Raw genomic sequence first — 56,925 nt, 5'->3', positions numbered from 1 at the left:
AGTGATTTGACCATTCCTGAGTGATCTAGCGCCAACCGATGCGCTGTACGGGCACCTCGGTCGTGGCCGACCAGATGGAACTGTTCAAATGCCAAATGTTGCATCAACGCGATTTGATCGCTGGCCATAAGCCGAAAGCTCATGTCCTGCATCGCATCAGGTTTGCTGCTGTCGCCATAGCCGCGCAAGTCGGCAGAGACGACTGTGAAACGTTCTGCCAAGGCCGGAGCAACCGCGTGCCACATGGCGCGGGTTTGGGGAAACCCGTGCAGCAAGAGGACAGGCGGGCCATCGCCTATGACGTCATAGGCGATTGTGATGTTTTCAGGTGTGCTGAAATACGGCATGACGACCTACGTCTTTCATATGCACAGGCCCGGGACCCGCGACTTTATCGGGTACCTCAAGTCAGGGCGTTGAGTATGCGGGCCCAGCTGCGGATGCCTTTGTGAAAGCTTTCCAGATCGTACTTTTCATTTGGTGAGTGGATCTGGTCGTCGTCCTTGCCAAAGCCGACCAGCATGGGTGTCGTGCCAAGAATATCCTGAAAATAGCCCGCGATGGGGATAGATCCGCCACAACCGACGTAAGCCGCCGGTACGTTCCATTCATCACTGAGTGCTGCACGTGCCTGTTCAAAGGCAGGATCGCTCGTTTCGGTGACCGAAGCAGGTCCAGCACCATGTGCGCCGAATTCAACTTCGCAGTCGGCTGGCATCGCGTCCCGGACCATCTGGCGGAAATTTTCGCGGATCTCGAGCGGATCCTGATCGCCCACTAGGCGAAAGCTAACCTTGGCCTGGGCCTTGCTGGGTAACACTGTCTTGAACCCCGCACCGGTGTAGCCGCCCCAAATTCCGTTGATCTCACAGGTTGGCCGTGACCAGATCATCTCGATCGGAGTGCGATCCACTTCGCCTGCAGGGACAGACAGGTCTACATCCCCCAGAAACTTGGCGTGATCAAATGCAAGGCCCTGCCATTGCTGGCGAATGTTATCGGGCAATTCCGGAACGCCGTCATAAAACCCCGGAACCGTTATCCGCCCAGTATCGTCATGGAGCGAGGCGAGAACCCGCGTCAGCACACGGATCGGGTTCATCGCGATGCCGCCGTACATACCCGAATGCAGATCATTGTCTGGAGCGGTCACGGTGATCTCTTCCCCAATCAGGCCGCGCAGCATGGTGACAATCGCGGGCACCCGCGATTCAAACAGTCCGGTGTCGCAGATCAGGGCGAGGTCTGATTTAAGTTCTTCTGAGTTCTCCTTCATGAAAGGGACAAGGGAGGGTGACCCGCTTTCCTCTTCGCCTTCGAAGAAAAAGGTGATGCGACAGGGCAGGGTGCCATGTTCGGCCTTCCATGCGCGACAGGCCTCTACGAAGGTCATCAACTGACCTTTGTCATCGGATGATCCGCGCCCTCTGATCACTTTGCCAGCATCGGTATCCTGAATTTCCGGATCAAATGGATCGCGGTCCCACAGTTCAAGCGGGTCGACGGGTTGAACGTCATAGTGACCGTAAAACAGCAGGTGTGGGCCGTCGCCCTCGACATGGCCCACGACCATCGGATGCCCCGGCGTGGGGCGCTTTTCTGCCTTTACACCAAGGGTTTGCAGGTCAGCCACCAGCCAGTCGGCGGCGGTGTCGCAATCTCCTTCAAAGGCCGGGTCGGTCGAGATCGAGGGGATGCGCAGCAGTTCAAGCAAACGGTCAGTGGCTTGCGGCAAGTCTGCGTCGATGCGGGCGAGAACGGCGTCGAGGGTCATGGAGGCTCCTATTGGATGATGGGACAAGAGTATCCTTGCCGTGCCCAGTGTCCAGAGGTGCTGCTTGAATTGGGTCAATGCTTTTAAGGTTCAGAACATGATTGATGCAGGTCAGGAATAACAGACCTGCGACATGACGCGCATTTGATTAGCATTGAAGGACATTGGCGCAATCTATATTTATTCTAAGACGGTTGCAGCGCTCATAGGTTGCAACCAAATCTGACCAAGACGGAGCCGCTCTGTGAACTACACAGCCCAATTGGATAACGCCCTGCAACGCCTTCACGACGAAGGCCGCTATCGCACCTTTATCGATATTGAGCGGCAAAAGGGTCAGTTTCCTCATGCGCTCTGGACGCGCCCTGACGGCACCCAGGCGCCGATCACTGTATGGTGCGGAAATGACTATCTGGGCATGGGCCAAAATCCCATCGTTCTCAAAGCGATGCACGAAGCAATTGATGCAACTGGAGCCGGCTCCGGAGGCACCCGCAACATTTCGGGCACGACAGTTTACCACAAGCGGCTTGAGGCTGAGCTTGCTGATCTGCACTCCAAAGAGGCCGCGCTGCTGTTTACAAGCGCCTATATCGCGAATGACGCAACTTTAAGTACTTTACCCAAGTTGTTTCCTGGTCTCATAATTTACTCAGATTCTCTCAATCACGCCTCGATGATAGAAGGGGTGCGCCGCAATGGCGGGGCCAAGCGTGTTTTCCGCCACAATGATCTTGATCACTTGCGTGAGTTACTGGCTGCGGATGATCCGGAGGCGCCGAAGGTTATTGCCTTTGAATCGATCTACTCGATGGACGGCGATTTTGGTCCGATAGCAGCAATTTGCGATCTGGCGGATGAGTTCAGTGCGTTGACTTATATCGACGAAGTGCACGCCGTCGGCATGTACGGTCCGCGCGGCGGCGGTGTGGCCGAACGGGATGGGCTAATGGGTCGAATCGACATCATCAACGGCACCCTTGCCAAAGCGTACGGCGTAATGGGTGGATATATAGCCGCATCCGCGAAAATGTGTGATGCCATAAGGTCTTACGCGCCAGGGTTCATTTTCACGACTTCCTTGCCGCCTGCCGTAGCCGCAGGGGCAGCGGCTTCGGTGGCGTTCCTGAAAACTGCCGAAAACTTGCGTGCAGATCATCAGGCGCAGGCAAAGGCACTCAAGCTGCGCCTTAAGGGGATGGGATTGCCGATCATCGATCACGGCAGTCACATCGTCCCGGTGATGGTTGGCAATCCAGTGCACACCAAGATCCTGAGCGATATGCTGCTGGAAAACCATGGCATCTATGTCCAACCGATCAACTTCCCCACTGTACCGCGCGGGACCGAGCGGTTGCGCTTTACGCCATCGCCGGTGCACGGCCCGAAAGAGATGGATGCTCTGGTGCAGGCCATGGATGAACTTTGGTCGCATTGTGCGCTTAATCGCGCTGAAAGCGCCGGATAGTTTCAAGTTTAGTCGCAATTAACGTTGTCTTGTGCTACGCAGTGTTTAACAACACGCGTGGAGCGAATCGAGTGGGACAGGTTCGTTAACACAGGAAACAATTGGGGCAGCGGCATGATCGGGCGGAAATCCGTCATATCTGAGAACACTAATGACGCAGAGCCAAAGGGCTTTGACGCCTTTGAGTTGCGTCTCGGTGACATCATGCGCGGCGAGCGTGCCACTCTTGGTAAATCCCTTTTGGATGTTCAGCGCGAGTTGCGGATCAAAGCAAGTTACATTGCTGCTATCGAATCCTGCGACCCGGATGCCTTTGACACTCCTGGGTTTATTGCGGGGTACGTGCGCTCCTATGCACGTTATCTCAATATGGACCCGGACCGCACTTTTGGCACATTCTGTGAGGAAAGCGGATTTTCGGTGGCCCATGGCATGTCGGCTGATGCATCTGTGGTCAAGAAATCCAACCGCGAAGAGCGGATGAGCCGCAAACCAGCTGGCGATATATTTTCCGCGCCGAATACTCCCTTTGTCCCAGCGGGCGAGGCTGTTTGGTCTGGTATTGAGCCCCGGGCAATCGGTTCGACGCTTGTGTTGTTGGCATTGATCGGCGGCCTTGGATTTGGCGGTTATTCCATCTTGCAAGAAGTTCAGCGTGTGCAAGTCGCACCGGTGGATCAGACGCCCGTCGTTTTGTCAGACCTTGATCCATTGGCCGGTGCCGCTCCTCTGGAAACTGTTTTGGGCCCGAACATCGAAACCCCGCGTGCCGATGTGTTGGACCGCCTTTACCGTCCACAAGCACTGGACGTGCCTGTATTGGTTGCCCGCGACGCGCCGATCGCAACACTCAATCCACGTGAACTAGGTGCTTTTGCTGAGCCTGACCCCGATACTTCGCAATTTGCGGGCATTGAGGATATTTCACCCTTTGGCCCGCCGTCGGTACCGCAAGTTGTTGAGGAGCAGGCCCCTGCGTTGACTATGGTTGCTGTGCGACCTTCATGGGTGCGTGTGCGCGCCGCAGATGGGACTGTGATTTTCGAAGCGACGATGCAAGCTGGCGATACGTGGGAAGCGCCGCTGACCGAAGAAGCGCCGACCCTTCGCACGGGCGAAAGCGGTGCGATCTATTTTGCGATGAACGACAAATTCTATGGACCGGTTGGTGAAACGGGGTCTGTCACGTCCAACCTGCCTTTGGAAATCGCGGGCCTGCAAGAGACCTATCTGCCCGTTGAGGTCAGCACCGATGAAGGCCTTGTGCGCTATGCCGAGGCGCGCGCTGCCACGGTAACGGACCCTTCCGAATAACGCCGGCACCGGACGCTGCGGCCATTGCCGGGCGGGTCAAGACTGTCTATCTTGGTTGACAACTGTTTCAAGTCCCAAGGCTTCTGATATGTCGATCAATCACATCCGCCCATGGCGCAATATCTATCGGCGTAACAGCCGGCAGATCATGGTGGGCAATGTGCCTGTCGGCGGGGATGCCCCGATCACCGTGCAGACGATGACCAATACGCTTACGACTGACGCGCGTGCCACAATTGAACAAGTGCAGGCGGCGGCAGAGGCGGGCGCGGACATCGTGCGTGTCTCTGTCCCGGATCAAGAGAGTGCAAAGGCCATGAAGGAGATCGTGCGCGAAAGCCCGGTCCCGTTGGTTGCAGACATCCACTTCCATTACAAGCGTGGGATCGAAGCGGCAGAGGCGGGGGCCGCTTGTTTGCGGATCAACCCGGGCAACATCGGCGATGAAAAGCGGGTCAAGGAAGTCATCAAAGCCGCGCGCGATCACAACTGTTCGATCCGCATTGGCGTTAATGCCGGGTCTTTGGAGAAACACCTGCTGGACAAGTATGGTGAACCGACTCCGGATGCGATGGTGGAAAGTGGCCTCGATCACATCAAGATCCTGCAGGACAACGATTTTCATGAGTTCAAGATCAGCTGCAAGGCGTCGGACGTGTTCATGGCCGCCGCCGCTTATCAACAGCTTGCAGAGGCCACAGACGCTCCGATTCACCTTGGGATCACCGAGGCGGGTGGGCTGACCTCTGGTACGATCAAATCGGCTATCGGCCTCGGACAGCTCTTGTGGATGGGGATTGGTGACACGATTCGTGTGTCGCTCTCCGCCGATCCGGTTGAAGAGGTCAAAGTGGGCTACGAGATTCTCAAGTCCCTCGGCCTGCGCCACCGCGGTGTGAATATCATCTCTTGCCCCTCTTGCGCGCGGCAGGGCTTTGACGTGATCAAGACGGTGGAAAAGCTCGAAGAACGGCTGGCTCACATCAAGACGCCCATGAGCCTCAGCATCATCGGATGTGTGGTGAATGGCCCCGGAGAAGCGCTGATGACCGATGTTGGCTTTACGGGCGGTGGGGCCGGGCATGGCATGGTCTATCTGGCCGGCAAGCAGAGCCACAAACAGGACAACGCCAGCATGGTCGATCATATCGTCGAACAGGTGGAAAAGAAGGCCGCTGAGCTTGACGCCGCCTCTGCTGCCGAAGCAGTTCAGGCTGCAGAGTAAGCGCAGGCAAAGACGGTTATTTCCGCAACAGTGCCTCGATCTCGTCGAAAGTGGCTGTGGTTGCAGGGTACGTGATCTGCCCGTCGTCCAGCACATCGCGCATCATGCTGATGACGGCACCATATGCCGCACGCGCGAGTGCAGCGCCGGTGCTGATCCGCGCAACACCCAAATCGGCAAGCGATCGGACACTGAAGTCGCCCTTATTGCTGCCCACGAGCATGTTGACTGGCACGTCTCCCGCGGCAGATAGCACAGCGCGCACCATCTCTGCATTGCCAAGGCCGGGGGCGTAAACAACATCCGCGCCGACTTGTGCGAACCCTGCAATACGCTTGCAGACGTTTTCAAGATCGCCTTCGGGCCACTGCATCGCTTCGGCGCGCGCTGTGATCACCAGCCCGGTCCCCTTTGCAGCCTCGACGGCTGCAGCCACTCGGTCCACGGCCTCTGTCAGATCAAACATGCGGCCATCCGCGCTGATGTCTTCAATCGATGCGCCCGAGATAGTACGGGCCGCGGCCTTTTTGATGGCGCGCGCGACATCTTTTGGTGCGTCGCCGCCGCAGCTTTCCAGATCGGCAGACACTGGAAGACCGGTTGCATCACCAAGCGCACAAGCCGCATCCAGCATCTCATTAAAGCTCAGTGTGCCCTCGCGGCGACCCAAAACGAATGCAGCCCCGGCACTTGTCGACCCCAGCGCTTTTGCACCCATGCTTGCCAACATCCGCGCACTTCCAACGTCCCATGGATTGGGCATCACAAGCGGCTTGCCCGCCACATGCAGATCGCTAAATTCGGCGCGAGAAGACCCGTTCACCCGCGTTTTTCGTCCACTAGCGCCTGCATCTGATCATAGGGCAGGAACCCACGCACCAATTCGTCCTGAAGTACGAATGTCGGAGTCCCTGTGATCGAAAGCCGTTGCGCCAGCGCGCGGGTGCGGCGGATTTCGTCCGTGACCTGTTCGCTGTCCATGTGCGCCTCGATCGCATCTGCATCCAGACCAAAGGTGCTCGCCATACGCTTGAGCGCGCGCATATTCACATCCCCGTTCATCTCCATCAGCGCATCATGCAAACCGCCATAAGCGTCATTGCCCGCAATGTGTTTGGTCGCCACGGCAAAGCGTGAGGCGAGTAATGACTGTTCTCCGAGGATCGGGAACTCTTTTACAACCAGCCGGATATTGCCGTCGGTTTCCAGCAGCTTGGCCACTTCTCCATGGGCGCGTTTGCAAAAACCACAGCGGTAGTCGAGAAATTCAACCAACGTGATGTCACCTTCGGGATTTCCGGCGACAAAGCTGTAACCGTCATTGAAAATCTCTTCGGCGTTGTCGCTGACAAGGCTCACGTCGGCCTGTGCTTGTGCAGTCTGCTCGCGTTCCTCGAGCACAGCCACCGCGTCCATAATCACCTGCGGGTTCTCCATCAGGTAGGCGCGCACTTCCTCGCGGAAAATCGCGCGCTCTTCGTCGGTCATGGTACTGAGATCAACCGCCTGTACTGGCAGGGAGAGGCTGAGCGCCATTAGGCAGGAGGCGGCGAGGGTGCGAAACATGGTTTATCTCTTTCTCTTTGCAGCGCGTTCTGACGCAAGGAGCACATCATGCGCCCGTTGCCAAGGTCCAGAGCCTTCAGGTAACAAACCCGTGGCTCGTTTAGCATGTATTCCGGCGTCTTCCAGGCTGCCCCGTAAGGCGTAACGCTCGGCAGTGACCAGCGAAGCCATACCGCGGTTGCCGGTCTAAGCATAGGTCACGGCCAGGTCGCGCAGCATGGATCCATCGCGAAAATCGATAGACCTAGCGCGTTCCAAGGCGGGCAGGGCAGCGCTCACGTTTCCGCTTGCCAGAAGTGCACGTCCATAGCCTGCCTGAAGCAATCCATCTCTTGGCCGTAATTGCACCGCGCGTGCATGGGCATTGCTGCAGCGGCAAACTGGCGCGTCTCCATTAGGATCTGCCCCTTGAGGTCGTAATAGAACGGATCTTTTGGGCGCGACGCTATCGCCCTGTCGATGGCCGAAATGGCGCGTTTTGTCTTGGAATTGCGATGTTGCGCTACAGCTTCGCGCATCAACGCCACGTCTCCATATCCACTTTCACCAATGCGGTTCATCGTCCAGTTGGGGCGCCGCTTAAACGCCGTCAACTTTCCCTTGGCGCGTGCAAACCAGTAATTCCATTTGGAGGCATCCGAACTTGTGAGGTCTCCGTAGGCCGCTGCGAACCCTTCAATCGTGCGTAATCGGTCGCGGCTCAGTGGATGTGAGCGTACGTAAGGGTCTTGTCTTGCGGCGGACAAAACCTCTTGCCCCCGAAAAAGGCGGAAAACATCCAGCATCCCCGACAGTGGAATGCCCGCGCTGCGTAAATACCGTGCACCGGACTGGTCTGCCGCGGTTTCTTCCGCACGGGTATGGGCGAGAAAGTTACGCATCGCGGCGCTTTGACTGCCGATAGCAATGGCTGCCGCGGCTTCTCCTCCACCTGCAGCCGCGGCTTCTCCTCCACCTGCAGCCGCAGCAATGATCGCCAAAGCTGTGCCAAGGCCGGCAGCGGTACGCGCATTGCCCAAATTGGTCATGCGCCGCGTAATGTGTCCGTTGGCGATATGGGCTGCTTCGTGCGCGATCACCGCCTGCAACATGGCTGCCGTCTCCATCCGGCCAATCAGGCCGGAATGGATGTAGATTGCATCGTTGCTCACGACAAAGGCGTTGAGTGACCCATCGTCCACCACAAGGATCTTGGTGCTCGCACTCAGACCGGCTGCACGCAGCACAGGCGAGGCCACTTGCGCCAGTGCATATTCAATGTCCGCATCCCGAAGCAGCGACACCGCCCGCGCAGGCAATGCCAGAGCAAAGGTCAGGATCAGTATTGACGCAAGACGCCCGCAGGTATGAAAGGTCATGAGCAGCATCATAGGAGTGCGCATGCGAACCTCAAGACGCAGTGAAGTCGATCCCTTTATCGTGATGGACGTGATGGAGGCGGCGCGGGCCGCCGAAAGCGTGGGGCGCCAAATTATCCATATGGAAGTGGGTCAGCCGGGCACAGGCGCGCCACAAGCGGCCGTCCGCGCACTGAACGCGGCGATGGAGGAGGGGCCATTGGGATATACAGTCGCTTTGGGCTTGCCTGCACTGCGTACGCGTATCGCTCAGCTTTATGGCGAATGGTACAACGTCGATCTGGACCCCGAACGGGTGATTGTGACCTCAGGGGCGTCGGGTGGCTTTATCCTCGCATTCAATGCCCTTTTTGACAGTGGCGACCGTGTTGGCATCGGCGCGCCGGGCTATCCCAGCTATCGCCAGATCCTTGCCGGACTTGGGTTCCAGCCTGTTGATCTGCCAACGACAGATGCCAACCGGTTGCAGCCCGTGCCAGCCGATTTCGCGGATATCGATCTGGCCGGGCTTTTGGTGGCTTCGCCCGGCAATCCAACGGGCACGATGCTGGATCGCAGCGCGATGTCTGATCTGATCGAGGCGGCCCACGCCCGTGACGTCAGCTTTATCAGTGACGAAATTTACCACGGTATCGAATATGAGCGACGCGCAGTCAGTGCCCTTGAGGTCAGCGACGATGTCTATGTGATCAATTCGTTCTCCAAGTATTTCTCGATGACAGGCTGGCGCGTCGGATGGATGGTGGTGCCTCCTGATCATGTGCGCGTGGTTGAACGCATCGCGCAGAACATGTTCATTTGCGCGCCGCACGCGTCTCAGGTTGCAGCACTCGCCGCGATGGATGCGCATGACGAATTGCAGGGAAACATGGACGTCTACCGCGCAAACCGTGCTCTCATGCTTGAAGAGCTGCCAAAGGCAGGGTTCACACACATAGCGCCACCAGATGGGGCGTTTTATGTTTATGCTGATGTCTCTGATATCACGCACGATTCCCGTGCCCTCGCAGCAGAGATACTCGATAAAGCGGATGTGGCGGTCACTCCGGGCTTGGATTTCGATCCGGTGCGCGGGCACACAACACTGCGCTTTTCCTACGCCCGCAAGACCGAGGACATTGCCGAAGGGTTGCGGCGATTGTCCGATTTCATGGCCAAACGCAGATAGGGGGATTCCCGTGCCGGTGTGATTGGCTTATGCTGCCCGAAAAAAGCGGGCAAAGCGATGCGGGCACTTTTCACGGCACTCATGATCTGGGTTTGCGCTTTGAGCGCGAGCGCGCAGGACCTATCGGGACTGGCCCGTGTGGATATGGCGCAAAGCTCGGTCGAGGATGGCTGGTTGGGGGGCACCACATTGACCCTCGCACTGAGCCAGGGGGTGCCGTTTCGGGTTTTTGTGCTGGATGAACCTGCGCGCCTTGTTGCCGACTTCCGAGAAGTTGACTTTGCCGGTGTCACTGCCGAGGCCTTGCTTGGAGAGACGGAAAGCATTTCCAGTGCTCGTTTCGGGACGTTCAAACCGGGCTGGTCACGTCTTGTGGCCGATTTGAATGGTCCGATGTTGCCTGTCGAGATTGGGATGCCGGTGGACACCAGCACCGGAGCTGCGGTGCTCAACATCACGCTTGAAGACGTCGATGGCGAAACGTTCGCGGCCCGCGCCGGAGCACCTGTCAATCCCGATTGGGGTGTGCAGGCCGCCGCACCGCCGCCCAAAATCGCCGAAGACAGCTTTGTCCTTGTGATCGACCCGGGTCACGGCGGCGTTGATCCGGGCGCGGTTCGCGACAGCACCACCGAAAAAGAACTGATGCTTGGCGTTGCATTGTCCTTGCGTGATGTCTTGCGCCGTGCCGGTGGAGTTGAGGTTGTGCTGACGCGGGATACGGACAGGTTTGTCTCACTGACTGGCCGGGTGGCACTGGCCCATCAGGTTAGCGCAGATGCATTTGTGTCGCTACACGCGGATTCACTTAGCGAAGGGCAGGCGCGCGGGGCGACGGTCTATACCCTGTCCGATGAGGCATCTGATGCGGCATCCGCCCAGCTTGCCGCACAACACGATCGTTCGGACATCATTGCGGGCGTTGATCTGAGCGGGACAGATGACCAGGTGGCCTCGGTTTTGATGGACCTCGCGCGCGTCGAAACCATGCCGCGCACTGGTGCGCTGGCGAGTGCGTTGATTGATGCGATGGCTGAGGCGGGTGGGCCAATGAACAAACGTCCTCGCCGCGAGGCATCCTTTTCAGTGCTGAAAAGTGCGGATATTCCATCCGTTCTGGTCGAGGTCGGGTTCCTGTCGGACAAACGCGATCTTGCAAACCTGCGCGATCCGATCTGGCGGGCGGTGATGGTAGAGGCGTTGGCAACCGGTATCCTCGCATGGCGCGACGCAGATCTGGCGCGCCAGCCATTGGTGCGGCAGTAGGGTCAGTTCACATCGGCGAGACGTTGCGGAAGCGGCTTTTGACGCCTCTGGAACGCTCGCGTATAAGGGCGTAAAGCAACCTTTGTCTAAAACAGGTGCGAGCGGTCATGCTTCGGTTCATTTTGTCCTTCTTCGGTGGGATCTTCACCACCATCACTATGGGTGCAGCGATGATAGCGCTGTCCGTGGGGGCAGTGTTCTGGATGTATGGGCGCGATCTGCCCAGCCATGAAAGCCTCGCGCAGTACCAGCCTGCCACGATCAGCCGTATCTATTCGGGCGAAGGGCGGATCATTGATGAATTCGCGCAGGAGCGACGACTGTTTGCTCCCGCGGAGTCGATTCCGCCGATGATCAAGCAAGCGTTCATCAGTGCCGAAGACAAGAATTTCTACACCCACGAAGGCTATGATCTGCGCGGCATCGGGGCAGCGGCCTATGATGCGGTGCGTACGCGGGGTGCGGATGTGCGCGGGGCCTCGACCATCACGCAACAGGTGATGAAAAACTTCTTGCTGTCTGGCGACCGTCAGGCCGAACGCAAGATCAAAGAAATCATCCTCGCCGCTCGTGTCGAGGGCGCGTTGAGCAAGGAGAAGATCCTTGAACTGTATCTGAACGAGATTTTCCTTGGTCAGAACTCCTATGGCGTGGCTGCAGCCAGCCAGACCTATTTTAACAAGAACCTTGACGAGTTGGCCCCGCACGAGGCCGCGTTTCTCGCCTCGCTGCCCAAGGCCCCGTCTGACTATCATCCCGTCCGGCGCAAAGAGCGCCTTCTTGCGCGGCGCAATTTTGTGCTCAAGGAGATGATGGAAAACGGTTTCATCAGTGATGCGACCTACGACGAAGAGCGCGCAAAACCGTTGCGCTCGGTCCAGAATGGTGACTTTGACAGCTTCAAAGGCGAATTGCCGCCGCGCGATTACTTTACCGACGAAATCCGCCGCCAGTTGAGCGAGGATTTCGGCGAAGGTGAGTTTTTCACCGGCGGTTACACAGTGCGTGCCACCATTGATGCCGAGATGCAGCCTGTTGCTGCGCGGGCGCTGCGCACACAGCTTGAAACCTATGACCGCGGGCGCGGCAGATGGCGCGGAACGGGCGAAAAGATCGAAGCGGAGCAGCTGGAAAACTGGGCCGAAGCTTTGGCGGACTTGCGCGTCGCTCGCGACATTGATCTGAATGGTGTTTGGCGTCCTGCTGTTGTGCTGGAGGTCGGCGAACAGCAGTTACGCCTTGGCATTGAAGGGTGGAGTGAAGGTCAACCGGAACCGGTCGTCCCTCGCGATGACATCAAATGGATCTCGGGTAATTTCGTCGACAATTTCGAAGTTGGTGACGTTGTGCACGTACGTGCCATGACCGAAGATGATGGCGGCGCGTTTATCCGTTGGTCCCTGCGGCAGGTGCCCGAGGCGCAAGGCGGCTTTGTAGCGATGGACGTGGACACCGGTCGCGTGATTGCGATGCAGGGTGGGTTCAGCTACCAGCATTCGGTGTTCAACCGGGCCACACAAGCCAAACGGCAACCCGGTTCGTCGTTCAAACCCTTTGTCTATGCCGCCGCGCTCGATAGCGGTTATACTCCTGCGACCATCGTCGTGGACGCCCCGATTGAGATCAACACACCGCAGGGTCTGTGGCGGCCACGAAATTCCTCCAACAAGTTTTACGGACCGACTCCATTGCGCACCGGGATTGAACGGTCGCGTAACCTGATGACCATTCGTCTGGCCGAAGAGGTGGGGATGGACACAGTTGCCTCCTATGCAGAGCGGTTCGGGGTCTATGACTACATGTCGCCCTTTCTGGCCAACTCTCTGGGTTCCGAGGAAACGACGCTGTATCAGATGGTGTCGGCCTACGCGATGTTTGCAAACGGCGGTGAGAGGGTACAGCCGACGCTGGTTGACCGGGTGCAGGACAGGTTTGGCCGCACGGTTTACCGGCATGACGAACGGGTCTGCAATGACTGCACGCAATTGGCGAGCCTTGATGCGGGCTTTGGTCCACGGATCGCGTCAAACCGTGCACAGATCATGGATCCGGTTACCGCCTATCAGCTGACTTCGATGATGGAAGGCGTTGTTCAGCGAGGCACGGCGTCACGGACTGTGAACTTGCCGGTTCCGATTGCAGGCAAGACGGGTACAACGAACGATGCCAAGGACGTTTGGTTTGTTGGCTTTTCCAGCAACATCGCTGCCGGGTGCTATATCGGTTACGACCAGCCCCGCGGCCTTGGGCGTGGTGCATCTGGTGGCGGCATGTGTGGCCCTGTGTTTCAGGAGTTCATGACCGAAGCGATCAAGAAATATGGCGGTGGCGAGTTTGAGGTTCCTCCAGGAGGTTACTTTATCAAGATCGACCGCTTTACTGGCGCACGTCTCAGCGATGATGCCAGCGGGCCAAACGTAGTGGCTGAATACTTCCGTTCTGGCGAAGACCCGATCTTTGGTCTGGCTTTCGACGGCGGCTTTGCCATGGGTGAAGACCTTCCTTTGTTCGAAGAAGTCCAAACCAGTGGACGGGAAGTTACCACATCCACAGGGCGCAAGGCGGTTGTTGGACCCAAGGCCAGCTTTGGATCATTGAGTTCTGGTGGCCTGTACTGACACGGCGTTTTCGGAGTCGGGCAGGCGGCTCGCCATTCTTGTGATTGTCAGCGCTCTGAAGTTTATCTGACGGGGTGAAGGGCGCTTGTGGCGCGCAGGGGCTTGAGCTATTTCACAGGCTCGCCAGTTAAGGGATACGTGATGCGCGCCGAAATTCAGAACATCGTGACCGAAATCGAAAAGTCGGTGGATTTGTTGGCGCAACGTCTGGATATCGACACCGCCCAGCATCGGCTGGAAGAATTCAACGCCCGTGTAGAAGACCCGAACCTGTGGGACAATCCAGAGGCCGCGCAGAAACTGATGCGCGACCGGCAAATGTTGGTTGACGCGCTTGAGGTGCATGGCCGCATTTCTCAGGACATGACAGACAACATTGAGTTGATCGAGCTTGGAGAAATGGAAGAGGACGCCGAGGTTGTGGCCGATGCAGAGGCTGCATTGAAGGCACTGGCCGATCTTGCTGCGCAAAAAGAGCTGGAGGCGCTGCTGGATGGTGAGGCTGACGGCAACGACACCTTTCTTGAGATCAACTCTGGCGCGGGCGGCACAGAAAGTTGTGACTGGGCTTCGATGCTGGCCCGCATGTATGTCCGTTGGGCGGAAAAGAAGGGCTACAAGGTCGAATTGCAGTCCGAGTCCGCCGGGGAAGAGGCGGGCATAAAATCTGCCACCTACAAGATCAGCGGCACCAACGCCTATGGTTGGTTGAAATCTGAATCCGGTGTGCACCGTCTGGTGCGCATCAGCCCATTCGACAGTGCGGCCAAGCGGCACACGTCCTTTACCTCTGTCGGCGTTTACCCGGTGGTCGACGACAATATCGAGATCGAGGTGAACCCGGCGGACATCCGTATCGACACCTATCGCTCCTCTGGGGCAGGCGGGCAGCACGTGAACACCACTGACTCGGCCGTGCGGATCACGCACGCCCCAACGGGGATCGTGGTGACCAGTTCTGAAAAGTCTCAGCACCAGAACCGTGATATCGCTATGAAGGCCTTGAAATCACGCCTTTATCAGATGGAATTGGATCGCCGGAATGCCGCCGTGAACGAGATGCATGAAAACAAGGGCGATGCGGGCTGGGGCAATCAGATCCGATCCTACGTGCTGCAACCCTACCAGATGGTCAAAGACCTGCGCACCAACCACGAGACATCCGACACCAAGGGTGTGCTGGATGGTGACCTTGATGGCTTTATGGCTGCAACGCTGGCGCTGGACGTGTCGGGCAAAAGCCGGGCCGAAGCGCAGGGCGACTGATCTGGCCGCCTTTCAAAGCTGACCTTGATCTTGTGTGCCAAAGGGAAGACGCTGATGCCAGCAGATGACCAATGTCTGCGTTAAAGAACGAGGCACACATGATCGATGATGGCGCACTCGCCCTTCGCGCGCGGATGGACGCGGGCGAAATCAACGCGCAAGACCTGATGGCCCAAACGCTGGCCCGGATCGATGCGGTGAACGGCACGGTTAACGCGGTTGTTTCTTTGTGCGACCGCGATGCGCTGATGGCCGAAGCGGCGTCTGCGGATGCCAGCCCCAAAAAGGGGTGGCTGCACGGCATTCCGATGGCGGTCAAGGATTTGGCCAATGCTGGCGGATTGCCGACCTCGATGGGATCACCGCTGTTTGCCGGAATGATTGCTGAAACCGATGATGTCGCCATCGCCCGTATGCGTGCAGCAGGAGCCCTCATAATCGGTAAAACCAACACGCCGGAATTTGGGCTCGGCTCGCACAGCATCAACCCGGTGTTTGGCGCCACACGCAACCCATATGACACCTCGCGCAGTGCGGGCGGATCATCTGGAGGGGCAGGGGTTGCTCTTGCTACCGGAATACTGAGCGTCGCGGATGGGTCGGACATGATGGGGTCCCTGCGCAATCCCGCTGGCTGGAACAACGTCTACGGGATGCGACCAAGCTGGGGGGTAGTACCCTCTGAGCCGGTGGGCGATACGTTTTTGCACCAACTTGCTACCAATGGTCCGATGGCGCGTAATCCACGCGATCTGGCGGCATTGCTTGACACTATGGCCGGGCCGGACCCGCGTCAGCCACATGGGGTCACTCAAGCTCCGACATTGCCTCAGATCGAGGGGGGCGCGCACGGATTACGTGTTGCTTGGCTGGCAGATTGGGGCGGGGCGTTGGCGATGGATCCGGGTATTTTGGATCTGTGCCAAAGCGCGCTTGGTCAGATGGCGGATATGGGAGTGAGCGTAGATGCGTTGGAGGCTCCTTTTGACCGGGATGCACTGTGGGAGTCGTGGATCACCCTGCGCAGTTGGTCGGTCGCGGGCGGTCTTGCCCCGCTTTACGCTGATCCGGAAAGCCGCAAATACCTGAAGGAAACGGCCATTTGGGAATATGAAAGGGGAGAGGCCCTGTCCGCTATGGATGTGCACCGCGCAAGTATCATCCGCTCGGATTGGTTCAAAACCTCAGCTCGGCTTTTCGACCGCTATGATGTGCTGGCCCTACCATCCGCGCAGATGTGGCCCTTTGATGTGACATTGGACTATCCACGCGAGATTGCGGGAACGGCGATGGACACGTATCATAGGTGGATGGAGGTGGTCATCGCCGCCAGTCTGATCGGATTGCCTGCAGTCTGCGTGCCTGCAGGGTTTGGAGGGCCAGATGATCTGCCAATGGGTTTGCAGCTGATTGGACGGCGCGGCAGCGACGCAAAGCTATTAAGGCTTGCGGAGGCATGGCACAGCGCAACCGACTGGCCGGGGCGCAGACCACCAAAGATGTAGGGGAGCACACGATGACCCAAACCAATCCCTATCCGGATCTGCCTGCAGGTGTGCCCCCGTTTCATGCGCCACCCGAGGGGTTCATGTCCCGTGCACTTCGCCTTGGATGGGCGGACTTTCGGGCGCGCCCTGGCTTTGGTCTGCTGGCAGGAGCGTCTGCCGTGCTGACGGGTTGGTTGTTGATGGGGCTGACGATGTGGGCCGGGCACACATTCTGGCTGATATTGGCGGTCTTTGGCTTTCCACTGATCGCGCCGCTCTGCGCGCTTGGCACATATGAAGTGTCTCGGCGTATTGGTGCGGGCGAACCTGCATCGCTGAGTGCCGTACTCCACCGATTGCGGGTCGAACGCGGGCGGCAAATTCCGTGGCTGTCGATGTTGATGGTGGTTGCGCTTTTGTTTTGGTTCTTCCTCGGTCACATGATCTTTGCTCTGTTTCTGGGGCTGAAACCAATGGTCAATGTGACGACGTCGCTTGATGTGTTTCTCAGCACGGACGGTTTGATGATGATGGCGTTGGGGACGGTGATTGGGGGCCTGTTCGCCTTCCTGTTCTTTGCCATGTGCGTTCTGGGTCTGCCGCTGCTCCTTGCACGAGAGGTCGATTACATGACGGCGATCCTCAGCAGCGTGGCCTATGTGCGTGAGTACAGCCGCGCGATGATCGGCTGGGCCATGGTGATCGTGGTGATGCTAGGACTGGCAATGCTGCCGGGACTGTTGGGACTGCTGGTGATCCTGCCGTGGCTGGGGCACGCGTCTTGGCACATATACGCGCAAATCGCGGCCGGCGCGCGCTAAAGCTCGGTTTCCCGCCCCATCTCGATCAGTGCATCGCGCAAGCTGGTAGCATCCGGATGATTTATTTCCAGAGCAAACACATGTGCATGGGTCAGATAGAACCCTCGCGCATCGTCGCTGTCCGCGGCAGCCGCGGCCTGTCGATAAAGCGCGACCAAAGCTGGAACATCATGGGCCTCATGCGCGGCAAGAAGCTGCGCGTCCAGATCGCTCACTCCGCAGCCTTGTCTTGCGCGCGGTGCACGGCCATGCGTTCAGCCACCCACGAATGGAACATGTGAGTTGGCCCGTCCATGGCCGGAGAAAAGCGGCCTCCGTCAAAACCGGGTGAATGCCGCCCACGCTGCATACCTTCAACGACAAAGATGTCTTCCTCAAACACGATTTTCCACTGTTCCGCGTTCTTGGCGCGCAGGGCGGGATCTGTGTTGGGCTGGGCGTAAAACAGATGCACATGTTCGACCGTGCGGCCGGGGCCTTGTGGGACCAGAATGATGGCAAAGGCATGATCGCGGTGCACACCTAAAAGCACGTTGGGGTAGGCAGTGATATATTCGGACGCTGTGTCCCACTTGTCGCTCAACCCCTCAAAATCGGGAAAAGTCTTGCCGTCGTCGCCTGTCAATTGGCGGTAAACGAGCGTGCCTTGCCCCGAAAACCTGCCTACCGCTTCAATGTGGTAGTGATCTTCAAGACGGGAATAGCTGTTAAGCCCGGGATGGACCCACGGCAAGTGATAGCTCTCGCAATAATTTTCGACCGCCAGCTTCCAGTTGCAGTTCACTTCCAGCTGAAATGTGCTGTCGGCGCCGCCGTGGTAAAGTGGCTTGTCAAACTCCGCCCAACGGGCAAGCAGTTCTGCATTTGCTTCCTCAAATTCAGGGGCCTCGCCAGACAAGTTGATCCACACGACCCCCAGCCAGATGCGGCTGCGCACGGGCACAAGACCCAGTTGATCGCGCTTGATACCATCGGCCGTGTTTTGCCCGGGCCCGCCCACATGCGGCGTGGACACAAGACGTCCCTTCGTTGAATAGCACCAGCTGTGATAGGGGCAGCGGATCGCCCCTTCGATCTTGCGCGGCCCATCCACAAGGATCATGCCACGATGGCGGCAAATGTTGTGAAAGACGCGTACGTCGCCATCACGGTCGCGCACCAGTAGCAGCGGAATATCAAGGAAGGTAAGGGGGATCGCATCACCCGGTTCTGGCACGTCGGCTACCACGGCCAAACCGGACCACCCCGACATCAACAGGGCACTGCGTTCCTCGTCGAAAATCTCCGGGTCTGTGTAGTGCTCATTGGGCAACCCATGGGCGTTGGTGATGGGCTGGCGCACGGTGCTAAGGTCGGTGCGGTGCATAAGAAGCCTCCGGATGCTGTTTCAGGCATCATACTGGAACCTCATGCACTCACATGCGCAATTTCGACCAGACTTTTCCGTCTCCGACACTGTGAGTGGTGGCGTACAGGTTAGCCGAGACGTTTTCGCACATTTTCTTTGCTGCGCTGAGCGCGTGGGCTGGGCTCAGCACGGAATGGAATGATTTTGGCCGAAGCGCTGACCACATGTCCTGCATCATCGGGATCGCACGTAGCCCATCTGCCAGCGTGGTACCCGCATTCTGCTTGGCCCAACTTGGGTTCAGGGCCAGACGCATGTTTCGGACTGTTTTGGATTCGAATTCGACAACATCGCCGACGTCAAAAAATGTATCACGCGAAAAAATCAGGTCGGGGTCAGAAAAATAGGCCAGATCACCTTGATCTTCACACCAAATGACGGCCTTACGTTCGGTCGCGTCGCTCCATAAAATGATGCCGATCATATTTCTACCTACAGTTGGACTGACTTCAATAAATCCAGTTTTACGTGCATTAGATATGGTAAGATGCGCATCGTACGCTTGCATTTTGTGTCTGTGATAGTATCGTTTGATTGCTTTTAGCGTCAGGGTCGACGCCATATGGCGTCAGTTCGTGTTGTCCCGTGCCGCACAAGCGTCAACATTAGGGTCATCTACTATTCGGGATGGCAGCGAAAAGAGGCAGCTATGGCGGAAACGCCCAGATCACCTTCAGAATTGCGCAGCATGTTTGGCGCCAATTTACGTCTGCTGGCCAAGCCATATTCATCCATATCTGAACTTTCACGTCAGTTGGGCATCAACCGTACTCAATTTAATCGCTATCTGTCAGGTGAGAGTTTTCCCAGACCGGACGTACTGGCTCGCATCTGCTCCTTCTTCAGTGTAGACGCCCGCGTATTGCTTGAACCGGTGGATAATATTGGTCGCGGCAGCGATCCGATGACAGGGCCGTTTTTGCGCGACTATGTCGGTAAGGGTGTCGGCGATGTGCCTGAAACTGTTTTTCCGTCCGGGTTTTACCGCTTCTCGCGGCGTAGTTTTCTGTCTCGTGACCAATTTGTCAGCGGACTTGTGCATGTATTCAGGGAAGGGCAGGCGACATATGTTCGCGGGTACGAGGCCCGCGCAGCTATGGCGTCTCAGGGCCTGGACATGGATCGTAATGCGCGCGAGTTTCGCGGAATGGTGCTGCGGCAGGAAGACGGCATTGCCGCGCTGATCTCGCGCAAGGACGCAATGACCGCGTCATTCAACTTTCTTAGCCGTGTCACGTCGTTTGAGAACAACTATTGGGTCGGTTATGTCACGCGCACAGTACGCGAGTCGCCCGAGTCCGATCGCGTTGTGCGGATGGTTTACGAACATCTCGGATCGGGGATCGGAAAGGCAAAAGCGGCGTGCAAAACGTCAGGTTATTGCCAGCTTGAAGACCTACTGCCGTTTCACCAACGCCTGTTGCAGCCGGAAATCCCGTTCCGTTAATCGCCGCGGGGCAGGGCAGCGACACCCGTACGCGCGACTTGGGTGAGGCCCAACGGACGCATGAGATCTGCGAACGCATCAATCTTTTCCGGTGCGCCCGTGATTTCAAACACAAAAGTCTCCAGCGTGCTGTCGACAACATTGGCACGGAAAATGTCTGCCAATCGCAGGGCCTCGACACGCTTGTCGCCCTTCCCGGACACTTTGAACATAGCCAGTTCGCGCTCGACGCTTGGCCCCTCGACGGTGAGGTCATGCACCTCATGGACCGACACGATGCGCCCAAGTTGCGCTTTGATCTGTTCAATAACCTGCGGAGTGCCAGTTGTGACAATGGTGATGCGGGACAGATGCCCCTGATGATCCACTTCGGCGACAGTCAAGCTCTCGATGTTGTAACCACGGCCCGAAAACAGACCGATCACACGGGCCAGAACACCGGGCTCGTTCTCGACCAGAACGGCGAGGGTGTGCTTTTCCACAACGTCTGAGAAAGTTGGGCGTAGGTTGTAGGCGGAGTGGCTGGTGGAGCCTTTTTTGAGTTTTAGGGCTGACATTTTTGCATCCTTTTTCTTTTGGTCTGAGGGGGGCGGAAAACGTTACGGTTCCCAACCATTTTCCGTTTCGGAAAATGCCCCTAAACCAAGACACTTCCTTTGGCATCAATCACGCCTTGCGTTTCCGCCTCGCCCAGCAGCATTTCATTATGCGCCTTGCCCGATGGGATCATGGGGAAACAGTTCTCGTGCTTTTCCACCAGACAATCGAACAGTACGGGGCCATCGTGATTGATCATCTCCATGATCGCGTCATCCAGATCGTCGGGGTCGGAACAAATGATGCCCTTGGCTCCAAACGCCTCAGCCAGTTTCACAAAGTCCGGCAGGCTTTCAGACCAGGAATGGGAATACCGCTCGCCATGTAGCAATTCCTGCCACTGGCGGACCATACCCAAACGTTCATTGTTCAGGATGAACTGTTTGACGGGCAGGTTGAACTGCATTGCCGTACCGAGTTCCTGCATGTTCATCAGCCATGATGCCTCGCCGGCCACGTTGATGACCAAGGCGTCTGGGTGGCCCATTTGCACCCCGATGGAGGCAGGGAAGCCATAACCCATCGTGCCCAGTCCTCCGGAGGTCATCCAGCGGTTGGGATCCTCAAAGTTCAGGTATTGAGCAGCCCACATCTGGTGTTGGCCAACTTCGGTACAGATGTAGCGATCGTGATCCTTGGTCAGAGCCTCAAGCCGCGACAAGGCGTATTGTGGTTTGATCGTCTTGCCCTTTTGTTCGAATTTGAGGCAATCGACGGTCTGCCACTCGTTGATCTGACCCCACCATTTGCTTACCGCATCGCCATTTGTCTTGCGACCGCGTGACTTCCAAACCTTCAACACGTCTTCGAGCACATGGGCAACGTCGCCAACGATCGGGATGTCGGCTTTGATCACCTTGTTGATTGAAGATGGATCAATATCCACGTGTGCCTTGATCGAGTTGGGCGAAAACGCATCAATCCTGCCAGTGATCCGGTCATCAAAGCGCGCGCCAATGTTGATCATCAGATCGCAGTCGTGCATCACCATGTTCGCTTCATAGAGCCCGTGCATGCCCAGCATGCCGATCCACTTGTCTCCGCTCGCTGGATAGCTGCCCAGACCCATCAGGGTCGAGGTGATGGGAAAGCCGGTGGCCTCAACCAACTCGCGCAGCAGCTGGCTGGCCGCAGGGCCCGAGTTGATGACGCCGCCACCAGTATAAAAGACCGGACGCTTGGCAGTCTCGATGGCCGCGACCAGTTCGGTAATCGCCTCCATGTCGCCCTTGATCTGTGGTTTGTAATGCGATGTTGACGGTTTCTTTGTCTGATAGCTGCCAGTTGCGAATTGTACGTCCTTGGGGATGTCGACCAATACAGGGCCGGGGCGACCGGCAGTGGCGACGTGAAAGGCCTCGTGCAGAACACCGGACAGCGCATCCGTCTCTTTCACCAACCAGTTGTGCTTAGTGCAGGGGCGGGTGATGCCAACGGTGTCAGCCTCCTGAAACGCGTCCGAGCCAATCATGAACGTTGGCACTTGGCCCGTCAGAACGATGATCGGGATCGAATCCATCAGCGCATCGGTCAACCCGGTTACCGCATTGGTGGCACCTGGGCCGGACGTCACAAGGCAAACACCGGGTTTGCCCGTCGCGCGCGCGTATCCTTCGGCGGCGTGCACAGCGCCTTGTTCGTGGCGCACCAAGATGTGCTTGATCGAGTTCTGTTGAAAGACCTCGTCATAAATCGGTAGCACAGCTCCTCCGGGATATCCGAATACTGTGTCAACACCCTGATCAATCAGGGCTTGGACAACCATTTTCGCTCCGGTCATTTGACGTGTCATATCCGCGTGCTCCGAGTTGCGGTTTCGTTTAAGCAAAAAAAAGCCCCCCGGGTGTGGGAGGCGCATGGGGTCAGGTCTGGCGATCCGTTACCGGCCCATGCGCATGTGTCCTAGAATGACGACAACAGGTGTCATTGACCGAATGGCCCTTTCATTGCGTGGGCGGACATTATGCGCAGCCCAAATGGGCGTCAACAGGCAAAATATCGAAAAAAGTGTCTCTGGCGTATAAAGTTTTGATATTTTATTGCGTTCTACACGGCGTAACCGCAAGAACTTGAAAAATTGGAGCTGATTTTGGCCATCTGAACGGCTCGAAACATGCTGGCATACTCGGCTTCTCAACCACTCCGCCTAAATCGAGTGTCCAGTGCCCTGCAGCACACCATGCTCCAATGCATAGCGGGTCAATCCAGCGGTTGAGGATATTCCCAGCTTGCGTTTGATGTTTTTGCGGTGTGTCTCAACCGTGCGCACAGAGATGTCCAAAACGGTGGCAACTTCCTTGTTAGATAGACCCTGAGCAAGTTTCAGCAGGATCGTCTGCTCCCGCCCGGTCAAAGCGCCGGGGACATCTGCATTACGCGGTGCAATTGCTCCTTTCGCCCCGGTGCACAGATACTGCTCTCCGCGCATCACCGTCTCAATCGCGTCTGCGATTTCATCGGTGGGAACGTCTTTGAGCACGTATCCCATTGCCCCATGGCTGAGAGCCGAAGAGATGTATTCCGGGCTGTCATGCATAGACAGGATCAATACGCGGGTACCCGGGCGCTTCTCAAGAACCAATTCTGTGGCCGTCAATCCGCTCATCCCTGGCATGTTGAGGTCCATCAGGATTACGTCAGGGTTCAGTTCATCAAGTTGTTCAAGCACCGCGCGGCCAGTGCCGAGGGTGCCGACAACATGAATGCCATCATGGTCTTCCAGAACAGATTGCACGCCTTGGGCCACCATCGGGTGGTCATCCACAATCACGACACGGGCGGGAGAGTTGGGGGCAGTCATGCGCGGGCGCGCTCCTTGTCAGTCTGGGTTGGTTCGACGTCAGGCTGTACGGGTTCGGGCGACAACAGGTGGGACAGCGGTACGCTGACTTCGATTACGGTACCACCACCGATGCCGGCTGCGCTCGACAAAATGCGGAACTGACCATCCAGCTGTTCGATCCGTTCAGCCATATTGCGCAAGCCGATGCCGTTGGCGCGCTGGCGCTGTGTGCGATCAAGGCCAATGCCATTGTCTGAAATCCGCATCGTCGCGCCACGCTTATGTCCACGCAGATCGACCGAGACCTTTGTAGCATCCGCGTGCCGCTCGATGTTTGTCAGCGCCTCTTGTGCGATGCGGTAGAGCGCGATTTTGGATTCTGAATCAAGGCGATTTCGGAAGACCACTGTGTTGAACTCGACTTCGGTGCCAGTGCGCACGCTGAAATCCTCAACCAGTGCCTTGAGGGCAGGGCCAAGGCCCAAATCATCCAAAGCGCCGGGGCGCAGGTCCCGACTGATGCGGCGGACTTCGGAGATTGCGGTGCCGAGGTTTTCAATGCCCTGCTTCAAAGGGGTCTCGGCATCACCGCTGCCCTTCTCAAACCGGCGCCGCGCGGAATCAAGGGCATAGCGCACGCCCACAAGGATCTGGCTGATCCCATCATGCAACTCGCGGGCCACGCGACCGCGCTCTTCTTCCTGAGCGTCCAGGACGCGTTGTGTCAGCGTTTTCAACTTGGCATCTGCAAGACGCCGTTCGCGGAAGTTGAGCGCCATGCCAGAGCCAAAGACCAAGAGCAGAGCCGCCAAAGTGATGCCGGAAATATAGTAGAACGTGCGTTGGACCCGCGCCTCTACCTCTGCACGCGCTGCCGCCACAGATGTCAGTACGTCGTCAATGAAAACGCCCGTTCCCACTGCCCACCGCCACGAGGGAAAGGACGTGACATATGTGATCATTTCGGCCTCTTGGCCAGTGCTCGGCTTGGGCCATAAATGGGTGAGGTATCCATCGCCTTGTCGGGCAATCTCGATCAGTTCGGCTACGACCGGAGTGCCCTGACTGTCCTTCAGGTCCATGTGGTTGAGGTTGATCATCTCGGTCTGGCGCGGGCTGACAAGGTTTGTGCCATCATAGTCGTAGACAAAGAAAAACCCTTCATCCCCGTAGATCATTGCCGAAAGGATCTGGGCTACCTGATCTTTTGCTGTTTGATCATTTGGCGCAGCAGAGCCGTAAATGAAGTAGAACCCATTGCGGGCTTGCGTCACGTAGTTGCGCAACTCGCGCTTCTTGGCCTCGATCAATTGGGTCTTAAGAGCTTGTATTTCCCGCTCTGCCAGATCACGAGTCTGCAGCCCTACAAGTGCGGCAATAGCGGCTACCGCTAGAACAAGCGGGATCGCGGCCACGAGGGCCAGCTTTTGCGCATAAGTAAGGCGCAGGGCAGGTAACAAGGCTCGCACCCATCCGCGATACGACGAAAGTAGGACGAATCAAAGGGGTGGGCGCCGAAATGGTCGCGCTAACAGATGAGGGCGATCGGAAGTTTTGTTGGAAATTGGCGCAGAAAACTTACCAGAACGCGTGTTTTGCCCGTTTTGTACGCAGTACTAGGTATTCCCTATCTGAGCGCCGGCGCTAGTCTTTGCGGCACTCGAAACGCCGTTCGTGCATCTGCCGGAGGCGTTCATAAAATTTGGGAGGAGTATCTCTATGGATCGTCGTTCTTTTCTGAAGACGTCTGCACTTGGTGGTGGCGCAGCCGCCGCAACAACACTCGCAGCCCCGGCATATGCCCAAGGCAAGCGCACACTGACAATGGTTACGTCCTGGCCTCGCGGATTCGCTGTTCTGGATGACGCGGCCAGCTATCTTGAGCAATTCGTCAGCGCAATGTCCGACGGCAACCTGACAATCGAGAAAAAAGCTCCCGGCGAGCTTGTTGGCGCGTTCGAAGTGTTTGACGCTGTGTCCTCGGGCCAAGCTGACATGTATCACTCTGCTGACTACTACTTCATCGGTCAGCACCCTGCATTTGCTTACTACACAGCTGTACCTTTCGGCGGGACAGCCCAAGAGGTCACAAACTGGTACGAGCACGGCGGCGGTCAGGAACTGCACGACGAACTCGGCTCGATCTTCAACCTCAAAGGCCTGATGGCGGGTAACTCCGGTTCGCAGTCCGGTGGCTGGTTCCGCAACGAAATCAACTCGGCCGACGATTTTAACGGCCTGAAGTTCCGTATGCCCGGTCTGGGCGGTAAAGTTCTTGGTGTGCTTGGTGCGTCCGTGCAGAACATCCCTGGTGGTGAACTGTACCAAGCGCTGTCTTCCGGTGCTCTTGACGGTCTGGAGTGGGTTGGCCCAATGGCTGACGAACGCGCCGGCTTCCAGGAAGTTGCGAAGGTGTACTACACAGCTGGTTTCCACGAGCCAGGTTCGGCTCTGGCCGCAAACGTCAATCTCGACGTCTGGAACGACCTGACACCACAGCATCAGGCAATCCTGCAAAACGCATCGCGCGCCACCACGTTCTACCAGCTGTCCGAGACTCTGGCCAACAACGGTGCAGCGCTTGCGCGTCTGCAACAGCAAGGCGTCAAAACCCTGCAGTTTGGCGACGACGTATGGGATGCGTTCGGTGCAGCCTCGAAAACGGTCATGGACGAGAACATGGGCGACGAACTGTTCGCACGTACGCGCGCGTCCTTTGAGGAAAGCCTGGCCACTTCCGCAAGCTGGATCAACAAGTCCGACGGCTACTATGTTGAACAGCGCGTTCGCGTTCTGGGCGGCTAAACCAAACCAAAACAGAATGTCGGGGGCCCTATATGCAGGGCCCCCGATACTTGACAGATGAAGAGGACCGGTTTGCACACCATCGAGTGAGACAAACCGGGGAGGGGCACGCACATGGAAAACGAAAACGGCGCTGAGGCGGGCGGCTTTTTTGCGGCTGTCTTTGACGGGCTGATCTGGTTTGTGCAAAGCCTCGCACTTGGATTTTACAACATTTTCTACGCCATCACACATCCGAGCTCATGGCTGGACTGGGTGACCTGGGCTAACACCACCGAAGATAAAGAATCCCTTATGCGGTTCGTCTATTATGGCGGGTCGACAGAATTCTTTTTCGCCGTGCTGGCGATTGTCCTGACAGTCATCGGCGTCGGCATGTGGCGCAATGAATTTATGTGGGGCTGCGTGCGCGCGCTTGAAGGGCTCGCTAACGGCGTGGGCCGCCTGTTTGCATGGGCAGGCCTTTTGATGGTGCTGCAACAAATCGTCATCGTGTTTATGCAGCGGATTTTTACCCGCCCCGATATTTCTTTCGGGTTCGGTATCCCTCTGCAATTCGACATTTCGTGGTTTGCCGAGGAACTGAAACTCTATAACGCGCTGGTTGTCTGCCTGTGTGTGACCTACACCTTTGTGCAAGGCGGCCATGTGCGTGTTGACCTTATCTATGCCGCCGTAAGCCATCGGGCAAAGCGGGTTATCGATATGGTCGGGTCGGTTATCTTCATGATACCCACGGCGGTTCTGATCTGGCTTTACGGCTGGTACTTCCTTTGGCGCCACCTGATCACGCCAAACCCGGCGGCCAGCTACGACCTTGAGCGGTTGATGCGAACTTCGCGAGCGGTCCGGTGGAGTGTCGAAACCATCGGTTTCAGCCCGAACGGGTTCAACGGATACTTCCTGTTCAAAATCCTTCTGGTGTCCTTTGCCGGGCTCGTGTTCCTGCACGGGGTGGCCTTCTTCATGCGCTCTTATCTGGAATGGAAAGAGGGCGAGGCGTCCGAAGGTAAATACATGGACCGTGACACCTTGGGTGACGGCGAAGAAGCCTATGAGGGCACGCATTGATCTGCTTGGTGGCAACACACAGCACAGGCGCACAGCGCGCAACTAAAGTAAGACGGGGACGGTAAGAGATGTTGTTTGGACTTGATGGCGTAGAGATCGGCCTGATCATCGTCTTTGTCTGCCTGTTTGGCGGCATTCTTTCCGGATTTCCGGTGGCTTTTGCCATTGGCGGCGCAGGGGTCATCTCCTTTGGGATCATCGCAGCGCTCGACAGCGCCGGACTGTTGATCCACCAGGCGATTGACCAAAGCAGCCAAGCCTACCGTGATCTCGTAAACAGCGGTGTCAAACCGGACTCCATCTCAGTCTTCCGTTACCCTGACTTGGCGCGCATCGCGGAACCTGTGTTCCCAAGTGGCTGGGAAGTTGCGTTGGACCGCAACGTGTCTTTCGTTGTGAACCGGATGAATGAACGCGTGCTGGCGGGTCAGTCTATTGAAACCTTGCTGGCGGTTCTGATGTTCGTCCTGATGGGCATTACTCTTGAACGTTCCAAAATCGCCAACGACCTTCTGACTACCATGGCTAGGGTCTTTGGCCCGTTGCCCGGAGGGCTTGCTGTGTCGATCGTGGTTGTGGGCGCGTTCCTTGCCGCCTCCACAGGTATCGTGGGTGCAACGGTGGTGACGATGGGTCTTCTCGCCCTGCCAACCATGTTGCGCAACAATTACTCACCGGAGCTCTCAACCGGGGTGATTGCGGCCTCAGGTACGCTGGGGCAGATCATCCCGCCCTCCATCGTGATCGTTTTGCTGGGCACACTGGCCGGTGACCTCTATTCCGCCGCCCAAGAGGCGCGCGCGCAATCTGTCGGCTGTACTGACGCCCTGACATATCTCGGTGAACCTGCCGTTGTCTCCGTTGGTACGCTGTTCCAAGCCGCCCTGTTGCCGGGTATTCTGTTGGCGCTACTCTATGCGCTTTATGCCTTTGGCTACGCGTTGTTAAACCCGGAAAAAGCCCCAGCGGTAGAAATGGGATCAACCAACGCCGAACCGGTCACCCGATCCGAAGCGTTCACATGGTTCCTAGGCGCGCCGGTCCTGATGATCGCAGGCACGATCCTGCTCGGCTCTCTCAACATCGTGGGCAGCCAATCGACCACAATCTCCTCATTCTCTGACATTGGCGAAGCCGCATCCCTGCGCACAAATGTTGGTGAGGAGTGTCAGGCCGCAATGATCGAATTGCACGGTCAGGATGCATGGGATGCCGCAATCTCTGAGCAAGAGGCCATCGCAGCTGCCGGTGGTGTGCAGCAATCTGAACGGCTGAGCGAAGAAGAGCTGGCGACTGCTCTCGACGAACTGGTCGAAAACGCAGCCCCAATCGGTACGGGCACGGCCATCCTTCTGATCATTTTGGGTCTGATCATGACCACGGCGCGCGGCATTTCACCCAGCTCAGATCCGCGACCTCTGATTATCGGCGGGATCGGTGTCGTGCTGGTTTTGCTGGCGGACATCACGCTAGTTGGCCCGCTCAATTCGTCGGGATACTACGTTTTTGTCATGGCAATCCCGTTTGCGCTTGTTCTTTATGGTACGGTCGAGGCAACCAAGCGCTGTGCGCAAAACGAACTGATCCGCGTGGTCTTCCCACCACTGATCCTTATCGTTGCCGTTCTGGGCTCCATTCTGGGCGGGATCACAAACCCAACGCCAGCAGCGGCGCTCGGGGCAGGGGGCGCGATCATGCTAGCGGCCTACCGCAAGCTCAAGGATCTGGACCGCAGTCCCAAAATTATCATCTGGTCCACGCTTGCCATTATCATCTGCATTTTGGTCGGCATCAATTTTGACCTGCGCATCAATCAGGAAGTGGTTGCCGCACAAAGCTGGTTCGCTTTCTTTGTCGCCTATGCTGCTTATCTCTATGCTCTCTTCGGTCTGCTGTTCAGCTGCTACATCCTGTACGTAAACGGGGTGCTGTCTCCGGTCGTGCGGGAAACGGCCAAGGTCACGTCGATGGTCTTCACCATTCTGATCGGTTCGCAGCTGCTGAACCTCGTCGTGATCTCGTTTGGCGGCGAGCACTATATCCAACAGTTCCTGAAGTCATTTGACAACGAGTTCACGGTCTTCCTGATCGTGATGCTGGTGCTGTTTATCTTGGGCTTCGTGCTCGACTTTCTTGAGATCATCTACATCGTTATTCCGATTGTAGGCCCCGTCATCTACGGCGGCACGTTCGATCCCAAATGGGTGACGATCATGATCGCGGTGAACTTGCAGACGTCGTTCCTGACGCCGCCCTTCGGATTTGCGCTGTTCTACTTGCGTGGTGTTGCACCCAAGGAGGTGACAACAGGGCACATCTATCGCGGCATCATTCCCTTCGTGATCATTCAGGTTGTGGGGCTGGCCATGCTATGGACCTTCCCGGGTATCGTGACACTGATCCCGGATCTGATCCCGAACTGATCGGCGCGGCCTAGGGCGGGCTGTGGTCCGTCCTACCGGTTTTGGGCGTATAGCCCCGACTCTTTGGTTGCATAACACGCGGAAAATCTGGAGAGATTTGGGCAACTGTCCGGGTCAGTAGGCGTTTATGCGCATCGCAAGCTACAACATTCGCAAAGCCGTCGGTCTTGATTGGCGCAGAGATCCGCACAGGATTGTGGATGTCATCGCCGAGATCGATGCAGATATCGTCGTGTTGCAAGAAGCCGACAAGAGGCTCGGCGAGCGCCCGGGTGTCCTCCCGCTCGACCGGTTGATTGCGGATCACAAATACGGCCTTGCTCAAGTCAGTTCTTCGAGCCGCAGCCACGGGTGGCACGGCAACGCCATTCTCTATCGCCTTGATGGTTTTTCTGAGCCCACCACAGAAAGGATACCCATCCCGGCGCGCGAACCAAGGGGTGCAGTGGGCGCGCATTTTGCCTGCCACAAGGTCAAGGTGATTGGCGCGCACCTTGCAGTGACCTCGGGGGTTCGCCGCGAGCAGCTTCAAACGCTCTGTGCTCATGCCGCACATGCAGACATACCCACGATCATTGCCGGAGACTTCAACCACTGGGGCAGGCATTTGCCCGTCGGACAGCACGAGGTCGTCACCCCCGGTCTGAGCTTTCACGCCAGCCGACAGATCGCGGCCCTTGATAGATTTATTCTGGTCGGCGGGGTAAAGGCGACAAACGCCCACGTGCACCGTTCTCTTAAATCGCGCCAGGCGTCAGACCACCTGCCGGTGGTCCTGGACTTCGACGTGGCACAAGAGGACGCACCATGCTGATTTTCCTGGCTGTTTGCCACGCACTGATCGTTGCCGGGTTTATGACACGCATTGTGTTAAGGGATGACGTTTCGCCGCCCGCCCGAACGGCATGGTTCATCGTTCTGATCATTCTGCCTTATGCAGGTAGCGTGATGTATTTTCTGTTTGGCGAAGTCGACATCGGGCACCGTGCGTCACAGCGCTACAAGGCGGTATTTGCGGAAGTGAAGCAGCTCACAAAGAATGGTGCGGGTCACTTGGAGCATGTCGCACCGGAGATTAAGCCGAACTATCAGCCAGCCTTCGACTACGCCGCTTCGGTCAATGGTTTTCCGGTTGTCGGCGGGAACACGGCAAGCCTGATGTCCTCGGCAGAAGACACGTTGCAAGAGATTGTGCAGGACATAGACGCCGCGACTGACTATGTGCACGTGCTCTATTACATCTGGCTTGACGACACTACAGGAACAACGATCGCCGAGGCGCTTATCCGCGCGACCCAGAGGGGCGTCACATGCCGGGCTATGGCCGATGGTTTGGGGTCTCGCCCCCTTGTTGGATCACCGCTGTGGCACCGGATGCAGGCAGCCGGGGTGCATCTGGCCGTGGCATTGCCGCTTGATAAGCCGATCCGTACGATCCTGACCAGTCGGCTTGATCTGCGCAATCACCGCAAAATTACGATTGTAGATGGACAGATCACCTATTGCGGTAGCCGGAACTCGGCAGACCCTGCGTTTCTGGTCAAACCAAAATACGCGCCATGGGTAGATATCATGCTGCGCTTTGAAGGCCCCATTGTAGCGCAGAACGAACAACTGTTCGCCACAGATTGGATGGTGGCGACAGGAGAGAATATTGCGTTTGCAGCAACCAAGCCTGATCCGGTTTTGGGCGGTTTTCCGGCGGTGGTTGTCGGCGACGGACCGACTGAACGGCGCGGGGCGACCCCGCAACTCTTTGCTAACCTGATCGCCTGTGGGCGCGAAACCATCACCATCACGACGCCTTACTTTGTACCCGACGCAACCTTGTTAGACGCACTGTGCTCAGCTGCCTATCGAGGGGTCGCGGTGACACTGGTCTTTCCGGCTAGAAACGACAGCTGGATCGTTGCCGCCGCAAGCCGCAGTTATTACCGCCGCTTGCTGGAAGCCGGGTGCAGAATTCATGAGTATGAAGGTGGATTGCTGCACGCCAAGACGCTCACCATGGACGGGCAGATCACACTGATCGGGTCGTCAAACCTCGACCTGCGCAGCTTTGATCTGAACTATGAAAATAACATTCTCCTTCAGGACCAAACCACAACAAATGCTGTGCACAAAAGACAGCAGTGTTACCTCGGATCATCCTATCCCGTAGACCTAAGCGACGTCGCTAACTGGTCACGGCCCAGAAGGGCTTGGTACAACGTTGTCGCGACAGTCGGTCCGATCCTTTGATGCTTGTCATTTGACGCATTGATTGCATGCCGGGTGCGATTGGCAATCGGATAGGAGTGGCCGGTCAAAACTCACGCACGGTAGGTATGAGCCAGCGGCGAGTTCCAGGCACATTATCGCATCAAGGCAATTGGAGCAGCTTTGGATGACGCATTCGCGCGGCAACTTTTCGTAAAAGAGTGATCCTTCGCTGTGGGATCGTAGATAGTTTCTCTGGATGTGCTGATCGGTCAGGGCGTCATTGTTACAATTTCGAGATGTTGTTAGATTGAGGACACTTGCCAAGCTCTTGTTGGCGCAAAGTCGACACAGGCACGACGGTAGGAATGGGGAGAACAGGAATGCTTGCTAGGTTCCACACACTCCTGAACACGCTTTACACGGGTACATCACCGGGCTCTGTGCGCTTTCGGTACGCCCTCATGGCGTTCGATCTGATTACAGTGGCCTATGTAATGGCGACGTTGCCATTGGAAGTGACGCCATTTCTGCGGGCGATCAATTTGGCCATCGCACTGGTCATTCTGTTCGACTTTGGTGCCAGGCTATGGATCAGCGGGGAGCGGCTGCACTATTTTTTCCGGGTCTATGTGATGTCGGACGTACTGGTGCTTATCTCGTTGCTATTCAATCCGTACCTTGCTTTTGATCTGACCTTCCTTCGTATCCTAAGGGGCTTACGGCTCGCTCATTCGGAATACCTGCTCAACGACCTGCGGCGGGATTTTTCAGCATTCAGAGACAACGAATATGTCTTTGTTGCGGGCGTCAATCTTGCAGTGTTTCTCGGTGTTACTATCGCTGCTGTATATTCCTTCTTCCCGGCGATTGGCCGCGGAACGGACGGTTTCGTGAATGCGATCTATTTCACGGTGACAACGCTTACGACGACGGGCTATGGCGATATTCTACCAAAATCCAACGCCGCAAAACTGAGCTCTGTTGTCATTATGGTTGTGGGGGTAACCCTGTTCGTCAATCTTGCACGAGCGATGTTCCGGCCTAGGAAAGTTCAATATGAATGCCGCACTTGCGGGCTACAGTTGCACGATCCGGACGCAGTGCACTGTAAACACTGTGGTGAGTCCGTACGCATAAAGACCAGCGGTATAACCTGACGGCTGAGCCAGCTTTTTTTGTGGACCGACCGATCCCACGATTTTTCGAGGACGGGCATCGATCAGCCCACCGAAGTATCAAAAGATAAATTGCAGTGAAGGGTGAATGTTGGTGCGAGCCCTTCTACGCGAACAAGGCCGCGTAGAAGGGGTTAGTCACAAGCTGACCTTAACCAGTTTTCTTGATCTCGACCGTGTGTGGGTACGGAATAGAGATGCCATCTTTGTCAAATGCTTCTTTGACGGTCTTGGTCATGTCGAATTTGACGTCCCAGTAATCCGCCGCTTCACACCAGAGCCGTGCCGTCAGATCGACCGAGCTGTCTCCGAGGTTTGTTACGCGGACCCACGGGGCCGGATCGTCATGAATACGGCTGTCCGCTGCGGCCAGATCTGTGATGATCTTTGCAGCTTTATCTGCGCTGTCTCCGTAGTCGATTCCAAAAGTCAGATCGCAGCGGCGAGTATCATGTGCCGAGAAGTTGGTGATGATCGCGCCCCACGCCTGTCCATTCGGAATGATGATCTGAACGTTGTCGGGTGTCACCAGTTCGGTCACGAAGAGATTGAGGTCTTTAACGGTTCCTGATGTACCCCCAATATCGACGAATTGACCCAGCTTGTAGGGCCGGAACAAGATCAGCATGAAGCCCGCTGCGAGATCGCTCAGGGTGCCTTGCAGCGCAAGACCAATGGCCAATGTACCAGCGCCAAGGATTGCGACAAGGCTGGTCGCTTCAATTCCGAACAGGCCCAATACGGCGATCAAAACGATAATCAGTATGATCCATTTGACGATGCTTGCTGCAAAATTTCCCAGTGTTTCGTCGATGTGGGGCGTGGCTGTTACGCGGCGACGTACCAACCCACTTATTGCGCCTGCTGCAATCCATCCGACGACAAGAACAACAAGTGCTTTGATTGTGCTGATAAGAAGAGGACCAAGACCCCCAACGCTGGACATTATATCATCCATATTCCGGCTCCATATGTGGTTTTGGCACACGGTGTCCGTCGTTTGGAGTTCATGCGCAACCAGAAATTAGTCGAAACGCTCAAAGACACCAGATCAAAGTGCGCAAGACCCATTGGTTTACCGCGACAAGGACACCTCGCGGATATCCAAAAGCGAAAAGGAAAACTTTATCGGCATTGCTGCAACATATTATTTTGGAACGACATTATCCAAGAGGGAACCCAAGTTGGCCTTGTCGCGTTACCGAGTCGGCCTTGTGTCTGGCAGCGAAATATTGGCCACCTGCTCGGCAATTGGGTCTGTCGACAGGGGATGCGTGTTGGGTGCGAAATTCTTGGGGTCTTTCATCTTTTGCCAGCTTCCACCCAAGTAGACCTCAAGTCCGGCAAAGTTCGATTTATAACCCATCTTCTGGCTGCCCTGCACCCAATAGCCAAGATATACATAAGGCAGGTTCGCCTCGCGCGCGATTTCCACGTGATCGAGTATCATGTAGGTCCCAAGCGAACGTTGAGCTTCATCTGGCGTATAAAAACTGTAGACCATGCTCAATCCGTCAGAGAGAACATCCGTCAGGCTGACCCCGATCAGGTCGCCACTGTCTTTTGATGTGTATTCAATCACTCGGCTGCGGATTGGCGTTTCTTCGATCATTGCCGCAAATTCGAAAACGTCCATATCCGCCATGCCACCGTCTGCGTGGCGGCTGTCGAGATAGGTACGGAACAGATCGTATTGTTCTTCTGTTGCCCAAGGCGAGGTCGCGCGCCGGGCCAGATCAGAATTGCGCTTGTTCGTTCGCTTTTGGCTTTTGCTGGCCGTGAAGACCGAGACATCAATGCGTGCCGACAAACAGGCCGAACATTCGGCGCAAGAGGGGCGGTAGAGCACGTTTTGTGAGCGCCGGAACCCCTGTTGGCTAAGTGAGTCATTCAGCTTGTCCGCATTATCGCCTTGCAGGGCAGTGAACAGCTTACGCTCCATCCGACCGTCCAGATATGGACAGGGCTGTGGAGCCGTCACATAGAACTGCGGGGCAAGAGGTAGCGTGTGGCGCATGGGTTTCCCAAGTGGTTGGCGGGATGATACCAGTGCTGGCGAGCGAGGCAAGCAGAACGTGCCGGCCTAACTTCACGCTTTTCGGTTGATTGCAGCAGTGCCCAATACAACGTCCGTAAGGCCTTGCCCACGGTTGGATGTCGCCATCAAAACTATCGAAATCAGTTGCAGCGGCGCGACTGTCCAACTGACCATATAGCCGACCGTGTGCAGAAAGGCCTGACCCAGATCAAGGCGCGCGCCGTGTTGGTCGCGGATTTCTATTGCCATCATCCGCATGCCCCATGTGGCCGATCCCGTAGCCAGTGTAATCACGCGGTACATAAAACCAACGACGCCCATCAGCCCCAGAAAGAAGAACGCAGCGACGAAAGCCGTAAAAGGCACGATGAGAAGGCTGACAAGGGCCACTATGATCACGTCGATGACCCATGCGAAGAACCGCTTGGAGGCCACATCGCGGTAGAATTGAGGTTGGGTGATCGGGTCGGCAAGCTGCATGGAGGTGCTCCGTAGAAAAGGCAAATCCCGGCCCCAGTCGTAACAGGGGCCGGTAAAGCGACTTGTGCTGTATCAGTCTTCGGTCTTGGCGGCTTTGGCCCGTTCGTCCATGAACTGGTCGAACTCAGACTTGTCCTTGGCCTCACGCAACCGCTCAAGGAAAACCTCGAAGTTGTGTTGTTCGTCCTCAAGGCGACGCAGGGTGTCGGACTTGTAGGCATCAAAGGCCGCGTTGCCTGTGGGGCGCATGGTGGTCATTGTTGTACTCATGCGGCGGGAACTGCAGGACTTGTTGAACATGCGTTTGCTCCAGATCATATAAAACAGAAGGGCGAGGCCAACGGGCCAGAAGAAGATGAAACCGAGGACCATGGCCGCGATCCAGGCGCCTTTGCCCTTTTCGTCAAGCCAGCGTTCGGAATTCGAAAACCAACCTTCCGAGCGGGGTTGCGCTGTGGCGGTGGTGGACATGGTTGTCATTTTCATACCTTTCAAAGCTACGGGGCGGTTGGCCCCTTGGGAAAGTGCGTATGTGAAGCTGTTTCACATTACATAGATTGGCACTGGAGGCGATCACTGCAAGGTATAATGTGAATGTTTTTTACATAAATTGGTATTACGATTTAAAATCAAATATTTGCGCGCCAGAAATTTTCACCAAATCCTGCGGATTTGATCGAAAAACATGGTGCGGTGTTCCCGCTGCAGCCCAAATATTGGGAAATTCTGCCAACTTCGGATCAAAAAATGCGGTGATCGGGGACAGATGCCCAACGGGCGATACACCTCCGATGGCGAACCCGGTTTGTGTCCGGATCAACGAGGCGTCGGCCTTGCCCAACGGCTCTCCGGCCAAGTGGGCCGCTTTCTCCGGGTCGACCTGATTGCCTCCTGCGGTGATGAACAGGATCGCCACACCGCTGTTTTCACCCCGAAAGATGATGGACTTGGCGATCTGGTCGATCTCGCAGCCGATGGCATTGGCGGCATCAGCGGCGGTGCGCGCCAATGGCGTTTCGCGGATTTCGGTATCTACCCCCGCCGCCTCAAGGGCCGCGCGGACACGTTTCAGACTTTTACTCATAAATGCATTGGTGCGCTTACGGGCGTCGCCATGCAAGAGGCATTGACGTCGCGCCGTGTCACTGGTGAGTGTGGAGTATGCAACTTGAACAGCACATCACGCGGGTCCCGCGGCCGTTTCAACCTGATCGGGGAGAGGATGCGGTGGCCGCTGTTCCCGGTCTCAGTGGTGCTGTGCGGGACCTCGTATATGGTGCCGCGTCGTGCAGCCCCTATCTGGCCGGTTTGATCGCGCACGAGGCTGAGTGGCTGCGAGATGCTGTTGAGGACATGGATGCAGCAATGGCTTCGGTTTTGCGCGCGCCTGAGGGGGACATGGACGCCATGCGACCCGCACTGCGCAGCGCCAAACGTCGGGTGGCGTTGCTTGCAGGTCTCGCCGATCTGGGCGGCGCATGGTCGCTGGAGCGGATCACTGGGGCGCTAACCTCTCTTGCTGATATGGCGACGCAAGCCGCTTTGGGTGCGGCGCTGGCTCATCAAGTGCGCCGCAGCAAACTGCCGGACGAGGATGCGGGCCTATTCATTCTGGCCATGGGCAAGATGGGCGCCAGCGAGCTGAATTACTCGTCCGACATCGATCTTATATGCTTGTTTGACGAAACCCGCCACGCACCTGCCGATCACGCGCTGATCCGTAAAGCATGCGTCCGCGCTGTACAGGACATGTCGGCGATCCTGAACGACATGACAGCAGACGGATATGTGTTCCGCACGGACCTTCGCCTCCGTCCCGATCAGGCGGTGACACCTGTGGTTCTTTCGACTGGGGCGGCCATGCGATATTACGAAAGCCTTGGGCGAACGTGGGAGCGGGCGGCTTACATTAAGGCGCGGGCATGCGCTGGCGATATTGGTGCAGGGGAACGCTTCCTGTCTGATCTGACCCCGTTTGTCTGGCGGCGGCACCTAGATTTTGCAGCTGTTCAGGATGCCCATGACATGCGTCTTGCCATCCGCACCCACAAAGGCACGGGCGGTCCGATCACCTTGCAGGGTCACAACATGAAATTGGGGCGTGGTGGCATTCGCGAGATAGAATTCTTTACACAGACACGGCAGCTGATTTCCGGCGGGCGCGACCCGGATTTACGAGTGCGTGGCACGGTTGAGGGGCTGGGGCGACTGGCCTCAAAGGGCTGGATCAAAGAGGATGTGGCCGAAGCGTTAAGCGATCACTACCGCTTTGCCCGCACGGTCGAGCACCGCGTGCAGATGGTGCGCGACACTCAGACACACCAGTTGCCCGTCACAGACGAAGGGTTCGACCGGCTGGCAGCCATGATGGACATTGACCGCGCCCATCTCGAAGGAGAACTGGTAGAGCGTCTTTCAGCCGTGCACGGCGAAACAGAAGGCTTCTTTGCCCCTTCCAGTGCCGATCCGGAGCCTGCTGCGCCAGAAGTTGACCCGGCCATGCGGGCCCGGTGGCGCAGCTATCCGGCACTGCGCTCGCAACGGGGCGCTGCATTATTCGAACGGATTGAACCTGCGCTGCTGACCCAACTTGGGACAGCTGGCAAACCGCAAGAGGCGTTGTCGGCCTTTGACGGGTTTTTGGCGGGCCTGCCTGCGGGTGTGCAGCTCTTTTCGCTGTTTCAGGCCAATCCGCACCTGGTTGACTTACTGGTTGATATCGTCAGCACGTCACCCGCACTGGCCCGGTATCTGTCGCGCAATGCCTCGGTGCTTGATGCTGTGATCGGGGGCAGCTTTTTTGCCGATTGGCCGGGGCAGGCGGCCCTGCGGGCCGAAGCCGAGATGCGGATGGCCGCAGAGCCTGACTATGAGGCCAAGCTGGATGCCATCCGGGACTGGGCCAAGGATTGGCATTTTCGCATCGGCGTCCATCATTTGCGCGCACTTACCACGGCGCAGGACGCAGGCACGCAGTACGCTGACCTCGCGCAGGCAGCCTTGGCCGCCTTGTGGCCGGTCGTTCAGGCGCAGTTTGCAGTGCGGTTTGGTCCGCCGCCCGGGCGGGGTGCGGCGATTGTCGCCATGGGCAGCCTTGGGGCAGGGGTCCTGACGGCGCATTCTGATCTGGATGTGATCGTGATCTATGACCCCGGAACGGCCGAGTACTCAGAGGGCGCAAAGCCGCTAGCGGTGCGCACCTATTATGCCCGTCTCACAAAGGCGATGATCACTGCCATCACTGCACAAACCGCTAAAGGGCGCCTTTACGAGGCCGATATGCGTCTGCGTCCATCGGGCAATCAGGGTCCAGTCGCCACAAGCTGGACCGCCTTTCAGAACTACCAGCAAAATGAGGCGTGGCTCTGGGAACATCTGGCGCTCGTTCGGGCGCGGGTCGTTGCCGGACCTGCCGATCTGGCGGCTGACATCTCACAGTTGCGCCACAACGTTTTGACAGAAGTGCGCGATGTCGGCGCGATTATGCGCGACCTCAGCGAGATGCGCGCGCGCATCGCAGCAGCAAAAGCCCCAAGTTCTGTTTGGGATGCCAAGGTTGGACCGGGCCGGATGCAGGATATCGAACTGTTTTCGCAAACAGGTGCGCTCTTGTCGCCGACCGCCCCTCAGAATGTGGCGGGAGGGATCGTAGCATGCGTCGTTGCTGGGCTAGTAAGTGACGCAGAAGCACAGGTGTTGCGAGACACGTATGTAATGTTGTCGCGAGTGCAGATGGCGGCGCGGTTGCTCAGCACCGATGCACTGAACACTGAAATGTTGGGATCAAGAGGCTTGGACGTTTTGATTGTTGCAACTGGGGCATCGACACAGACAGAAGCTGAAGCGGCGCTGGCCGACGCCCACAATGCGGCCCGTGACGTACTCGATGCCGCAATCGAGCGTAACGCTGGCAAGAGGCTGGAATCATGATCGCAAAGGGCGATGATCATGATCCCAAGGGCCTGATATTTGAAGCCTATCGCATTGACGGGATCAGCAAGTCCGAATGCCGCACAATATTTTTGGACTGGGCATTGAGCCTGCCGGGCACCATCAGACCTGTCTATGCGATCGATGTGCTGTTGGATCGTTTTGGCACAGGTCACGCTGATCACCCAATGACCGAGGTGCTCTCCGAAGGCCGCGCGCAAGTTGCCAGCCCCAAACGACGTGGCGGATGGCGCAGCCGAAGCCGTCCACAATAGCCACGGTCGCGAAACAATCCCGCAATTGAACAGGAAATGTCTCATTTTTGCCCTAGTAACTCGTCATATCGTGCCCCGTGATACGAGCAGTGCAGACGATTCCGTCCGCAGCGGAGAGACAGAATGAAACATATCAAGTTGGTTCTCTTGTTGGCCATCGGCGCCCTGCTGTCAGCCTGCGCCGGAACAAGCACGAAATCCCGCAGCGCCGCATTTGACGCCGAAGGGCTTCCGCTTGCTGCAACAGAGCAAGTCGGCGCTTACAACACAGACGTCCGCGTCAAAAACATCACGGTCCGCGTGCCACGTTCGCTGACAGTGTCTGAAAGCAATGGATATCTGCCCTCATCTGACATCGTGTGGCGCGGTGATCCAATTGGCGATCGCTACGCACAGATTGGTGCGATCTTTAACGACGCGATGAAAAAAGGCACTGTAGCATTGGATGGTGCGACCCCGGTATTTCTGGATATTGAGGTGACCCGGTTTCACGCGCTGACAGAACGCGCGCGTTACTCCACTGGCGGTGTGCACAACATCAACTTTAACGTCACCGTTCGCCATGCAGTCACTAATGCCCAACTGGGTGAGACGCGCCGTGTGCGCGCCGACCTAACTGCCTTTGGTGGCAGTCAGGCGCTTGCGGCCGAAGCACGTGGCGAGACCCAAAAGGTGCGCATCTCCGCCTTTCTGGCCGAAGTCATTCGTCAGGAACTGACAACGCCGGAAGGGTACCAGAACGCCAAACTGGGCATTATTCAGGCAATGAATCAAATCTGAGCTTTCAGAGCTTGAGCGAACACTCTAGAGGAAGGCGCTATGACAGCGCCCTCTCTTGCATCTGACCGCCCCGTAATCCGCCTTCGTCCCAAGATGGATACCCGCCGTATCCGCCATGGTTTCCCTTGGGCTTATGCAAACGAGGTCGTAACAGACCGGCGTACCAAGGCGATGGCGCCCGGAACGATCGCGGTGCTTGAAGACTCTCACCGCACTCCTCTGGCGCTGGTTGCTGTGAACCCGGCCAGCAAGATCATCGCGCGCGTGATCGATATGGATGTCGGGGCAGATGTCGACGTAAACTGGTTCAAGGCGCGACTGACCCGCGCGCTGGATCTACGTGAACGCCTTTTTGATGCCCCGTACTATCGCCTGATTCACGCCGAAGCCGACGGATTGCCCGGTGTTGTCATCGACCGTTTTGATGATGTGTTGGTGATCCAGCCAAACGCTGCATGGGCGGACGCCCGCATTGACTTGCTGTCCGCAGCCGCAATGACCGTAACTGGCGCGCGCACGGTTCTGAAGAACGCCGGTGGCCGCGCCAGGAGCCTTGAAGGCCTCGATGACGTCAGCGCGGTGTTGCAGGGATCGGCTCCTATCGTGCCAATCCCGGTGCCTATGAATGGTGCGACCTATATGGCGGATGTCATGGGCGGGCAGAAAACGGGGCTGTTTTACGACCAGCGCCCAAACCACGCATTTGCCGCCGGTCTGGCCCGTAACGCACGGGTGCTGGACATGTTTTCCCACGTGGGCGGCTTTGGACTGGCCGCGCTGGCGGGTGGAGCGGCATCTACACTCTGTGTCGACGGCTCGACCCCCGCCTTGGCGCTGGCGGCCCAAGGGGCTGCTGCCATGGACGCCTCGGACCGCTTTGAGGGCCGGCAAGGGGATGCATTTGATGTCCTCACAGCCTTAGGCGAAGAAGGCCGCACGTTTGATCTTGTGATCTGTGACCCGCCTGCCTTTGCTCCGGCCAAACCGGCGCTGGATGCGGGATTACGGGCCTATGAACGCGTCGCACGACTTTCCGCGGCACTTGTGGCCCCAAACGGAATCCTTGCCTTGTGCAGCTGTAGCCACGCAGCCGACCTGAGTGCGTTCCAGGCTGCCTGCGTGCGCGGGATCGGCAAGGCTGGTCGCACGCCTGCATTGATCCGCACAGGCTTTGCCGGACCAGATCATCCGCTGATGCCGCAACTGGCCGAAAGCGGTTACCTCAAGGCGTTGTTCTTCCGCCTATGAAGATCCTGATCGATGCAAATGTGCTCTATCCCACCGTTATGCGGGAGGTTGTGCTGGGCGTCGCCAGGACGGGGTTGTTTACCCCGCAATGGTCCCCCCGGATTCTTGAAGAATGGGCGCGTGCGGCGATTAAACTGGGGCCTCAGGGCGAAGCGCAGGCGCGTGGCGAAATCGCTATGTTGCAGGCTGCGTGGCCGGGAGCCGAAGTACGGTATCCACCCGAACTCGAAAACAGGCTTTGGCTGCCGGATCCCAATGATGTGCACGTGCTGGCCGCCGCCATTGCCGGGTCTTCTGATGCGATCATGACCGTGAACGCCAAGGATTTCCCTCGCAATGTGCTGAGCGAAGAAGGACTGCATCGCGTCGACCCCGACAGCTATCTTCAAGGGTGTGCCGAGGCGAACCCTGACATGGTTGCTCCAGTTGCACATGCCGTCCTGAATGAAGCGCGTCGACTGTCAGGCGAAGCATGGACTTTGCGCTCTCTGATGAAAAAGGCACGATTGCCGCGCTTGGGCAAAGCGGTGGAACGATTGGGCTAGGTGCTGACCTGCCATTTGGCCTCAAGCGCCTGCAATGCCTTGACCCGTTCTTGCGTCTTTGGATGGCTCAGAAGCCACGCTGGTGCTGCGCCCCCGCGCGATTTGGTGAGCGTTTCAAGCTTTTCAAACAGCGATATCTGCGGACCAATGCCGATGCCAGCCTTGGTCAGAAGCGCCGCTGCATAAGCGTCAGCCTCGTATTCATCCTGACGCGACAGGCGGGCCGCCAGCAGAGTTGTCAGGCTGTTGGCGATCCAAGCCCCCACAAAGGGAATGAACCGGGACAGGACCATGCCCATTGCCATGCGCATCGCATTCTGCCCGGAAAAGTCGATCATACGCCGACGACTGTGCCCAAGGGCCACATGCCCCAATTCATGCGCAATCACGCTCGCCATTTCAGCGGCGGACACAGCACCTTTGCGGAACTGATCGTAAAAGCCGCGGGTAATGAAAATGCGCCCATCCGGGGCAGCAAGGCCATTCACAGGCTCGATTTCGTAGATGTGCACCTTGATCCGGGGCAGGTCGAGTGCACTCGCTAACTGATCACACATCTGGCGCAACATAGGGTCGGCCAGTTCTGTCGATTGCGCGTCCAGATTGCGTGATGTCCGCCAAACGGAAAAGCGGTACATGATGAGGCCATAGACGATGGCCAGAAGGATCGGCGTTAACTTGATCATGAAAAAGATATGGGGCCAACGCGTCAGGTTTTCCAGCTCAATGGACAGGAAGTCGGGCCACGAAAGGCCCAGCCCGCAAATGGAACGTCACCGGCCAGCTCAAGACCATCCAATTGTTTAAATAACTGAGGCACCGCATGGCCTGCAATCAGCGTGCGCGAGGCCGCGGCCCCTGCGCAAAAATGGGGGCCTGCGCCAAACGGAATGGCGGGGCGTGTGTCGCGGGTGATGTCAAAGCGGTCCGGGTCTTCGAAATGCGCCTCGTCCCGGCAGGCTGATCCGAACATAAAGAAAATCAACTCTTCGGCTTCGAACCCTATGCCGCATGCGGTGTCGTTGCGCGCAACGCGGCGTGGCGACATGCCGATCGGGGCAATCAGGCGGACATATTCCGCAAAAGCATCCTCATATGTTGCCTGACCGTTTGTAATCAGCTGGTGTTGATCAGGATGGCTAAGAAGCGCCCAAATGGTCCCCGCAATGGCATCACGCGGTTCGTTCTGTCCGCCCCCGATAATAACGCGGACATTGCCCGCGATCTGATCAAGGCTGAGGCCCGCCTGATCGAGCACCGAAATAATCGACAGATCAGGGGAAGCACGGAGCGCGGGCAAACGTTCCTCAATCAATTCAAGCACACGGGTGGCATAGCCAAAGCCTTTGGCATCGATTTCTGGATCGCCCTGATAGTTTGCCGCCGTGTCGAGCATAGCCTGACTGGCGGCATCCATCTCTGTGGCGTCCATGTTGATCAGGCCTGTCATCACCCGCAATACATCTGCAGCCACAGGCATCGCGTAGTCGCGCACCAGATCGCATGTGCCCTGCGGTTTGATGCGATCAATATGGTGCTGCACGATTTCGCCGAACTGGGTGCCAAGCACATCGCGCACAGTGCGCGGGGACAGGGCAGGGAACAGGGCCTTGCGTTCGATTTGATGCGCGTCGCCATCCTTGCGCATCATGTTTTCGCCCATCACGCGGGTCAGCAAGCCGTTGGGTTGGTGGCTGGAAAACAGATCGATCCGCTTTTCTTCGGCGAAGACATCATCGCGCCGGGTGAACAGTGTGGCCCCAAGTTCGGGGACAAAGCAGACAGGGGCATCGCGCCGCATATCCGCCAGCGTCGGATAGGGGTCGGCATGAAAAGCCTCGGGGTCAATGTGGACAACGGGTGCATCTGACATGGGAATTAGACTAGGGTAGGTTTTCGCGACCTAAAAGAGTTAACGCGTCAGCGCTTTCATACCGCGGCTCAACCCCTCGAGAGTCATGGGGACCATGGCGTCCGGGCCAAAGATTTCCTGGATCATGCCGATGGAGTTGGTGTAGCCCCAATATTTTTCCGGCACCGGATTAATCCACAGGTTTGATTGCCACTGGTCACGCGCACGGGCCAGCCAGACCTGGCCGGCCTCAGCATTCCAGTGTTCGTTTGCCCCACCGGGATAAGCGATTTCGTAGGGCGACATGCTGGCATCCCCGACGAATATGCATTTGTAATCAGGGCCATAGGTGCGCAGAATCTCGTGCGTTGGCGTTTGCGCGTCCCAGCGACGCCGATTGTCGCGCCACACCCCTTCGTACAGGCAGTTGTGGAAATAGAAGTGTTCAAGGTGTTTGAATTCGGACTTCGCGGCCGAAAACAGCTCTTCCACGATCTTTACATGAGGGTCCATCGACCCGCCTATATCAAAGAACAACAGCACCTTGACGGCGTTCCTGCGTTCAGGCCGGGTTTGCACATCCAGATAGCCATGTTCGGCAGTGGCACGGATGGTGCCGTTCAGGTCCAGTTCCTCTGCCGCGCCATCGCGGGCCCAGCGGCGCAACCTCTTTAGGGCAACCTTGATGTTGCGCGTACCCAGTTCAACTGTGTCGTCCAAGTTCCTGAATTCACGTTTGTCCCAGACTTTCACCGCCTTTTTGTGACGGCTTTCGTTCTGACCAATGCGCACGCCTTCGGGGTTGTAGCCATAGGCTCCAAACGGTGAGGTGCCCGCGGTTCCAACCCACTTATTGCCACCCTGATGGCGCCCCTTTTGCTCATCAAGACGTTTTTTTAGCGTTTCCATAAGCTTATCAAAACCACCTAAAGCTTCGATCTCGGCGCGTTCTTCTTCGCTCAGGTGCTTTTCGGCCAGCTTTTCCAGCCAGTCTGACGGGATGTCGACTGCCTCCAGCACCTGTTCAATACTGATCTGTTCCAGCCCCTCAAAGGTAGCGGCAAACGCACGATCGAACTTGTCGATATTGCGTTCGTCCTTCACCATTGCGGTGCGGGCCAGATAGTAGAATGCCTCAACATCATAGGTCGCAAGCCCAGCCTTCATCGCCTCGAGAAAGGCGAGGAATTCGCGCAGGGAAACCGGCACACCACCTTTCCGCAATTGTTCGAAGAAGGGCAGGAACATCTGTTCAAGCGCTCAGGATACGGTCGATCATGACGGTGACGATCAGGCCAACCACCACAAAAGCCAAGGCGTAGCCGGCCGCGTATTGTGCGATATCAAGGCGATTGCCAGAACGTTTATACGCGGTGTAGCCGCCGATCACAGCACCCAGAACAGCGCCAGAGATCACTATCATTTGCCTTGCCTCTCAATTGCTTGGGGCGGCAAGTTCAACCATTCAGCGGGTTCAAAGAAGAGATTTCCCGCAGTTTGGCTCGGACCGCCCAGTCTGGGCCAAAGCCGTAGCGCGCCCATCCGATGCTGTCCAGTCTAACACTCTGGGCTTCGGCAGAACGTCCCTGCAGGTCGAGCGCCTCGGCACGCAACAATAGCAGGGTGGACAAAAGGGCGGCGTTTTCGTTGCGCGCAGCTTGGTCAATATGCGGCGCCAGCAGGACAGAGGCAGAATCTCCGTCACCGCGTGTAATTTCGAATGCGGCCAATTGTGTAGCAACATAAGCCCGGTGCAGGCTCGCACCTTTTGTAGCAGCGTAGTACTGATCTGCTGCGCGGAAATGGGTTTGAGCGGCGTGTGGGTCCGTGGACTGCAAGAGGCGGCCATTTGCATAGTGGGCAAAGGCGCGGCGGTGGTCTGTCCAACTCATTGCTTCTGCAATCTCGAGCGCTGTAGCGGCTGCCGCACGCCGTTGGGCAGGCTTTGCACCGGGCCCGAGTGCCGTTTGGATAGCATCGCTCCAGGCACGTGGGGTACGTGTCGCAAATTGAGCGGCCATGTTTTCGCCGGCCGGATTAATCCGCGCCAAAATGCCCGGCAACTTGGCCGCGACCTGTCCGCGCGTCATGCCAGAGCGCAGTTCTGGTGCGTAGTAGGCCTCCAGAATAAGCATATCGAAGCCGGTTAGAACTGTGTGCACGTTGTCGTCGTTAAAGACACTGTCGGGCAGGCGGTAGAGATCGTTGAGCGGGCCGATGGCCTGTGCGAGTTCCTCATGCAGGCAATCGCGTACCTCTTGGGGGCTGGAATCGTTGGGCAGGAAGATGGCCAGTTGATTCCGGGTACGCAGGTTTGACCAGCTTGTGCGTGCGCTGCGCCGATTGGGTTTGTATTGCGAGATATCGGCAATGTTGGGCACGACGAAACAGGCGGCATGGGGCAGGGCGCGCCGGATCTGTGCACGGGTCACCGCCTGTATGGTGATGTTGGCGTCAGAACCGGGCGCGGCCTCGTAAATGTCGATCCCGGCTTCATTGCGCAACCGGTGCATCAGACGGCGCAGGTCGGTACCAAGTGAGGCAGGCGGTGCACCGGTAACGCGCACCGAAATAGGCCCTTCGAACCGTGTAAAGACGGGCAGATCGCGGCCCGACTCCAGTTGAAAGCTGAGCTCGATAAAGTCCAGAGCGAGATCGTTGTTGGACCTGATTGGCGCACCTGGCGCCGGCGCGCCAAAGGTCTTCATCGGAGGCAGGTCGCTGGACTGAGGCAGAGCGCGTGTAGTGACATCACTGGGCGTCACCGGCACACATGCATTAAGCGCAAGAACGAAGGGTAGAACAAAGCGTCGCAACATACTCATCCCCGATCGTACTTGATGAAGGGCGTGAGTTTGCCGATGCGGTCATAAAGCTTGCGGGCTTCGGTGTTGAAGTCCTGCGTCAACCAGTAGACAGAAGGGCATCCGGCGGCATCAGCAGCGGAATAGACGGCTTCGATCAGCTTACGACCAACCCCTTGGCCACGTACGGATGGATTCGCATAGAGATCCTGCAGGTAGCAGACGTTTTCGACTTTCCAGCCATGACGATGAAAGACGTAGTGGGTCAGTCCGACCAACTTACCATCCGTCTCGGCCACCAGCCCTTTATAGTCCTGTGGGTCATCTCCAAGGAGGCGGGCAAAGTAAGTATCGAATAAAGATTTCGGACGAGACGTTTCATAAAACGCAAGATAGGCTGTCCACAGATCGCCCCATTGGGTGCGATCCGACAAAGAAAGAGGGCGCACAATAAGTGCGTCTGAACCTGTCATTTATACTGCCTGCCTGCCTTTTAGCATATTGGATGCGGGTGTTTTCACCTCTCATCACGGTCAACTTATGGAGCATTCCGGGCAAAAGAAAGACATTTTATCCACAGGCCGGTTGTGCCGCCGTAGAGGGAGTGAACATGTGGCGGAAATGCCCCTCTTTACGATGCAAATCCCATGCAAATGGAGCACCCACAAGCGGCATCTTTTCTCCAGAAGAGGCTCTAAAGTGCTGATGCAAAGCCGTTTTTCTTACGAATTTGGAGAAGATCACCCCAAACAACAGCGTTTGCTTTTGGACGTCTAACGTTGCCCTCGCGCCATAAAGGCGAGGCGTTCAAAAAGGTGCACGTCCTGTTCATTTTTCAAAAGGGCGCCGTGGAGTTTGGGCAGCGCGCTTGCACCGTCGCGTTTGAGGTCTTCGGCGCTCATATCCTCGGCCAAGAGTAGTTTCAGCCAGTCGAGTACTTCGGATGTGGATGGCTTTTTCTTCAGGCCTTGCTGGTCGCGGACTTCGAAGAATTGCGTGAGGGCGGTGGTCAGCAAACCCTGTTTTATGTCTGGATGATGCACGGCGACGATCTGCTTCATCGTCTCCATGTCCGGGAACTGGATATAGTGAAAGAAACAGCGGCGCAGGAAAGCGTCTGGCAGTTCTTTTTCATTATTAGAGGTGATGATGACGACGGGGCGGTGGCGGGCCCGAATGGTCTCGCCGGTCTCGTAAACAAAGAATTCCATCTTATCGAGTTCCTGCAGCAGGTCGTTTGGAAACTCGATGTCCGCCTTGTCGATTTCGTCGATCAGCAAGACAACTTTTTCGTCGGCCTCAAAGGCCTCCCAGAGTTTTCCTTTTTTGATGTAGTTTGCAACATTGTGCACTTTGTCTTCGCCCAACTGGCTGTCACGCAGACGTGAAACGGCATCGTATTCATAAAGACCCTGCTGCGCGCGGGTGGTCGATTTGATGTTCCATTCGATCAGACGCAGGCCCAGAGACCGTGACACCTGTTTGGCCAGTTCAGTCTTGCCTGTGCCGGGTTCGCCTTTCACCAGAAGGGGGCGTTCGAGGGTGACAGCTGCATTCACCGCGATGGTCAGGTCGTCCGTTGCGACATAGGCGTCAGTGCCTTGGAATTTCATGTGAGTTCACCCTGTTGCGCTGTTTTGTTCATCGCGTTGCTTTTAGCGAACTTGTCATGGGAATGGGTAGTGACAATCCAACATGCCTCGGATAAATGCTGCGTCAGGAAGCTGGATGGGGCAGTGATCCGGACACCTCAGGGAACCAAAAAATGGTCAACGCTAGCCAAGTTGAGGGGAATGAAATGAAGCAGGAAGTGTTTTTGCCGGACGACTATCGTCCCGCCGAAAGCGAACCGTTCATGAACGACCGCCAAGTAGAGTATTTTCGCCGGAAGTTGCTGGGCTGGAAAGCCGAGTTGCTGGCTGGAAGCCGTGACACGATCGAAGGTCTTCAGGACGGAACGCGCAATATTCCAGATGTCGCAGACCGCGCCTCGGAAGAGACCGACCGCGCGCTCGAACTGCGCACTCGGGACCGTCAGCGCAAGCTGGTCTCCAAAATCGACAGCGCATTGCGCCGGATTGATGAGGGCGAATACGGGTACTGCTCGGTGACTGGAGAGCCGATTTCACTGAAGCGTCTGGATGCGCGTCCAATTGCAACAATGAGCCTAGAGGCGCAAGAAAAACACGAGCGCCGCGAGAAGGTGCATCGGGACGACTAAGTTGAATTCACGTAGATGAATTCGATCAGTGGTAAGGGATGGTTCTGCATGAACCATCAGCCACACCGATGATTTACCAGTGAATACTTTGCAAGGCGTGCCGTTTGATCGGCGCGCCTTTTTGCTTGGCACTCAATGGATCTACCATGTGGCCGGCAGCTTTGTTTTGAAACGCAGCCCTTGCAACCGATGCGTTCACCCTTCTGAACGCATTAACATCCCAAACAGATCGCGCGGATCATCCGGATCGGCCAACAAATCAAGCGGGTGAAAAAACGCGGTACCCGTCACCCGATCGCGCACAAAACGCAGCGCAGAAAAGTCCTCGATCGCGAAACCTACGCTGTCAAAGATCGTAATCTGTTTCTCGGACGTTCGTCCTTGCGCCTGACCGGTCAGCACTTGCCAAATCTCCGTCACCGGGTGGTTGGCGTCCAGTTGTTGGATGTCTCCTTCAATCCGGGTCTGAGGAGGGTATTCCACAAAGATATCGCCACGTTGCAGGATGCCCGGCGCAATCTCTGTTTTGCCAGGGCAATCGCCGCCGATGGCATTGATGTGCACTCCAGCGCCAACCATGTTTTCGGTTAGAATAGTGGCATACGCCTTGTCGGCCGTGCATGTCGTCAGGATATGAGCACCTTCAATGGCCTCTTCGGCGGTGCTGCATTGGGTCACCTCCAGACCTGTCGCCAATAGGTTGCGTGCGCATTTTGCGGTTGCTGCGGGATCGAGATCATAAAGGCGCACATGGGTGATGCCTGCAATTGCCATCATCGCGAGGCTTTGAAACTCCGACTGTGCGCCATTGCCGATCATGGCCATGGTCGTCGCGCCCTTGGGCGCCAGCGTTTTTGCCACAAGGGCCGAGGTGGCAGCCGTGCGCAACGCCGTGAGCATCGTCATTTCGGTAAGTAGGACGGGATATCCCGTATCGACATCCGCCAACAATCCGAATGCGGTCACTGTCTGCAGCCCTTCCGCCGTATTCTTGGGGTGGCCGTTTACGTATTTGAACCCGTAAGTCTCGCCGTCCGACGTAGGCATCAGTTCGATCACACCCTCAGCCGAATGGCTGGCCACACGCGGTGTTTTGTCGAACAGCTCCCACCGCTTGAAGTCGGCCTCGATGTACTCCGCCAGACCGCGCAACATGTCGGGCAGACCGACGTGGTGGACCAGCTGCATCATGTGATCGACAGAAACAAAAGGAACGAGCGCTTTGTCAGACGGAGCGAGTTGGGTCATGTTGGCCTCCGGGGCAGGGTTTTAGGAGTAAGCGCGGGTAGGGCGATCAAATATACGCCTTCCGAAGGCAGAAGCTGTCAGTTCGACCATGGCTTGTGCCGTGCGTCCGCGTTCATCCAGAAACGGGTTCAGCTCAACCAGATCAAGCGAGGTCATAAGGCCGCTGTCGCAGATCATTTCCATCACCAGATGCCCTTCACGCATTGTCGCACCACCTGGCACTGTGGTGCCCACAGCAGGGGCAACGGAAGGGTCCAGAAAGTCGACATCGAGTGAGACATGCAGCATGCCGTTTTCTGCGGCCACGCGATCCAGAAAGGCCGAAAGCGGTTTGGCAATCCCATGTTCATCAATATGGCGCATGTCGATGTAAGCCACGTCAGTGTCCTGCAAGGCCGCGCGTTCCTCGCGATCGACAGAGCGTAGGCCAAGCATCGCGATCCGGTCGTGCGGGATTGGATCCGAAACAGCTGGAAATCCGTCGAAGCCGGCGCGCCCGGTGAGGTACCCCATGGGCGTGCCATGCAGGTTGCCCGAGTCGGTGGTCTGCGGCGTGTGGTAGTCCGTATGGGCATCGAGCCATAGCACAAACAGGGGGCGATCCGTTGTGGCCGCGTGCGCCGCGGCGCCATGTATCGTGCCTAAGGCAAGCGCGTGATCCCCACCCATGAAAATCGGCAACGAATGGGCACATGCCGCCTCGGACGCCTCCGACAACGCCTTTGTCCAAGCGATGGTTTCACCAAGCGCGTACAAATGCGGGTGTGGCGCGTCGTCGAAATCTCCGGGGATCACATTGCCAGTATCCTGAACATCGTGGCCCAGATCACGCAGGGCTTCTGCCAGACCGGCCGTGCGATAGGCGTCTGGACCCATCACGCAGCCGCGGCGTGCTTTTCCACTGTCCATGGGCACGCCAATCAGGTGTATGTTTTGCGATGTCATCACGATCTCCTTTGGTCTTGTGCGATACATCTGCCCGAAATGTATCGTGGACAAGTCGTCAAAGTGGGCGTAACGGATACCAATTGTGCAAAACGGAAGTATGCAATGGACGAAACGGACATTCGATTGATTTCAGCCCTCCGCCACGACGCCCGCGCGTCCTTGTCGGAATTGTCAGCGAATCTTGGTCTGTCACGCACCACAGTGCGCGCGAGGATCGAAAAACTGCGGGCGCGGGGGGAGATCATTGGCTTTACTGTTGTTCTGCGAGAGGACACGCTGCGCGATCCCGTCCGGGGTCTTATGATGATCGGGATTGAAGGGCGCGGCACAGAGAAGATTATTCGTCAGCTTAACGGCCTGAGCGAAGTGCGCAGTGTTCATTCGACGAATGGACGCTGGGATGTGATTGTGGAGATCGGAACAGACACGCTCGAACGTTTTGACGACGTGCTGTTTCGTATTAGGCGTCTGGAAGGTGTGATGTCGTCCGAGACGTCGTTGCTTTTGTCTACTCGGAAGTCGGCCTGACCTTCAGGGCCGCTATCCAAAGGCCGGCGAGCGCTAGGGAAATCACCATGTTCCAGCCCGCCATGCTGAGGCCAAACAATTGCCACGGGATCTCATCACAGCGAATGAGCGGCGCGGCCATGATCTGATCAAAGAGGGCATCTGGGTCGATATTGTCGATGGCTCCGGCAGAACAACTCGTCGGCCCTTCCCACCAGCCTTGCTCGACGCCCATGTGATACCCGCCAATGCCTGCGGTGATCAGGGCCGCAATAGCTCCAAGGGCGATGAGGATTGGTAGGGGGACGAAAAACGCCAGTGCGCCAAGGGCGATGGCTGCTGCGTGCGGATAGCGTTGCCAGATGCACATTTTGCACGGTGCGTAACCGAGACCTTGAAACACGAATGCGCCGCCCAACAGCAGAGCAGAACCAAGGGCAGCCAAGAAAATTAGGCGTTGGCGAGTGAGTGTCATAGACCGATCCAGGTTTTTATCAGGCTTGCCAGCGACGCCCCTGCAAATATGAGCGTGCCAATCCAAGCCGTGCCCAGTGCGGCGCCCAATATGACCAGCACGCCATCGCGTTGCAAAAGGCCCATCGCCACAATCACCACCGCAAATCCCGGCACCGTATTGGTGCCAGGCAGCGGAACCAGAATCGAAGCGCTGAACAGCACAAGAGCCAAGCCCACAATCCGGTCCAATGGCTTTGTCGTCAGCGCTGTCAGTCTTGGGCGGCTGATGGCTTCGATCCGCTTTAGCCATGGGCCGGATCGGCGCGAAAGGTTGTCGAGCCCTTGTGTCGCCACTGTTCGTGCGCTGAGTTTCTCTGGCAGCCAAGGTACGCGGCGGCCCAAAAGGATCTGGGCGGACACAAACATAAGTGGCAAGGCGACAACTTGCGGAAGTCCATAGAGGAAGGGAATGCAGCAGGGCAGTGCAAGAATGAGGAGGAACAGCCCAAAGGCCCGTTCGTGCAACTGGGCCAGGATCCAATCAAGCGTGACCGTATCGCCATGGGCATCCACGACCAATTGCGCGAGCCGATCCGAGATTGCCATGTCCTGCGCTGAAGTGGTCATGTCGTCGAAAATTCCCAACCAGTTAGCTTGCGGTATCAAATCATCACAAGCAGTGCCAGTGCCCACCATCGGACATGAAAAAATGTCGCGTACGTTGCCTTAGGGCCGCTTGCTCAAGCTAATATCCCGGTGTAGAGACCCTCATGAGGCCCAAGTGGCGGAATAGTAGACGCAGGTGATTCAAAAGAGAATGCCTTATCGTTTAAATACAATAACTTGAGTATCGGTAGGGCAGGGCCAATAGACATTTGGTAGACCTGATTTCCTATCCAAAAGTATAGCCGACCTAGCCTTAAGATCGCTTGGGACAATCAGAAAAGTTACGTATCGTTTGTCTGTGTGTGAGGGTTTTTCTCTCTTTGTTAGCCCCAAACTCACAAGGATCAGTAGATTTTGCTTCGGCCTTCACACACACCCATTCCCCTCTCTGAGAACATACATCGGTGCCATTGACGTAACTCAAAAAGTTACATAAGGAGTTTTGGTGTGTGAGGGTGTTGGCTACCTTGTCACTCCAGACCCGACGACAAGCACTTTTTGGTTGTGACCTTCACACACACCCCCAGCAAGTATCCCTCACGTGTGCGTGCGTGTTCTATTAGGTCTACTGAAGGATAAATTTATAGTTAGTGAATAAAATCAATCTGGAAGGTCTTGATTGTAATACGCCATCAAGGCTTAGTGTCTAATCTTGCCTCAAGCACTACATATAGCAACCCCTTCGGTCTTGATTTCAAGTCCTTACAGCCCTCCTAGCCTCTGTGGGTTGCCCCATTCCTGCCAAATGCGCCTACTGGCCCTCAGTGAGTGTTTCTGTCGCTCTAAGGGCTATCCTATTACACTCGTACCGTTACTCGCCGCACTGTCGTGTGTGTCCATTTGTCAGCCTAAGACCCTAATATCTTGTAAACAGCGCCCCTTGAACACCCGATCTGGCCTGCAATGGCTGATACCTTCATCCCTTGAGCCGCCATCTCTCTGACCTTCTTATGGTCAAGGCGGACAGGACGCCCTTTGTATACGCCTTTTGCTTTTGCTGCCTCGATCCCGGCCCTTTGACGTTCCTTGAGGTGGTTTAGTTCCATCTCTCCGACCATCCCGAGGACAGTAAGGATCATTTTGCCCATTGGTCCAGCGGTGCCGATCTCAGGTTCAAGGACACGTAGCGATGCACCTTTCTGCTCCAGCTCATGAACGAGATTGAGAACGTCACGTGTGGCTCGACCAAGCCTGTCCAGCTTGCAGACGACCAACTGGTCACCTTCGGCAATGAAGTCCATCAGGTTTGCCAGCTCGTCCCTTCCTTCTCTGGTTTTCCCCGACATCTTTTCAGTTCGAATGACAGAACAACCTGCATCTTTTAGAAGTTTCTCCTGAACCTCGGTTGATTGAGACAGTGACGACACCCTTGCGTAACCATAGACAGCCATATTCAACGCTCCATTTGTTCACTACGGGTCTGAGACTATCGAGTCTCTTTCGTCAATAAGTCAGATGCGACCCATAGTGACGCGATAAGCTGTTCACTGTGAAGCGTTGCCAAGGGTACACTCAAAGTGACGCAGGTGTATGCAATCAGAGGTGGCGCGGGTCACGCTTGGTTCAGATGAGATGAGAATAAACATCATGTAGGCTGTGCAGCGGCAGGGGTACACCGGGGGTAAGGGGGTCTCCTTGTATACTGAATGACACCTAGAAAATATCTCGGCAGAAACCGTGATTTCGAAGGCCGTGCCGGATTTATTTTTGTCAATGTGATAATTTTCTTGCCAGCTACGTTTACATATTGGTGCTAGACGCCGATGGTCAAAATATTCAGGCCTGCGATGTGATGGGGCTGAGCATTTTTTAAAGGGACAAATGATGAGATATATTTCACTGGCCGTAGGTAGCGTTTCTCTACTCTTCACAACCACACCGAGTTTTGCAGCAACCTTCGCCACATTTGAAACGGGGGCTACTTATTCCGTTAGCCTTATTTCTGCCGTCTCAAAGTCGGACGGGTCGGATGTTACAGACGAAATAACCGAGGCAATTCCATCCTATGGGCAGGACGAAGCGGGTCATTTCTTGGAGATTGAAGATGGTAAAACTAGCGGCCAAGTAGGAAGTTTGAGCGGTAGCGTGGGTGACGCAAGCACCGGCACTACGAGCACAGAAACCCCCGCCGTCCTCATTGGTGGCGTCGTCTTTGGATCTGATGCAACGGCGGACGGTAAGTATGTACGTGGCACGGCCGGTTTTGAAATAGTTAGCGCTTGGGGCTATCGAGCTGAATGCAATCCAACAGAATTTTTGGATTGTTCTGATGATCCCGGTGTCGATCTAACGTTTAGCTATAATTACGAAGGGCATGCTAGGATCGAGGTGCCGGACCTTATTGGTACACATCAAGCCAGTGCTGGCGTAGTCCCAATAATCTCGTTTGTGGTCGACAATTTTTATGCCGGTGGAGACAGAAACACCCTGCTGGACTACACTCAGGAAGTTTCTGTCTCAAACGTGGGCACCAACTTGGTGCAAGAAGAAATAGACCTTTTCTCTGGAAACCTTTTGGTCTCGTTGGATCCCGGCACTGCTGTCACCTCGTATGCGAACGTTAATTGGTCTGGCATAGTAAACCTAGCCAGTACGCCAACGCCTGTTCCTCTCCCCGCATCTCTGCCGCTCCTAACAGTCGGCCTTGGTGGTCTTGGCTTCATTGGTCGTCGTAGACGGAAGGCTAAGCTCGCTGGTTGAACTACGGTTGAAAGGTTCCGGCGGAGACAAAGGTTCTTAAAGGTACCGACTCTTAGAGAATATCCTAAGACTTGGAACCTTTCAGGGGACATTTAAGGGAAGAAGAAAAGTATCAGCCTCCCTAATAGTAGAGTGTCTTTGTGAAACAAACTACCAAAAGGGAAGCTGATAGGCACCGTCGGAACCTTTATCTCTGTCTCACGAACCTGGCTGGCTTCTTGCCTCGCTCCCCATCAAAGAACTGCCATCCAATACCTTTGAACATATCGCCAGCGGCCTTGATTTTGTCCTTTCGGGGCTGACCCTTAATTTTGATACCCGCCCTGTTCAGATCAGAGGCAGTCACACAATCCTTGTCTGTCGATTGAAGATACTCAGCAATCTTAACGACAACAGGTTTTGTGTGCTTCTTTGGACTGCTAGGCACAACACCGTCAGGGTAAACTAGCCGACAGCCTTGGAATACTGATGGTACGATACTGGTGAACTGATCCGCTTCTTTCCAGAGGCAGTTCAAAGTCATATTGGCAGCTACTCCGTCTCCATCCACATCACGACAAGTTCCCCTAGCACCCATTTGTTTTGTCTGTGTCGAATGATGCTCAAGCTCAAGTTGCGTTATCAAGCTGCCTCGGAAGTTTTGTCCTGCCTCAAGGTTGTCATCTGTCGCCAGTTTCTTGGCATGTCCAAGATATTTTGAGAATAGAACATCCTTCGGCTGGTGGAACTGAGAGACCAGCCAGACAGTCGAACATTCCCGGTACTCATTTGATCCCACATCACAGCCATAGTGGGTCACGCAGGCATGAGGGAACTTACGCTTTACGTCGCTTTCCAAGTCCTTTGTGAGGTGCCCCTAGTTTCCTAGACGCCTGCCTCGTTCATCTTCTTCTGTTTGATTTCATAGTTAACCGGCGACAGCATACCGTTGTTGGTGTGCTTGCGTGTCGGGTTGTAGAACATCTCGATGTATTCGAACACGTCCC

Annotated in this window: 54 protein-coding genes and 1 pseudogene (1 of these 55 only partly in view); 24 read left to right on the top strand and 31 right to left on the bottom strand. The window is 56.6% G+C overall.

What is annotated here, in order from left to right:
- Both ABJD00_RS10275 and ABJD00_RS10270 read right to left on the bottom strand, forming a co-directional pair.
- Nucleotides 1-347, bottom strand: partial view of an alpha/beta fold hydrolase gene (locus tag ABJD00_RS10275; RefSeq protein ID WP_413834529.1) — the beginning only. It extends 511 nt beyond the left edge of the window; the window shows 347 of its 858 coding nt (coding positions 1-347); its start codon is at nt 345-347; the stop codon falls past the left edge of the window.
- A 56-nt stretch (nt 348-403) separates the two neighbouring features.
- Nucleotides 404-1,774 (bottom strand): M20/M25/M40 family metallo-hydrolase, encoded by a 1,371-nt coding sequence (locus ABJD00_RS10270; protein ID WP_413834526.1) that lies wholly within the window; start codon nt 1,772-1,774, stop codon nt 404-406.
- A 244-nt stretch (nt 1,775-2,018) separates the two neighbouring features.
- On the opposite strand from ABJD00_RS10270, the gene hemA reads away from it, so the two are divergent.
- The 3 genes from hemA (at nt 2,019) to ispG (ending at nt 5,781) form a co-directional block, all read left to right on the top strand.
- On the top strand, nt 2,019-3,242 hold the full coding sequence (gene hemA / locus ABJD00_RS10265) for a 5-aminolevulinate synthase (RefSeq protein WP_413834523.1): 1,224 nt from the start codon (nt 2,019-2,021) through the stop codon (nt 3,240-3,242).
- Nucleotides 3,243-3,356: 114 nt separating this feature from the next.
- A complete protein-coding gene (locus ABJD00_RS10260; protein WP_413834521.1) occupies nt 3,357-4,556 on the top strand; it encodes a helix-turn-helix domain-containing protein in 1,200 nt (399 codons plus the stop codon).
- A gap of 88 nt (nt 4,557-4,644) precedes the next feature.
- Complete coding sequence (ispG, locus tag ABJD00_RS10255; RefSeq protein WP_413834518.1) at nt 4,645-5,781, top strand: flavodoxin-dependent (E)-4-hydroxy-3-methylbut-2-enyl-diphosphate synthase; 1,137 nt, start codon at nt 4,645-4,647, stop codon at nt 5,779-5,781.
- A 16-nt stretch (nt 5,782-5,797) separates the two neighbouring features.
- Here the strand turns inward: ispG and ABJD00_RS10250 are convergent, their stop codons facing one another.
- The 3 genes and pseudogenes from ABJD00_RS10250 to ABJD00_RS10240 form a co-directional block, all read right to left on the bottom strand.
- Nucleotides 5,798-6,604: an isocitrate lyase/PEP mutase family protein gene (locus ABJD00_RS10250; RefSeq protein WP_413834515.1), complete on the bottom strand. Its 807-nt coding sequence runs from the start codon at nt 6,602-6,604 to the stop codon at nt 5,798-5,800.
- Entirely contained in the window at nt 6,601-7,347 is a 747-nt protein-coding gene (locus ABJD00_RS10245) for a DsbA family protein (RefSeq protein ID WP_413834512.1), read from the bottom strand. Before ABJD00_RS10245 ends, ABJD00_RS10250 begins: the two co-directional genes overlap by 4 nt.
- A gap of 3 nt (nt 7,348-7,350) precedes the next feature.
- A pseudogene (locus ABJD00_RS10240) lies at nt 7,351-8,729 on the bottom strand (M48 family metalloprotease).
- Here ABJD00_RS10240 and ABJD00_RS10235 point away from each other — a divergent pair.
- The 6 genes from ABJD00_RS10235 (at nt 8,728) to ABJD00_RS10210 (ending at nt 17,331) form a co-directional block, all read left to right on the top strand.
- Nucleotides 8,728-9,873, top strand: a complete 1,146-nt coding sequence (locus ABJD00_RS10235; RefSeq protein ID WP_413834509.1) for a pyridoxal phosphate-dependent aminotransferase — start codon at nt 8,728-8,730, stop codon at nt 9,871-9,873. The pseudogene ABJD00_RS10240 and the gene ABJD00_RS10235 sit on opposite strands and share 2 nt — an antisense overlap.
- A gap of 57 nt (nt 9,874-9,930) precedes the next feature.
- Complete coding sequence (locus ABJD00_RS10230) at nt 9,931-11,139, top strand: N-acetylmuramoyl-L-alanine amidase (RefSeq protein WP_413834507.1); 1,209 nt, start codon at nt 9,931-9,933, stop codon at nt 11,137-11,139.
- Nucleotides 11,140-11,246: 107 nt separating this feature from the next.
- Nucleotides 11,247-13,757 (top strand): penicillin-binding protein 1A, encoded by a 2,511-nt coding sequence (locus ABJD00_RS10225; protein ID WP_413834504.1) that lies wholly within the window; start codon nt 11,247-11,249, stop codon nt 13,755-13,757.
- A gap of 141 nt (nt 13,758-13,898) precedes the next feature.
- Complete coding sequence (prfB, locus tag ABJD00_RS10220; protein WP_413834502.1) at nt 13,899-15,023, top strand: peptide chain release factor 2; 1,125 nt, start codon at nt 13,899-13,901, stop codon at nt 15,021-15,023.
- A gap of 71 nt (nt 15,024-15,094) precedes the next feature.
- Nucleotides 15,095-16,528 (top strand): amidase, encoded by a 1,434-nt coding sequence (locus ABJD00_RS10215; RefSeq protein WP_413834500.1) that lies wholly within the window; start codon nt 15,095-15,097, stop codon nt 16,526-16,528.
- Nucleotides 16,480-17,331: a DUF2189 domain-containing protein gene (locus tag ABJD00_RS10210; protein WP_413834498.1), complete on the top strand. Its 852-nt coding sequence runs from the start codon at nt 16,480-16,482 to the stop codon at nt 17,329-17,331. Before ABJD00_RS10215 ends, ABJD00_RS10210 begins: the two co-directional genes overlap by 49 nt.
- Here ABJD00_RS10210 and ABJD00_RS10205 read toward each other — a convergent pair.
- Genes ABJD00_RS10205 through ABJD00_RS10195 form a run of 3 tightly spaced genes read right to left on the bottom strand, consistent with a single transcriptional unit; the run spans nt 17,328 to nt 19,163 of the window.
- Complete coding sequence (locus tag ABJD00_RS10205; protein ID WP_413834495.1) at nt 17,328-17,546, bottom strand: hypothetical protein; 219 nt, start codon at nt 17,544-17,546, stop codon at nt 17,328-17,330. The genes ABJD00_RS10210 and ABJD00_RS10205 overlap by 4 nt on opposite strands.
- Nucleotides 17,543-18,697, bottom strand: coding sequence for an aromatic ring-hydroxylating oxygenase subunit alpha (locus ABJD00_RS10200; RefSeq protein ID WP_413834492.1), 1,155 nt, complete (start codon nt 18,695-18,697; stop codon nt 17,543-17,545). The genes ABJD00_RS10205 and ABJD00_RS10200 overlap by 4 nt, the downstream gene beginning before the upstream one ends.
- A 49-nt stretch (nt 18,698-18,746) precedes the next feature.
- Complete coding sequence (locus ABJD00_RS10195; protein ID WP_413853697.1) at nt 18,747-19,163, bottom strand: hypothetical protein; 417 nt, start codon at nt 19,161-19,163, stop codon at nt 18,747-18,749.
- A 225-nt stretch (nt 19,164-19,388) separates the two neighbouring features.
- On the opposite strand from ABJD00_RS10195, the gene ABJD00_RS10190 reads away from it, so the two are divergent.
- Nucleotides 19,389-20,186 carry a helix-turn-helix domain-containing protein gene (locus tag ABJD00_RS10190; protein WP_413834487.1) on the top strand — a complete coding sequence of 266 codons (798 nt, stop codon included), beginning with the start codon at nt 19,389-19,391 and terminating at the stop codon, nt 20,184-20,186.
- On the opposite strand, the gene ilvN is transcribed toward ABJD00_RS10190, so the two are convergent.
- The 4 genes from ilvN to ABJD00_RS10170 form a co-directional block, all read right to left on the bottom strand.
- Nucleotides 20,183-20,743, bottom strand: a complete 561-nt coding sequence (gene ilvN, locus ABJD00_RS10185; protein WP_108835689.1) for an acetolactate synthase small subunit — start codon at nt 20,741-20,743, stop codon at nt 20,183-20,185. The two genes, ABJD00_RS10190 and ilvN, sit on opposite strands and share 4 nt — an antisense overlap.
- A gap of 80 nt (nt 20,744-20,823) precedes the next feature.
- A complete protein-coding gene (locus tag ABJD00_RS10180; protein WP_413834484.1) occupies nt 20,824-22,575 on the bottom strand; it encodes an acetolactate synthase 3 large subunit in 1,752 nt (583 codons plus the stop codon).
- A 354-nt stretch (nt 22,576-22,929) separates the two neighbouring features.
- Complete coding sequence (locus tag ABJD00_RS10175) at nt 22,930-23,583, bottom strand: response regulator transcription factor (RefSeq protein ID WP_413834482.1); 654 nt, start codon at nt 23,581-23,583, stop codon at nt 22,930-22,932.
- Nucleotides 23,580-25,034 (bottom strand): cache domain-containing protein, encoded by a 1,455-nt coding sequence (locus tag ABJD00_RS10170; protein ID WP_413834480.1) that lies wholly within the window; start codon nt 25,032-25,034, stop codon nt 23,580-23,582. The genes ABJD00_RS10175 and ABJD00_RS10170 overlap by 4 nt, the downstream gene beginning before the upstream one ends.
- 250 nt (nt 25,035-25,284) lie before the next feature.
- Between ABJD00_RS10170 and ABJD00_RS10165 the strand changes: the two genes are divergently transcribed.
- From ABJD00_RS10165 to ABJD00_RS10140, 6 genes are all read left to right on the top strand, one after another.
- Entirely contained in the window at nt 25,285-26,370 is a 1,086-nt protein-coding gene (locus ABJD00_RS10165) for a TRAP transporter substrate-binding protein (protein ID WP_413834477.1), read from the top strand.
- Between the two features lie 114 nt (nt 26,371-26,484).
- On the top strand, nt 26,485-27,441 hold the full coding sequence (locus tag ABJD00_RS10160; protein ID WP_413834474.1) for a TRAP transporter small permease subunit: 957 nt from the start codon (nt 26,485-26,487) through the stop codon (nt 27,439-27,441).
- A gap of 68 nt (nt 27,442-27,509) precedes the next feature.
- Entirely contained in the window at nt 27,510-29,864 is a 2,355-nt protein-coding gene (locus ABJD00_RS10155) for a TRAP transporter large permease subunit (RefSeq protein WP_413834472.1), read from the top strand.
- Between the two features lie 127 nt (nt 29,865-29,991).
- Entirely contained in the window at nt 29,992-30,678 is a 687-nt protein-coding gene (locus ABJD00_RS10150) for an endonuclease/exonuclease/phosphatase family protein (protein ID WP_413834470.1), read from the top strand.
- Nucleotides 30,672-32,105 (top strand): cardiolipin synthase, encoded by a 1,434-nt coding sequence (gene cls / locus ABJD00_RS10145; protein ID WP_413834467.1) that lies wholly within the window; start codon nt 30,672-30,674, stop codon nt 32,103-32,105. Before ABJD00_RS10150 ends, cls begins: the two co-directional genes overlap by 7 nt.
- Nucleotides 32,106-32,527: 422 nt before the next feature.
- Nucleotides 32,528-33,223, top strand: coding sequence for an ion channel (locus tag ABJD00_RS10140; RefSeq protein WP_413834465.1), 696 nt, complete (start codon nt 32,528-32,530; stop codon nt 33,221-33,223).
- 169 nt (nt 33,224-33,392) lie between these two features.
- Here ABJD00_RS10140 and ABJD00_RS10135 read toward each other — a convergent pair whose 3' ends face one another.
- The 5 genes from ABJD00_RS10135 to ABJD00_RS10115 all read right to left on the bottom strand — a co-directional run bounded on the left by ABJD00_RS10135 (nt 33,393) and on the right by ABJD00_RS10115 (nt 36,843).
- On the bottom strand, nt 33,393-34,199 hold the full coding sequence (locus ABJD00_RS10135; protein WP_413834462.1) for a mechanosensitive ion channel family protein: 807 nt from the start codon (nt 34,197-34,199) through the stop codon (nt 33,393-33,395).
- Nucleotides 34,200-34,439: 240 nt separating this feature from the next.
- Complete coding sequence (locus ABJD00_RS10130) at nt 34,440-35,258, bottom strand: arginyltransferase (protein WP_413834460.1); 819 nt, start codon at nt 35,256-35,258, stop codon at nt 34,440-34,442.
- A gap of 72 nt (nt 35,259-35,330) precedes the next feature.
- Nucleotides 35,331-35,759, bottom strand: a complete 429-nt coding sequence (locus ABJD00_RS10125; RefSeq protein WP_413834458.1) for an RDD family protein — start codon at nt 35,757-35,759, stop codon at nt 35,331-35,333.
- A gap of 72 nt (nt 35,760-35,831) precedes the next feature.
- The gene (locus ABJD00_RS10120) at nt 35,832-36,239 is read right to left on the bottom strand and encodes a DUF2852 domain-containing protein (protein ID WP_413834456.1); all 408 of its coding nucleotides are present in this window, start codon (nt 36,237-36,239) and stop codon (nt 35,832-35,834) included.
- A gap of 136 nt (nt 36,240-36,375) precedes the next feature.
- Nucleotides 36,376-36,843, bottom strand: coding sequence for a YbaK/EbsC family protein (locus tag ABJD00_RS10115; protein ID WP_413834454.1), 468 nt, complete (start codon nt 36,841-36,843; stop codon nt 36,376-36,378).
- A gap of 77 nt (nt 36,844-36,920) precedes the next feature.
- Between ABJD00_RS10115 and ABJD00_RS10110 the strand changes: the two genes are divergently transcribed.
- From ABJD00_RS10110 to ABJD00_RS10090, 5 genes are all read left to right on the top strand, one after another.
- Nucleotides 36,921-39,689 carry a glutamine-synthetase adenylyltransferase gene (locus ABJD00_RS10110; protein WP_413834452.1) on the top strand — a complete coding sequence of 923 codons (2,769 nt, stop codon included), beginning with the start codon at nt 36,921-36,923 and terminating at the stop codon, nt 39,687-39,689.
- Nucleotides 39,686-39,964 carry a hypothetical protein gene (locus tag ABJD00_RS10105; RefSeq protein WP_413834450.1) on the top strand — a complete coding sequence of 93 codons (279 nt, stop codon included), beginning with the start codon at nt 39,686-39,688 and terminating at the stop codon, nt 39,962-39,964. The genes ABJD00_RS10110 and ABJD00_RS10105 overlap by 4 nt, the downstream gene beginning before the upstream one ends.
- Nucleotides 39,965-40,087: 123 nt before the next feature.
- A complete protein-coding gene (locus ABJD00_RS10100; RefSeq protein WP_413834447.1) occupies nt 40,088-40,744 on the top strand; it encodes a DUF6778 family protein in 657 nt (218 codons plus the stop codon).
- Between the two features lie 39 nt (nt 40,745-40,783).
- Nucleotides 40,784-41,992 carry an RSP_2647 family RNA methyltransferase gene (locus ABJD00_RS10095; RefSeq protein ID WP_413834445.1) on the top strand — a complete coding sequence of 403 codons (1,209 nt, stop codon included), beginning with the start codon at nt 40,784-40,786 and terminating at the stop codon, nt 41,990-41,992.
- The gene (locus ABJD00_RS10090; RefSeq protein ID WP_413834443.1) at nt 41,989-42,537 is read left to right on the top strand and encodes an RSP_2648 family PIN domain-containing protein; all 549 of its coding nucleotides are present in this window, start codon (nt 41,989-41,991) and stop codon (nt 42,535-42,537) included. The genes ABJD00_RS10095 and ABJD00_RS10090 overlap by 4 nt, the downstream gene beginning before the upstream one ends.
- Here the strand turns inward: ABJD00_RS10090 and ABJD00_RS10085 are convergent.
- The 7 genes from ABJD00_RS10085 to ABJD00_RS10055 form a co-directional block, all read right to left on the bottom strand.
- The gene (locus ABJD00_RS10085) at nt 42,534-43,223 is read right to left on the bottom strand and encodes a M48 family metalloprotease (protein WP_413834440.1); all 690 of its coding nucleotides are present in this window, start codon (nt 43,221-43,223) and stop codon (nt 42,534-42,536) included. The genes ABJD00_RS10090 and ABJD00_RS10085 overlap by 4 nt on opposite strands.
- Before the next feature lie 23 nt (nt 43,224-43,246).
- Complete coding sequence (locus tag ABJD00_RS10080) at nt 43,247-44,410, bottom strand: cytochrome P450 (RefSeq protein ID WP_413834438.1); 1,164 nt, start codon at nt 44,408-44,410, stop codon at nt 43,247-43,249.
- Nucleotides 44,411-44,449: 39 nt separating this feature from the next.
- Entirely contained in the window at nt 44,450-45,637 is a 1,188-nt protein-coding gene (locus ABJD00_RS10075; protein ID WP_413834436.1) for a vWA domain-containing protein, read from the bottom strand.
- Between the two features lie 4 nt (nt 45,638-45,641).
- Nucleotides 45,642-45,812 (bottom strand): apolipoprotein acyltransferase, encoded by a 171-nt coding sequence (locus ABJD00_RS10070; RefSeq protein WP_413834434.1) that lies wholly within the window; start codon nt 45,810-45,812, stop codon nt 45,642-45,644.
- Between the two features lie 34 nt (nt 45,813-45,846).
- Nucleotides 45,847-47,208, bottom strand: coding sequence for a DUF2927 domain-containing protein (locus tag ABJD00_RS10065; RefSeq protein WP_413834431.1), 1,362 nt, complete (start codon nt 47,206-47,208; stop codon nt 45,847-45,849).
- A 2-nt stretch (nt 47,209-47,210) separates the two neighbouring features.
- Entirely contained in the window at nt 47,211-47,666 is a 456-nt protein-coding gene (locus tag ABJD00_RS10060; RefSeq protein ID WP_413834428.1) for an N-acetyltransferase family protein, read from the bottom strand.
- Between the two features lie 300 nt (nt 47,667-47,966).
- Entirely contained in the window at nt 47,967-48,806 is an 840-nt protein-coding gene (locus tag ABJD00_RS10055; RefSeq protein WP_413834425.1) for an AAA family ATPase, read from the bottom strand.
- Between the two features lie 185 nt (nt 48,807-48,991).
- On the opposite strand from ABJD00_RS10055, the gene dksA reads away from it, so the two are divergent.
- On the top strand, nt 48,992-49,414 hold the full coding sequence (dksA, locus tag ABJD00_RS10050) for an RNA polymerase-binding protein DksA (protein WP_413834955.1): 423 nt from the start codon (nt 48,992-48,994) through the stop codon (nt 49,412-49,414).
- A gap of 195 nt (nt 49,415-49,609) precedes the next feature.
- Here dksA and ABJD00_RS10045 read toward each other — a convergent pair whose 3' ends face one another.
- Entirely contained in the window at nt 49,610-50,662 is a 1,053-nt protein-coding gene (locus ABJD00_RS10045; protein WP_413834423.1) for an ornithine cyclodeaminase, read from the bottom strand.
- A 21-nt stretch (nt 50,663-50,683) separates the two neighbouring features.
- Complete coding sequence (gene rocF / locus ABJD00_RS10040; RefSeq protein ID WP_413834421.1) at nt 50,684-51,607, bottom strand: arginase; 924 nt, start codon at nt 51,605-51,607, stop codon at nt 50,684-50,686.
- A 105-nt stretch (nt 51,608-51,712) separates the two neighbouring features.
- Between rocF and ABJD00_RS10035 the strand changes: the two genes are divergently transcribed.
- Nucleotides 51,713-52,138, top strand: coding sequence for an Lrp/AsnC family transcriptional regulator (locus tag ABJD00_RS10035; protein WP_413834419.1), 426 nt, complete (start codon nt 51,713-51,715; stop codon nt 52,136-52,138).
- Here the strand turns inward: ABJD00_RS10035 and ABJD00_RS10030 are convergent.
- The 3 genes from ABJD00_RS10030 to ABJD00_RS10020 all read right to left on the bottom strand — a co-directional run bounded on the left by ABJD00_RS10030 (nt 52,119) and on the right by ABJD00_RS10020 (nt 54,630).
- Nucleotides 52,119-52,592 carry a disulfide bond formation protein B gene (locus tag ABJD00_RS10030; RefSeq protein ID WP_413834416.1) on the bottom strand — a complete coding sequence of 158 codons (474 nt, stop codon included), beginning with the start codon at nt 52,590-52,592 and terminating at the stop codon, nt 52,119-52,121. The genes ABJD00_RS10035 and ABJD00_RS10030 overlap by 20 nt on opposite strands.
- On the bottom strand, nt 52,589-53,200 hold the full coding sequence (locus ABJD00_RS10025; RefSeq protein ID WP_413834413.1) for an exopolysaccharide biosynthesis protein: 612 nt from the start codon (nt 53,198-53,200) through the stop codon (nt 52,589-52,591). The genes ABJD00_RS10030 and ABJD00_RS10025 overlap by 4 nt, the downstream gene beginning before the upstream one ends.
- 887 nt (nt 53,201-54,087) lie before the next feature.
- A complete protein-coding gene (locus ABJD00_RS10020) occupies nt 54,088-54,630 on the bottom strand; it encodes a recombinase family protein (RefSeq protein ID WP_413834411.1) in 543 nt (180 codons plus the stop codon).
- A gap of 433 nt (nt 54,631-55,063) precedes the next feature.
- On the opposite strand from ABJD00_RS10020, the gene ABJD00_RS10015 reads away from it, so the two are divergent.
- Nucleotides 55,064-55,939, top strand: coding sequence for a VPLPA-CTERM sorting domain-containing protein (locus ABJD00_RS10015; RefSeq protein ID WP_413834409.1), 876 nt, complete (start codon nt 55,064-55,066; stop codon nt 55,937-55,939).
- Nucleotides 55,940-56,126: 187 nt separating this feature from the next.
- Here the strand turns inward: ABJD00_RS10015 and ABJD00_RS10010 are convergent, their stop codons facing one another.
- A complete protein-coding gene (locus tag ABJD00_RS10010) occupies nt 56,127-56,777 on the bottom strand; it encodes a hypothetical protein (RefSeq protein ID WP_413834407.1) in 651 nt (216 codons plus the stop codon).
- Between the two features lie 26 nt (nt 56,778-56,803).
- A partial coding sequence (locus ABJD00_RS10005; RefSeq protein ID WP_413828751.1) for an IS3 family transposase occupies nt 56,804-56,925 on the bottom strand: 122 nt, incomplete at its 5' end.

It is taken from the genome of Tateyamaria sp., from assembly GCF_039945315.1.
In the GTDB taxonomy this organism is placed as follows: Bacteria; Pseudomonadota; Alphaproteobacteria; order Rhodobacterales; family Rhodobacteraceae; genus Tateyamaria.
The sequence above is the reverse complement of the archived record's forward strand: the minus strand, read 5'-3'. Positions and strand labels throughout refer to the sequence as shown.

Excerpts from the sequence above, each read along its gene's own strand:
- rocF (WP_413834421.1), bottom strand. The coding sequence starts at position 51,607 with ATGACATCGCAAAACATACACCTGATTGGCGTGCCCATGGACAGTGGA.
- ABJD00_RS10155 (WP_413834472.1), top strand. The coding sequence starts at position 27,510 with ATGTTGTTTGGACTTGATGGCGTAGAGATCGGCCTGATCATCGTCTTT.
- ABJD00_RS10080 (WP_413834438.1), bottom strand. The coding sequence starts at position 44,410 with ATGTCAGATGCACCCGTTGTCCACATTGACCCCGAGGCTTTTCATGCC.
- ABJD00_RS10210 (WP_413834498.1), top strand. The coding sequence starts at position 16,480 with ATGGCACAGCGCAACCGACTGGCCGGGGCGCAGACCACCAAAGATGTA.
- ABJD00_RS10060 (WP_413834428.1), bottom strand. The coding sequence starts at position 47,666 with ATGACAGGTTCAGACGCACTTATTGTGCGCCCTCTTTCTTTGTCGGAT.
- ABJD00_RS10100 (WP_413834447.1), top strand. The coding sequence starts at position 40,088 with ATGAAACATATCAAGTTGGTTCTCTTGTTGGCCATCGGCGCCCTGCTG.
- ABJD00_RS10195 (WP_413853697.1), bottom strand. The coding sequence starts at position 19,163 with ATGATCGGCATCATTTTATGGAGCGACGCGACCGAACGTAAGGCCGTC.
- ABJD00_RS10215 (WP_413834500.1), top strand. The coding sequence starts at position 15,095 with ATGTCTGCGTTAAAGAACGAGGCACACATGATCGATGATGGCGCACTC.
- ABJD00_RS10130 (WP_413834460.1), bottom strand. The coding sequence starts at position 35,258 with ATGCGCCACACGCTACCTCTTGCCCCGCAGTTCTATGTGACGGCTCCA.
- ABJD00_RS10090 (WP_413834443.1), top strand. The coding sequence starts at position 41,989 with ATGAAGATCCTGATCGATGCAAATGTGCTCTATCCCACCGTTATGCGG.
- ABJD00_RS10140 (WP_413834465.1), top strand. The coding sequence starts at position 32,528 with ATGGCGTTCGATCTGATTACAGTGGCCTATGTAATGGCGACGTTGCCA.
- ABJD00_RS10150 (WP_413834470.1), top strand. The coding sequence starts at position 29,992 with ATGCGCATCGCAAGCTACAACATTCGCAAAGCCGTCGGTCTTGATTGG.
- ABJD00_RS10065 (WP_413834431.1), bottom strand. The coding sequence starts at position 47,208 with ATGTTGCGACGCTTTGTTCTACCCTTCGTTCTTGCGCTTAATGCATGT.
- ABJD00_RS10030 (WP_413834416.1), bottom strand. The coding sequence starts at position 52,592 with ATGACACTCACTCGCCAACGCCTAATTTTCTTGGCTGCCCTTGGTTCT.
- ABJD00_RS10160 (WP_413834474.1), top strand. The coding sequence starts at position 26,485 with ATGGAAAACGAAAACGGCGCTGAGGCGGGCGGCTTTTTTGCGGCTGTC.
- cls (WP_413834467.1), top strand. The coding sequence starts at position 30,672 with ATGCTGATTTTCCTGGCTGTTTGCCACGCACTGATCGTTGCCGGGTTT.
- ABJD00_RS10165 (WP_413834477.1), top strand. The coding sequence starts at position 25,285 with ATGGATCGTCGTTCTTTTCTGAAGACGTCTGCACTTGGTGGTGGCGCA.
- dksA (WP_413834955.1), top strand. The coding sequence starts at position 48,992 with ATGAAGCAGGAAGTGTTTTTGCCGGACGACTATCGTCCCGCCGAAAGC.
- ABJD00_RS10095 (WP_413834445.1), top strand. The coding sequence starts at position 40,784 with ATGACAGCGCCCTCTCTTGCATCTGACCGCCCCGTAATCCGCCTTCGT.
- ABJD00_RS10115 (WP_413834454.1), bottom strand. The coding sequence starts at position 36,843 with ATGAGTAAAAGTCTGAAACGTGTCCGCGCGGCCCTTGAGGCGGCGGGG.
- ABJD00_RS10085 (WP_413834440.1), bottom strand. The coding sequence starts at position 43,223 with ATGATCAAGTTAACGCCGATCCTTCTGGCCATCGTCTATGGCCTCATC.
- ABJD00_RS10260 (WP_413834521.1), top strand. The coding sequence starts at position 3,357 with ATGATCGGGCGGAAATCCGTCATATCTGAGAACACTAATGACGCAGAG.
- ABJD00_RS10070 (WP_413834434.1), bottom strand. The coding sequence starts at position 45,812 with ATGATAGTGATCTCTGGCGCTGTTCTGGGTGCTGTGATCGGCGGCTAC.
- ABJD00_RS10105 (WP_413834450.1), top strand. The coding sequence starts at position 39,686 with ATGATCGCAAAGGGCGATGATCATGATCCCAAGGGCCTGATATTTGAA.
- ABJD00_RS10200 (WP_413834492.1), bottom strand. The coding sequence starts at position 18,697 with ATGCACCGCACCGACCTTAGCACCGTGCGCCAGCCCATCACCAACGCC.
- ABJD00_RS10135 (WP_413834462.1), bottom strand. The coding sequence starts at position 34,199 with ATGGATGATATAATGTCCAGCGTTGGGGGTCTTGGTCCTCTTCTTATC.
- ABJD00_RS10175 (WP_413834482.1), bottom strand. The coding sequence starts at position 23,583 with ATGACTGCCCCCAACTCTCCCGCCCGTGTCGTGATTGTGGATGACCAC.
- prfB (WP_413834502.1), top strand. The coding sequence starts at position 13,899 with ATGCGCGCCGAAATTCAGAACATCGTGACCGAAATCGAAAAGTCGGTG.
- ABJD00_RS10270 (WP_413834526.1), bottom strand. The coding sequence starts at position 1,774 with ATGACCCTCGACGCCGTTCTCGCCCGCATCGACGCAGACTTGCCGCAA.
- ABJD00_RS10045 (WP_413834423.1), bottom strand. The coding sequence starts at position 50,662 with ATGACCCAACTCGCTCCGTCTGACAAAGCGCTCGTTCCTTTTGTTTCT.
- ilvN (WP_108835689.1), bottom strand. The coding sequence starts at position 20,743 with ATGTCAGCCCTAAAACTCAAAAAAGGCTCCACCAGCCACTCCGCCTAC.
- ABJD00_RS10225 (WP_413834504.1), top strand. The coding sequence starts at position 11,247 with ATGCTTCGGTTCATTTTGTCCTTCTTCGGTGGGATCTTCACCACCATC.
- ABJD00_RS10015 (WP_413834409.1), top strand. The coding sequence starts at position 55,064 with ATGAGATATATTTCACTGGCCGTAGGTAGCGTTTCTCTACTCTTCACA.
- ABJD00_RS10190 (WP_413834487.1), top strand. The coding sequence starts at position 19,389 with ATGGCGGAAACGCCCAGATCACCTTCAGAATTGCGCAGCATGTTTGGC.
- ABJD00_RS10245 (WP_413834512.1), bottom strand. The coding sequence starts at position 7,347 with ATGTTTCGCACCCTCGCCGCCTCCTGCCTAATGGCGCTCAGCCTCTCC.
- ABJD00_RS10120 (WP_413834456.1), bottom strand. The coding sequence starts at position 36,239 with ATGACAACCATGTCCACCACCGCCACAGCGCAACCCCGCTCGGAAGGT.
- ABJD00_RS10235 (WP_413834509.1), top strand. The coding sequence starts at position 8,728 with ATGCGAACCTCAAGACGCAGTGAAGTCGATCCCTTTATCGTGATGGAC.
- ABJD00_RS10180 (WP_413834484.1), bottom strand. The coding sequence starts at position 22,575 with ATGACACGTCAAATGACCGGAGCGAAAATGGTTGTCCAAGCCCTGATT.
- ispG (WP_413834518.1), top strand. The coding sequence starts at position 4,645 with ATGTCGATCAATCACATCCGCCCATGGCGCAATATCTATCGGCGTAAC.
- ABJD00_RS10230 (WP_413834507.1), top strand. The coding sequence starts at position 9,931 with ATGCGGGCACTTTTCACGGCACTCATGATCTGGGTTTGCGCTTTGAGC.
- ABJD00_RS10125 (WP_413834458.1), bottom strand. The coding sequence starts at position 35,759 with ATGCAGCTTGCCGACCCGATCACCCAACCTCAATTCTACCGCGATGTG.
- ABJD00_RS10075 (WP_413834436.1), bottom strand. The coding sequence starts at position 45,637 with ATGTTCCTGCCCTTCTTCGAACAATTGCGGAAAGGTGGTGTGCCGGTT.
- ABJD00_RS10020 (WP_413834411.1), bottom strand. The coding sequence starts at position 54,630 with ATGGCTGTCTATGGTTACGCAAGGGTGTCGTCACTGTCTCAATCAACC.
- ABJD00_RS10025 (WP_413834413.1), bottom strand. The coding sequence starts at position 53,200 with ATGACCACTTCAGCGCAGGACATGGCAATCTCGGATCGGCTCGCGCAA.
- ABJD00_RS10035 (WP_413834419.1), top strand. The coding sequence starts at position 51,713 with ATGGACGAAACGGACATTCGATTGATTTCAGCCCTCCGCCACGACGCC.
- ABJD00_RS10055 (WP_413834425.1), bottom strand. The coding sequence starts at position 48,806 with ATGAAATTCCAAGGCACTGACGCCTATGTCGCAACGGACGACCTGACC.
- ABJD00_RS10110 (WP_413834452.1), top strand. The coding sequence starts at position 36,921 with ATGCAACTTGAACAGCACATCACGCGGGTCCCGCGGCCGTTTCAACCT.